The 56,425-nt window shown below is 72.5% G+C and carries 49 protein-coding genes and 1 pseudogene (2 of these 50 cut by a window edge); 29 read left to right on the top strand and 21 right to left on the bottom strand.

What is annotated here, in order from left to right; translation table 11 throughout:
- The 6 genes and pseudogenes from glgA to ACH4F2_RS20125 all read left to right on the top strand — a co-directional run.
- Nucleotides 1-863, top strand: the 3' portion of a protein-coding gene (gene glgA / locus ACH4F2_RS20150; protein ID WP_398134064.1) for a glycogen synthase. It extends 319 nt beyond the left edge of the window; 863 of the gene's 1,182 nt are visible here — the last part of the coding sequence; its start codon lies beyond the left edge, outside the window; the stop codon is at nucleotides 861-863.
- Nucleotides 864-950: 87 nt separating this feature from the next.
- A complete protein-coding gene (gene glgC / locus ACH4F2_RS20145) occupies nucleotides 951-2,171 on the top strand; it encodes a glucose-1-phosphate adenylyltransferase (protein WP_398134063.1) in 1,221 nt (406 codons plus the stop codon).
- Nucleotides 2,172-2,373: 202 nt separating this feature from the next.
- Nucleotides 2,374-4,986 (top strand): PA14 domain-containing protein, encoded by a 2,613-nt coding sequence (locus ACH4F2_RS20140; protein WP_398134062.1) that lies wholly within the window; start codon nucleotides 2,374-2,376, stop codon nucleotides 4,984-4,986.
- 191 nt (nucleotides 4,987-5,177) lie between these two features.
- A pseudogene (locus tag ACH4F2_RS20135) lies at nucleotides 5,178-5,367 on the top strand (hypothetical protein); the annotation flags it as partial.
- A 174-nt stretch (nucleotides 5,368-5,541) separates the two neighbouring features.
- On the top strand, nucleotides 5,542-6,882 hold the full coding sequence (locus ACH4F2_RS20130) for a wax ester/triacylglycerol synthase family O-acyltransferase (RefSeq protein ID WP_398134061.1): 1,341 nt from the start codon (nucleotides 5,542-5,544) through the stop codon (nucleotides 6,880-6,882).
- Nucleotides 6,883-6,986: 104 nt separating this feature from the next.
- Nucleotides 6,987-8,504, top strand: a complete 1,518-nt coding sequence (locus tag ACH4F2_RS20125; RefSeq protein ID WP_398134060.1) for an SDR family NAD(P)-dependent oxidoreductase — start codon at nucleotides 6,987-6,989, stop codon at nucleotides 8,502-8,504.
- Between the two features lie 198 nt (nucleotides 8,505-8,702).
- Here ACH4F2_RS20125 and ACH4F2_RS20120 read toward each other — a convergent pair whose 3' ends face one another.
- The gene (locus tag ACH4F2_RS20120) at nucleotides 8,703-9,158 is read right to left on the bottom strand and encodes a hypothetical protein (protein ID WP_398134059.1); all 456 of its coding nucleotides are present in this window, start codon (nucleotides 9,156-9,158) and stop codon (nucleotides 8,703-8,705) included.
- 473 nt (nucleotides 9,159-9,631) lie between these two features.
- On the opposite strand from ACH4F2_RS20120, the gene ACH4F2_RS20115 reads away from it, so the two are divergent.
- The gene (locus ACH4F2_RS20115; protein WP_398134058.1) at nucleotides 9,632-9,805 is read left to right on the top strand and encodes a hypothetical protein; all 174 of its coding nucleotides are present in this window, start codon (nucleotides 9,632-9,634) and stop codon (nucleotides 9,803-9,805) included.
- A gap of 56 nt (nucleotides 9,806-9,861) precedes the next feature.
- Nucleotides 9,862-10,344 (top strand): GNAT family N-acetyltransferase, encoded by a 483-nt coding sequence (locus ACH4F2_RS20110; protein ID WP_398134057.1) that lies wholly within the window; start codon nucleotides 9,862-9,864, stop codon nucleotides 10,342-10,344.
- 11 nt (nucleotides 10,345-10,355) lie between these two features.
- On the opposite strand, the gene ACH4F2_RS20105 is transcribed toward ACH4F2_RS20110, so the two are convergent.
- Complete coding sequence (locus tag ACH4F2_RS20105; protein ID WP_398134056.1) at nucleotides 10,356-11,705, bottom strand: amidase; 1,350 nt, start codon at nucleotides 11,703-11,705, stop codon at nucleotides 10,356-10,358.
- A 350-nt stretch (nucleotides 11,706-12,055) separates the two neighbouring features.
- Here ACH4F2_RS20105 and ACH4F2_RS20100 point away from each other — a divergent pair, with 350 nt between their 5' ends.
- A complete protein-coding gene (locus ACH4F2_RS20100; RefSeq protein WP_398134055.1) occupies nucleotides 12,056-15,079 on the top strand; it encodes an alpha-mannosidase in 3,024 nt (1,007 codons plus the stop codon).
- Nucleotides 15,080-15,127: 48 nt separating this feature from the next.
- Here ACH4F2_RS20100 and ACH4F2_RS20095 read toward each other — a convergent pair whose 3' ends face one another.
- Nucleotides 15,128-16,549, bottom strand: coding sequence for a lipase maturation factor family protein (locus tag ACH4F2_RS20095; RefSeq protein WP_398134054.1), 1,422 nt, complete (start codon nucleotides 16,547-16,549; stop codon nucleotides 15,128-15,130).
- A 124-nt stretch (nucleotides 16,550-16,673) separates the two neighbouring features.
- On the opposite strand from ACH4F2_RS20095, the gene ACH4F2_RS20090 reads away from it, so the two are divergent.
- The gene (locus tag ACH4F2_RS20090) at nucleotides 16,674-18,764 is read left to right on the top strand and encodes a SpoIIE family protein phosphatase (RefSeq protein ID WP_398134053.1); all 2,091 of its coding nucleotides are present in this window, start codon (nucleotides 16,674-16,676) and stop codon (nucleotides 18,762-18,764) included.
- 41 nt (nucleotides 18,765-18,805) lie between these two features.
- Nucleotides 18,806-19,669 carry an Fpg/Nei family DNA glycosylase gene (locus ACH4F2_RS20085; RefSeq protein ID WP_398134052.1) on the top strand — a complete coding sequence of 288 codons (864 nt, stop codon included), beginning with the start codon at nucleotides 18,806-18,808 and terminating at the stop codon, nucleotides 19,667-19,669.
- A 25-nt stretch (nucleotides 19,670-19,694) separates the two neighbouring features.
- Here the strand turns inward: ACH4F2_RS20085 and ACH4F2_RS20080 are convergent, their stop codons facing one another.
- From ACH4F2_RS20080 to ACH4F2_RS20070, 3 genes are all read right to left on the bottom strand, one after another.
- Nucleotides 19,695-20,345, bottom strand: a complete 651-nt coding sequence (locus ACH4F2_RS20080) for a zf-HC2 domain-containing protein (protein ID WP_398134051.1) — start codon at nucleotides 20,343-20,345, stop codon at nucleotides 19,695-19,697.
- A gap of 212 nt (nucleotides 20,346-20,557) precedes the next feature.
- On the bottom strand, nucleotides 20,558-21,073 hold the full coding sequence (locus tag ACH4F2_RS20075) for a hypothetical protein (protein ID WP_398134050.1): 516 nt from the start codon (nucleotides 21,071-21,073) through the stop codon (nucleotides 20,558-20,560).
- A 141-nt stretch (nucleotides 21,074-21,214) separates the two neighbouring features.
- On the bottom strand, nucleotides 21,215-21,769 hold the full coding sequence (locus ACH4F2_RS20070; RefSeq protein WP_279562020.1) for a sigma-70 family RNA polymerase sigma factor: 555 nt from the start codon (nucleotides 21,767-21,769) through the stop codon (nucleotides 21,215-21,217).
- A gap of 253 nt (nucleotides 21,770-22,022) precedes the next feature.
- Here ACH4F2_RS20070 and ACH4F2_RS20065 point away from each other — a divergent pair, with 253 nt between their 5' ends.
- Nucleotides 22,023-23,177 carry a CapA family protein gene (locus ACH4F2_RS20065; RefSeq protein WP_398134049.1) on the top strand — a complete coding sequence of 385 codons (1,155 nt, stop codon included), beginning with the start codon at nucleotides 22,023-22,025 and terminating at the stop codon, nucleotides 23,175-23,177.
- A gap of 21 nt (nucleotides 23,178-23,198) precedes the next feature.
- Here the strand turns inward: ACH4F2_RS20065 and ACH4F2_RS20060 are convergent, their stop codons facing one another.
- Entirely contained in the window at nucleotides 23,199-23,672 is a 474-nt protein-coding gene (locus ACH4F2_RS20060; RefSeq protein ID WP_398134048.1) for a MarR family winged helix-turn-helix transcriptional regulator, read from the bottom strand.
- Between the two features lie 58 nt (nucleotides 23,673-23,730).
- Here ACH4F2_RS20060 and ACH4F2_RS20055 point away from each other — a divergent pair, with 58 nt between their 5' ends.
- On the top strand, nucleotides 23,731-24,549 hold the full coding sequence (locus ACH4F2_RS20055; protein ID WP_398134047.1) for an alpha/beta fold hydrolase: 819 nt from the start codon (nucleotides 23,731-23,733) through the stop codon (nucleotides 24,547-24,549).
- Here ACH4F2_RS20055 and ACH4F2_RS20050 read toward each other — a convergent pair.
- Nucleotides 24,546-25,958 (bottom strand): amino acid permease, encoded by a 1,413-nt coding sequence (locus ACH4F2_RS20050; protein WP_398134046.1) that lies wholly within the window; start codon nucleotides 25,956-25,958, stop codon nucleotides 24,546-24,548. The genes ACH4F2_RS20055 and ACH4F2_RS20050 overlap by 4 nt on opposite strands.
- Before the next feature lie 101 nt (nucleotides 25,959-26,059).
- Complete coding sequence (locus ACH4F2_RS20045; RefSeq protein ID WP_398134045.1) at nucleotides 26,060-26,521, bottom strand: universal stress protein; 462 nt, start codon at nucleotides 26,519-26,521, stop codon at nucleotides 26,060-26,062.
- 109 nt (nucleotides 26,522-26,630) lie between these two features.
- Between ACH4F2_RS20045 and ACH4F2_RS20040 the strand changes: the two genes are divergently transcribed.
- Entirely contained in the window at nucleotides 26,631-27,467 is an 837-nt protein-coding gene (locus tag ACH4F2_RS20040) for a polysaccharide deacetylase family protein (protein ID WP_398134044.1), read from the top strand.
- Nucleotides 27,468-27,498: 31 nt separating this feature from the next.
- Here the strand turns inward: ACH4F2_RS20040 and ACH4F2_RS20035 are convergent, their stop codons facing one another.
- Nucleotides 27,499-28,164 carry a class F sortase gene (locus tag ACH4F2_RS20035; RefSeq protein WP_398134104.1) on the bottom strand — a complete coding sequence of 222 codons (666 nt, stop codon included), beginning with the start codon at nucleotides 28,162-28,164 and terminating at the stop codon, nucleotides 27,499-27,501.
- Between the two features lie 332 nt (nucleotides 28,165-28,496).
- Here ACH4F2_RS20035 and ACH4F2_RS20030 point away from each other — a divergent pair, with 332 nt between their 5' ends.
- On the top strand, nucleotides 28,497-28,991 hold the full coding sequence (locus tag ACH4F2_RS20030; RefSeq protein ID WP_398134043.1) for a hypothetical protein: 495 nt from the start codon (nucleotides 28,497-28,499) through the stop codon (nucleotides 28,989-28,991).
- Nucleotides 28,992-29,183: 192 nt separating this feature from the next.
- On the opposite strand, the gene ACH4F2_RS20025 is transcribed toward ACH4F2_RS20030, so the two are convergent.
- The 3 genes from ACH4F2_RS20025 to ACH4F2_RS20015 all read right to left on the bottom strand — a co-directional run bounded on the left by ACH4F2_RS20025 (nucleotide 29,184) and on the right by ACH4F2_RS20015 (nucleotide 30,847).
- On the bottom strand, nucleotides 29,184-29,711 hold the full coding sequence (locus ACH4F2_RS20025) for a hypothetical protein (protein WP_398134042.1): 528 nt from the start codon (nucleotides 29,709-29,711) through the stop codon (nucleotides 29,184-29,186).
- Nucleotides 29,712-29,934: 223 nt separating this feature from the next.
- Entirely contained in the window at nucleotides 29,935-30,699 is a 765-nt protein-coding gene (locus ACH4F2_RS20020) for a DUF4239 domain-containing protein (RefSeq protein WP_398134041.1), read from the bottom strand.
- A 16-nt stretch (nucleotides 30,700-30,715) separates the two neighbouring features.
- On the bottom strand, nucleotides 30,716-30,847 hold the full coding sequence (locus ACH4F2_RS20015; protein WP_345590120.1) for a hypothetical protein: 132 nt from the start codon (nucleotides 30,845-30,847) through the stop codon (nucleotides 30,716-30,718).
- A 761-nt stretch (nucleotides 30,848-31,608) separates the two neighbouring features.
- On the opposite strand from ACH4F2_RS20015, the gene ACH4F2_RS20010 reads away from it, so the two are divergent.
- The 3 genes from ACH4F2_RS20010 to rmdA all read left to right on the top strand — a co-directional run bounded on the left by ACH4F2_RS20010 (nucleotide 31,609) and on the right by rmdA (nucleotide 35,742).
- The gene (locus tag ACH4F2_RS20010; RefSeq protein WP_398134103.1) at nucleotides 31,609-32,562 is read left to right on the top strand and encodes an SCO0930 family lipoprotein; all 954 of its coding nucleotides are present in this window, start codon (nucleotides 31,609-31,611) and stop codon (nucleotides 32,560-32,562) included.
- A 226-nt stretch (nucleotides 32,563-32,788) separates the two neighbouring features.
- Nucleotides 32,789-33,598: an SAM-dependent methyltransferase gene (locus ACH4F2_RS20005; RefSeq protein WP_398134040.1), complete on the top strand. Its 810-nt coding sequence runs from the start codon at nucleotides 32,789-32,791 to the stop codon at nucleotides 33,596-33,598.
- The gene (rmdA, locus tag ACH4F2_RS20000; protein WP_398134039.1) at nucleotides 33,595-35,742 is read left to right on the top strand and encodes a cyclic Di-GMP phosphodiesterase RmdA; all 2,148 of its coding nucleotides are present in this window, start codon (nucleotides 33,595-33,597) and stop codon (nucleotides 35,740-35,742) included. Before ACH4F2_RS20005 ends, rmdA begins: the two co-directional genes overlap by 4 nt.
- Before the next feature lie 260 nt (nucleotides 35,743-36,002).
- On the opposite strand, the gene ACH4F2_RS19995 is transcribed toward rmdA, so the two are convergent.
- On the bottom strand, nucleotides 36,003-36,887 hold the full coding sequence (locus tag ACH4F2_RS19995; RefSeq protein WP_398134038.1) for a LysR family transcriptional regulator: 885 nt from the start codon (nucleotides 36,885-36,887) through the stop codon (nucleotides 36,003-36,005).
- A 131-nt stretch (nucleotides 36,888-37,018) separates the two neighbouring features.
- On the opposite strand from ACH4F2_RS19995, the gene ACH4F2_RS19990 reads away from it, so the two are divergent.
- From ACH4F2_RS19990 to ACH4F2_RS19965, 6 genes are all read left to right on the top strand, one after another.
- Nucleotides 37,019-37,690: a succinate dehydrogenase gene (locus ACH4F2_RS19990; RefSeq protein ID WP_398134102.1), complete on the top strand. Its 672-nt coding sequence runs from the start codon at nucleotides 37,019-37,021 to the stop codon at nucleotides 37,688-37,690.
- 2 nt (nucleotides 37,691-37,692) lie between these two features.
- On the top strand, nucleotides 37,693-39,642 hold the full coding sequence (locus tag ACH4F2_RS19985) for a fumarate reductase/succinate dehydrogenase flavoprotein subunit (protein WP_398134037.1): 1,950 nt from the start codon (nucleotides 37,693-37,695) through the stop codon (nucleotides 39,640-39,642).
- Nucleotides 39,639-40,388, top strand: coding sequence for a succinate dehydrogenase/fumarate reductase iron-sulfur subunit (locus tag ACH4F2_RS19980; protein ID WP_398134036.1), 750 nt, complete (start codon nucleotides 39,639-39,641; stop codon nucleotides 40,386-40,388). Before ACH4F2_RS19985 ends, ACH4F2_RS19980 begins: the two co-directional genes overlap by 4 nt.
- A 224-nt stretch (nucleotides 40,389-40,612) precedes the next feature.
- On the top strand, nucleotides 40,613-41,386 hold the full coding sequence (locus ACH4F2_RS19975; protein ID WP_398134035.1) for a GNAT family N-acetyltransferase: 774 nt from the start codon (nucleotides 40,613-40,615) through the stop codon (nucleotides 41,384-41,386).
- The gene (locus tag ACH4F2_RS19970) at nucleotides 41,386-42,210 is read left to right on the top strand and encodes a lysophospholipid acyltransferase family protein (protein WP_398134034.1); all 825 of its coding nucleotides are present in this window, start codon (nucleotides 41,386-41,388) and stop codon (nucleotides 42,208-42,210) included. Before ACH4F2_RS19975 ends, ACH4F2_RS19970 begins: the two co-directional genes overlap by 1 nt.
- A gap of 72 nt (nucleotides 42,211-42,282) precedes the next feature.
- A complete protein-coding gene (locus ACH4F2_RS19965) occupies nucleotides 42,283-43,146 on the top strand; it encodes a DUF2382 domain-containing protein (protein ID WP_398134033.1) in 864 nt (287 codons plus the stop codon).
- A gap of 48 nt (nucleotides 43,147-43,194) precedes the next feature.
- Here ACH4F2_RS19965 and ACH4F2_RS19960 read toward each other — a convergent pair whose 3' ends face one another.
- Both ACH4F2_RS19960 and ACH4F2_RS19955 read right to left on the bottom strand, forming a co-directional pair.
- Nucleotides 43,195-45,540, bottom strand: a complete 2,346-nt coding sequence (locus tag ACH4F2_RS19960) for an ATP-binding cassette domain-containing protein (protein ID WP_398134032.1) — start codon at nucleotides 45,538-45,540, stop codon at nucleotides 43,195-43,197.
- An 88-nt stretch (nucleotides 45,541-45,628) separates the two neighbouring features.
- The gene (locus ACH4F2_RS19955; RefSeq protein ID WP_398134031.1) at nucleotides 45,629-46,633 is read right to left on the bottom strand and encodes an LLM class flavin-dependent oxidoreductase; all 1,005 of its coding nucleotides are present in this window, start codon (nucleotides 46,631-46,633) and stop codon (nucleotides 45,629-45,631) included.
- 59 nt (nucleotides 46,634-46,692) lie between these two features.
- Between ACH4F2_RS19955 and ACH4F2_RS19950 the strand changes: the two genes are divergently transcribed.
- A complete protein-coding gene (locus ACH4F2_RS19950) occupies nucleotides 46,693-47,184 on the top strand; it encodes an HAD family acid phosphatase (protein ID WP_398134030.1) in 492 nt (163 codons plus the stop codon).
- A gap of 97 nt (nucleotides 47,185-47,281) precedes the next feature.
- On the opposite strand, the gene ACH4F2_RS19945 is transcribed toward ACH4F2_RS19950, so the two are convergent.
- The gene (locus ACH4F2_RS19945; protein ID WP_398134029.1) at nucleotides 47,282-47,497 is read right to left on the bottom strand and encodes a dodecin; all 216 of its coding nucleotides are present in this window, start codon (nucleotides 47,495-47,497) and stop codon (nucleotides 47,282-47,284) included.
- A gap of 281 nt (nucleotides 47,498-47,778) precedes the next feature.
- Here ACH4F2_RS19945 and ACH4F2_RS19940 point away from each other — a divergent pair, with 281 nt between their 5' ends.
- Nucleotides 47,779-49,041: an extracellular solute-binding protein gene (locus tag ACH4F2_RS19940; protein ID WP_398134028.1), complete on the top strand. Its 1,263-nt coding sequence runs from the start codon at nucleotides 47,779-47,781 to the stop codon at nucleotides 49,039-49,041.
- A 26-nt stretch (nucleotides 49,042-49,067) separates the two neighbouring features.
- Here the strand turns inward: ACH4F2_RS19940 and egtD are convergent, their stop codons facing one another.
- Genes egtD through egtA form a run of 4 tightly spaced genes read right to left on the bottom strand, consistent with a single transcriptional unit; the run spans nucleotide 49,068 to nucleotide 53,480 of the window.
- Nucleotides 49,068-50,030, bottom strand: a complete 963-nt coding sequence (gene egtD / locus ACH4F2_RS19935) for an L-histidine N(alpha)-methyltransferase (RefSeq protein ID WP_398134027.1) — start codon at nucleotides 50,028-50,030, stop codon at nucleotides 49,068-49,070.
- Nucleotides 50,027-50,827 (bottom strand): ergothioneine biosynthesis protein EgtC, encoded by an 801-nt coding sequence (egtC, locus tag ACH4F2_RS19930; RefSeq protein ID WP_398134026.1) that lies wholly within the window; start codon nucleotides 50,825-50,827, stop codon nucleotides 50,027-50,029. The genes egtD and egtC overlap by 4 nt, the downstream gene beginning before the upstream one ends.
- Nucleotides 50,827-52,182, bottom strand: a complete 1,356-nt coding sequence (egtB, locus tag ACH4F2_RS19925) for an ergothioneine biosynthesis protein EgtB (protein ID WP_398134025.1) — start codon at nucleotides 52,180-52,182, stop codon at nucleotides 50,827-50,829. Before egtB ends, egtC begins: the two co-directional genes overlap by 1 nt.
- Nucleotides 52,179-53,480: an ergothioneine biosynthesis glutamate--cysteine ligase EgtA gene (gene egtA, locus ACH4F2_RS19920; protein ID WP_398134024.1), complete on the bottom strand. Its 1,302-nt coding sequence runs from the start codon at nucleotides 53,478-53,480 to the stop codon at nucleotides 52,179-52,181. The genes egtB and egtA overlap by 4 nt, the downstream gene beginning before the upstream one ends.
- A 287-nt stretch (nucleotides 53,481-53,767) precedes the next feature.
- Here egtA and ACH4F2_RS19915 point away from each other — a divergent pair, with 287 nt between their 5' ends.
- The 3 genes from ACH4F2_RS19915 to ACH4F2_RS19905 form a co-directional block, all read left to right on the top strand.
- Nucleotides 53,768-54,607 carry a TIGR02452 family protein gene (locus ACH4F2_RS19915; RefSeq protein WP_398134023.1) on the top strand — a complete coding sequence of 280 codons (840 nt, stop codon included), beginning with the start codon at nucleotides 53,768-53,770 and terminating at the stop codon, nucleotides 54,605-54,607.
- 468 nt (nucleotides 54,608-55,075) lie between these two features.
- Nucleotides 55,076-55,966 carry an NAD(P)-dependent oxidoreductase gene (locus tag ACH4F2_RS19910; RefSeq protein WP_398134022.1) on the top strand — a complete coding sequence of 297 codons (891 nt, stop codon included), beginning with the start codon at nucleotides 55,076-55,078 and terminating at the stop codon, nucleotides 55,964-55,966.
- Between the two features lie 79 nt (nucleotides 55,967-56,045).
- Nucleotides 56,046-56,425, top strand: the 5' portion of a protein-coding gene (locus ACH4F2_RS19905) for a PPOX class F420-dependent oxidoreductase (protein ID WP_398134021.1). 46 nt of this gene lie beyond the right edge of the window; only the first 380 of its 426 coding nucleotides appear in the window; it begins with the start codon at nucleotides 56,046-56,048; the stop codon falls past the right edge of the window.

Here is a 56,425-nt window from a genome sequence, read left to right as displayed (position 1 = left end):
TGACCGCGCACTCCCTGGAGCCTTCGCGGCCGTGGAAGGCCGAGCAGCTCGGCGGCGGTTACACCCTCTCCAGCTGGGCGGAACGCACCGCGGTCGAGACCGCGGACGCGGTGATTGCCGTGTCCGGCGCCATGCGCGAGGACATCCTCGGCTGCTACCCGGCGCTGGACGCTTCCCGGGTGCACGTCGTGCACAACGGCATCGACACCTCCCTCTACCGGCCCGACCCCGGCACGGACGCGCTGGTCCGGATCGGCCTCGACCGCTCGCGCCCGTACGTCCTGTTCGTCGGCCGGATCACCCGCCAGAAGGGCGTGCCCCACCTGCTGCGCGCCGCCCGGGCCATCGACCCGGCCGCGCAGATCGTGCTGTGCGCCGGCGCCCCGGACACCCCCGCGATCGACCAGGAGTTCCGAGACCTCTTCGCCGGACTGAGCCGCGCCCGGGAGGGCGTGCACTGGATCCCGCGCATGCTGCCGCGCCCGGAGGTGATCCAGCTGCTGACCCATGCCGCGGTCTTCGTCTGCCCCTCGGTGTACGAGCCCCTCGGCATCGTCAACCTGGAGGCGATGGCCTGCGGCACGCCCGTGGTCGCCTCCCGGGTGGGCGGCATCCCGGAGGTCGTGGCGGACGGCGAAACGGGGATCCTCGTCCCCAAGGACGACAACGACCACGGCGGTGGCGACGGGGACGACGACTTCGAGGCGGGGCTCGCCCGGGCACTGGACGCCGTCCTCGGAGACCCCGAGGCCGCCCGGCGGATGGGCGAGGCGGGCCGGCGGCGCGCGGTGGAGGAGTTCGGCTGGGACGCGGTCGCCCGCCGCACAGTCCGGCTCTACGAGGAGACCCTCCAGCAGGCTTGATCGTCCGCCTCTACGAGGAGATCCTCCAGCAGGCTTAGGCCGCCCCGCCCGGGGCGGCCGGAGTGAACGAGGGTGAGGGGAGCGGCCATGCGTCGTGGAGGTCCTTCGGTGCTCGGGATCGTACTGGCGGGCGGGGAGGGCAAGCGCCTGATGCCCCTGACCGCGGACCGCGCCAAACCCGCGGTCACCTTCGGCGGCACGTACCGGCTGGTCGACTTCGTGCTGTCCAACCTGGTCAACGGCGACATCCTGCGGATCTGTGTCCTCACGCAGTACAAGTCGCACTCCCTGGACCGGCACATCACCACCACCTGGCGGATGTCCAGCCTGCTCGGCAACTACGTCACCCCCGTCCCCGCCCAGCAGCGCCTGGGCCCGCGCTGGTACCTGGGCAGCGCCGACGCCATCCTGCAGTCCCTGAACCTGGTCCACGACGAACAGCCGGAGTACGTCGCGGTCTTCGGCGCCGACCACGTGTACCGGATGGACCCGCGCCAGATGGTCGCCCAGCACATCGAGTCCGGCGCGGGGGTGACCGTGGCCGGGATACGGGTGCCGCGCACCGAGTCGTCGTCCTTCGGCGTGATCACGCCGGGCTCCGGCGGCCGGACCGTCACCGGCTTCCTGGAGAAGCCCGCCGACCCTCCGGGCCTGGCCGACGACCCCGGGTGCGTCTTCGCCTCGATGGGCAACTACGTCTTCACCACCAAGGCCCTCATCGACGCCCTGCACCGGGACGCCGAGGACGAGAACTCCGTGCACGACATGGGCGGTTCGATCCTGCCGCAGCTCACCGGCCGGGGCGAGGCCGCGCTGTACGACTTCGGTGCCAACCACGTGCCGGGGGAGACGACCCGCGACCAGGGTTACTGGCGGGACGTCGGCGCCCTCGACGCCTACTACGACGCCCACATGGACCTCATCGCCGAGCGGCCCGCGTTCAACCTCTACAACCGGGACTGGCCGGTCTACACCCACTCCACCCAGCTGTCACCTGCACGCTTCAACGCCGGCGGCATCGCCGGAGAGTCGATCATCAGCGCGGGCTGTCTGGTCCGCGGGCAGGTCACCCGGTCGGTGCTCTCGCCGGGCGTGGTGATCGACCCGGGAGCGGTCGTGCAGGGCTCGGTACTGCACGACAACGTGCACATCGGGCGGGGCGCGGTCGTGCGCGGGGCGGTCCTGGACAAGAACGTGGACGTGCCGCCGGGTGCGACGATCGGCGTCAACCCGGAGCGGGACGCCGAGCTGTACACCGTCTCCGAGGGTGGCGTGATCGCACTGGGCAAGGGGCAGCGAGTGCCGTGACGAGGACCGGGTGACGGCTGGGCGGTGGCCCCGGGGGCGTGCGGGTACGCGCGATGCGTGCGACGCGCCCGGGACCATTGTCATGTCCCTGGACGCCAGGGGGAAATCCGTGCTGTCATGCCTCTGCACCTCTGCTGTACATCGATGTATGACATCGATGTCCTGAGCCATCAGCCACCACCCGTTCTCGAGGAGAGGGTCAGTGCGCACCAAACGACTCAGAGACCGACTGGCGTTACTGCTCGCCGCCGCACTCGGCGTCGCCGGACTCGGCGCGGTGCCGAACGCCAGCGCCGCCGGTGACGACACCGCGGAGATACACGGACTGAAGGGCGAGTACTACACCCAGTCCGCCCCCGGAGCCTTCGACTTCCACGAACTCAAGGCCACCGGCTTCGACCCGCAGCTCGACTTCAACACCCTGGAGCCGCGGCTGGCCTTCGCCACCGGGCAGTCGGACGATGTCAGCGTCCGCTGGACGGGCAAGCTGGTGCCGGAGAAGACCGGCGCCCACACCTTCTCGGTCATCGGCGACAACGGCTTCCGCCTCTGGATCGGCGGACGACTCGCCATCGACCACTGGGTCGACGACTGGGACCGTGAGCAGACCGCCCAGCCCATCGAGCTGACAGCCGGTCAGTCCTACGACATCAAGCTGGAGTACTTCGAGCACTACGGAGGCTCCAACCTGCACCTGCGCTGGACCGAGCCCGGCGGCAGCAAGGAGCCCGTCCCGCAGTCGGCGTTCCGCCTGCCCGACGGCTTCGACTACGACGGCGCGACGGCGACCACCGTCCAGTCCACCGGCCGCACCCTGAAGCTCGACTTCCCCCGCCCGCTCGCCGCGGCCCCGGCCGGCCTCACCGACCACCTCGAAGCGGTGATCGGCGGCGCCAGGTGGCCCCTGGGCGAGGCCAAGGTCGACCCCGCCGACCCCACCGCCCTCCTCGTAGCCCTCGACCAGCCCGTCGTCGGCAACAAGGACGGCGACGCACCCGGCACCGCCGACGTCCGCTACGACGGGGAAGGCGCCCTCACCGACGCCGAGGGCAACGTTGTCAGCCCCTTCTGGAGCAGCGGCGGCAACCACTCCACGTACGAGCTGCGCACCGACTGGGCCGACGAGGTGGGCCCGGACAACGTCCTCCCGGAGTATCCGCGTCCGCAGCTGACGCGGGACGCCTGGCGCAACCTCAACGGCAGCTGGCAGTTCGCCGCCGCCGAGGCCGGCGAGCAGCCGCCGGTGGGCAAGAACCTGAAGGAGCGCATCCTCGTCCCGTACCCGGTGGAGTCCCAGCTCTCCGGCATCCAGCGGCACGAGGACCGCATGTGGTACCGCCGCACCTTCACGGTCCCGGCCGGCTGGCACATCGGCCACGGCCAGCGTCTCAAGCTCAACTTCGGCGCCGTCGACTGGCAGTCGGAGGTGTACGTCAACGGCGTCAAGGTCACCGAGCACAAAGGCGGTTACGACAAGTTCAGCGTCGACGTCACCGACGCGCTGAAGCCGGGCCGCACCCAGGAGCTGATCGTCGGCGTCTACGACCCGACCGACGCGAGGGGCGGCGAGAACCCGCCGGTCGGCAAGCAGAGCCTGGACCCGAGCGGCATCTGGTACACCCCCAGCTCCGGCATCTGGCAGACGGTGTGGATGGAGCCCGTCGCCCGGGACCACGTGGACTCGCTGAAGCTGACCCCGGACGTCGGCGCGGGCACCCTGACCGTCGAGCCGAAAGGCGTGCGCGACGGCGTACGGGTCACGGCGACGGCGTACGCCGGACACCGGAAGGTCGCCACGGCGAGCGGACGCACCGGCGAGCCGCTGACGCTGAAGATCCACGACCCGCGCCTGTGGTCGCCCGACGACCCGTTCCTGTACGACCTGCGGGTCACCGTCGGACACGACCGCGTCGAGAGCTACTTCGGGATGCGCTCCATCGCCGTCGAGAAGGTGAACGGTGTGCCGCGCACCGTGCTCAACGGTGAACCGGTCTTCATGATGGCCACCCTCGACCAGGGCTTCTGGCCGGACGGCCTGCACACCGCGCCCACCGACGAGGCTCTCGCGTCCGACCTGGAGCTGCACAAGAAGCTCGGCTTCAACTCCGTGCGCAAGCACATCAAGGTCGAGCCGGACCGCTGGTTCTACTGGGCCGACAAGCTGGGCCTGATGGTGTGGCAGGACATGCCCTCCATGACCCCGGGGGTGAACCCGAACGCCGCCTCCCGGGCCGAGTTCGAGCGCGAGATGAAGGAGATGATCGACGAACACGTCAGCCACCCGTCGATCATCATGTGGGTCACCTTCAACGAGGGCTGGGGCCAGTACGACATCAAGCGCGTCGCCGAGCAGGCGAAGGCCTGGGACCCGACCCGCCTCGTCAACAACCAGTCGGGCCTGAACCTCGGGGCCGACGGAGGCGCCGGCGACATCATGGACGAACACGGCTACCCGAGCCCCGCCCTGCCGCCCTCCCCGGACGGCGAACGCGCCCTGGTCACCGGCGAGTACGGCGGCCTCGGTCTCGCGGTGCCCGGACACGCCTGGTCGGTGCAGCAGTCGTACGTCGACGTCGACCCCCAGACGTACACCGACGACTACCTCACCAAGCTCGACGAGGTGCGCGCCCTGGTCTGCCGGGGGAGCAACGGCGCCGTCTACACCCAGATCTCGGACGTCGAGGGCGAGCTGAACGGCCTGACGACCTACGACCGCAAGGTCCTCAAGCCGGACGTCGAGCGGGTGAAGGCCGCCCACGAGGCCCTCATCCACGACGCCTCCCAGCCCACGCCCGCGGGCTGCCCGGCCGGCTGAGTACGCGCACGGCATCCCGTACGGCATCTCGCACGACGACACAGCAGACCTTCCGGAGGCCACCGCACCGGAGGTCACCGCACATGAGAGGCGTCCGGCGTCCGCGTCGGTGCGTGGCCGGGCCGGTGGCAGCGTCCGCGCTGTTCACCACCCCGGCGGTCGGCCGCACAGCGTCACGACCGGCGCTCCGGTACGCCTGCCCGTCGACCGGGCAGCCCTGGAAGACGACCGACGTGGTGCACGCGGCGCTCGCCTGTGCCAGGGCACGCCGACCGGCATGACCGGAAAGAGGCGATCCCGGAGTCGCTCGTGTTCACGGTCGGCCCGCAGCCGTCCGGGTGGGGCGCCACCGCACAGGCGGCGCCCCCACCGCTGACCTGAGTACAGACGCCCCATGAGTCCCATGAGTCCCTGGAGTCCCGCCCCTCACGCAGGGGCGGGACTTTAATCTGCTGTTAACGGTGCGTGACTTGATCGTACTTGACCGTAATCGACGGAGGGCGATTGACTGCTTGTCCACCCGTCGTTCCTGCGTCGTCCTTGCGAGGCAAGCCCTTGACCCCTGATCCGCTCGCTCCCCTCGACCTGGCGTTCTGGAACATCGAGTCCGCCGAGCACCCCATGCACCTCGGCGCGCTCGGGGTCTTCACGGCACACTCGTCCACAGCGGGCGCCCACGCGGCGGACCTGCTCGCCGCCCGCGCCCCCTCCGTGCCCGGACTGCGGATGCGGATCCGGGACACCTGGCAGCCGCCGCTCGCCCTGCGGCGGCCGTTCGCGTTCGGCGGCGCCACCCGGGAACCCGACCCCGGCTTCGACCCGCTCGACCACGTCCGGCTGCACGCGCCGACGACGGACTTCCACGCCCGGGCGGGCCGTCTCATGGAGCGCCCGCTGGAGCGCGGCCGGCCACCGTGGGAAGCACACGTCCTGCCGGGCGCGGACGGCGGCTCCTTCGCCGTGCTCTTCAAGTTCCACCACGCGCTCGCCGACGGCCTGCGGGCCCTGACCCTCGCCGCGGGCATCCTCGACCCGATGGACCTCCCCGCGCCCAGGCCCCGCCCCGGGCAGCCCCCGCGCGGTCTCCTGCCGGACGTGCGCGGACTGCCGGGGAGGGTGCGCGGCGCCCTGTCCGAGGCGGGCCGCGCCCTCGACATCGGCGCCGCCGCGGCCCTGTCCACCCTCGACGTGCGCTCCTCGGCCGCGCTCACCGCCACGTCCTCCGGCACCCGCCGCATCGCCGGCGTCGCCGTCGACCTCGACGACGTGCACCGCGTACGCAAGACCGTCGGCGGCACCGTCAACGACGTCCTGATCGCGGTCGTCGCCGGCGCCCTGCGCCGCTGGCTGGACGGGCGCGGCGACGGCAGCGAGGGCGTCGCGCCCCGCGCCCTGATCCCCGTGTCCCAACGCCGCCCGCGCGCCGCCCACCCGCAGGGCAACCGGCTCTCGGGCTACCTGATACGGCTTCCGGTCGGCGACCCCGACCCGCTGTCCCGCCTCGGCACGGTCCGCGCCGCCATGGACCGCAACAAGGACGCGGGGCCCGGCCGGGGCGCCGGTGCTGTCGCCCTGCTCGCCGATCACGTCCCGGCGCTGGGCCACCGGCTCGGCGGGCCGCTGGTCGGGCAGGCCGCCCGGCTCTGGTTCGACATCCTGGTCACCAGCGTGCCGCTGCCCAGCCTCGGACTGCGGCTCGGCGGCCACCCGCTCACCGAGGTCTACCCGCTGGCGCCGTTGGCCCGGGGCCACTCCCTGGCGGTGGCCGTCTCGACCTACCGCGGGCAGGTCCACTACGGCCTGGTCGCCGACGCGAAGGCGGTGCCGGACCTCGACCGGTTCGCCCTGGCCCTGGCGGAGGAGGTGGAGACATTGCTCACCGCCTGCGGTCCCTGAGGCGGACGGGTTTGGCTCAGTGCCCCGGCGCTGAATAAAATCCGCTGTTCGAAAGCGGACGCGTCTGGGAGCGCCGCGACGGTGACCAGGGAACGGCAGCGGCGATGACGGTGACACAGGACGGTTCGGCGACCACGGACGAGGTGGCGTACGACTCCGGGGACGAGGCGGGGTACGGCCCCGGTATCGACCCGGAGCGGCTCGCCGTCTGCCTGAGCGTGCTGGAGGAACTCGACGGACTCGACGTCGACCACCCGGACGCCGTCCGGGTCCGCCGGGCCACCTCGCACATCTACCGGATGGTCAAGCAGCGCCGGCGCCAGGAGCGCCGGGCCGCCAAGACCGCCCACGACAAGGCGGTGACCGAGGCCACCGCCACCGGGTCCGCCGAGCGCATCGACGACGAGACCGAAGGCATCCTGCCCTCCTCCCGCACCGAGGAGGGCAGCATCGCGGGGATACTCCAGCGCCCCCGCTCCTGCTACATCTGCAAGCAGCGGTACACCGAGGTCGACTACTTCTACCACCAGCTCTGCCAGACCTGCGCCGCCGAGAACAGGGCCCGCCGCGACGCCCGCGCCGACCTCGCCGGCAAGCGGGCGCTGCTCACCGGCGGCCGCGCCAAGATCGGCATGTACATCGCGCTGCGGCTGCTGCGGGACGGCGCGCACACCACGATCACGACCCGCTTCCCCAAGGACGCCATCCGCCGCTTCAAGGCGATGGACGACTCCGCGGACTGGATGCACCGCCTGGAGGTCGTCGGCATCGACCTGCGCGACCCCGCCCAGGCCGTGGCGCTGGCCGAGCAGGTCACCGAGCAGGGCCCGCTCGACATCCTGATCAACAACGCCACCCAGACCGTGCGCCGTCTGCCCTCCGCGTACGCCGCGCTCGTCGAGGGCGAGAGCGCCCCGCTGCCGGCCGGTGAACTGCCCGCCCACCACGTCATCGGCGCCTTCAACTCCGGTGCGGTGGACGGACTGGCAGCGCTGCCCGTCGGCGTCACGGGGCTGGACGCGCAGCAGGTGGCCGACCTCGCCCTGGTCGCCGGCAACGCCAGTGTGGTCCGGCACCGCGAGGGCACCGCCATCGACGCGGGCGGCCTGGTCCCCGACGTCGTCGACACCAACACCTGGGTCCAGACCATCGAGCAGATCTCCCCGGTTGAGCTGCTCGAGACCCAGCTGTGCAACTACACGTCGCCGTTCATCCTCATCAGCGCGCTGCGGCCGGCGATGGCCGAGGCCGCGCGCAAGGCGCCCGCGGGGCGCGCCTACGTCGTCAACGTCTCGGCGATGGAGGGCGTGTTCGCCCGCGGCTACAAGGGCGCGGGGCACCCGAACACCAACGCGGCCAAGGCCGCCATGAACATGGTGACCCGGACCAGCGCCCAGGAGATGTTCGACACCGACGGCATCCTGATGACCTCGGTCGACACCGGCTGGATCACCGACGAGCGTCCCCACTTCGACAAGCTGCGCCTGGCCGACGCCGGTTTCCACGCCCCGCTCGACCTGGTCGACGGCGCGGCCCGCGTCTACGACCCGATCGTGCGCGGCGAGGCGGGCGAGGACCTGTACGGCGTCTTCCTCAAGGACTACGCGCCCGGCAAGTGGTGATCGCCACGGACCACGCACCCGGCAGACGGTGATCGCCACGGACTCCGCCCGCGGCACCTGGTGATCGCCGTGGCGGGCAGGCGGTGTTCCGCCCGCCGGTCCGTTCGCCTTCCCCCGCCTGCCGCGCGGGGGCGAGCGCGGGTGTGCCCGGTGGGTCGGTCGCGCGTACGCCCTGGTAGGCGTCTCGCGCGCGCACCGTCAGGGGCGTCCGAAGTCGACGGCGCCGTGCCGCGAGTTCCGCGCCGCCGTCACCTCCAGTATCGTGCGCCAGTCCTCCAGCACCCCGGCGTCGAAGACGGTGGTGCGGGCCTCCTCATCGGCCTGGCGCAGGCTGACCAGATCGTCGTCGTGGGCCCAGGCCTCCGGGTGGGCGTGCCGGCGCAGCAGGCGGGCGACGCGCGAACCGAGAAGCGGTCGCACCGCGTCCGCGGTCCGGCCGGACGGGTTGCCGGGCCACAGCAGCCGGCCCACGGGCGACACCAGGCCGGCCACTTGGAGTTCCTTGTCGGCGGGGCGGCGCCGGCGCAGCAGCGCGGCGGTCCGCAGCGCGTGCCCGTGCAGGTCCACGGACCCGCTGCCGTGCTCCGCCGCGGACCGTTCGCCCCGGCAGGCGTACAGCAGGTCCATCAGCTCCTCGACGCTGCGCAGTTCCATGCCTCGGTCCTCCCACGAGACAGCCGTTGCCGACCAGCAGCAGACCATGGCGAGCTTGCGCCCCAGCCAACGGCAACTTAACTGCGCGACCCGCCGCCGCCGACATTCGAAGGCCAGAACGACGACGTGGGCCGAACGGGTGAGTTGTCAGCGGTGCACAAGCGGGTGAACCGGGTCAGACTGGGGTCAACTGTGCGCGGAGGGAAGGGCAATGGTTGTCCCATGTTTTGAGCCCCATAGAGCGCACCCCCGCTCATTTGGTTAATCTGGAGCGGACGGACGGCAGCACAGGGCACTACCCACACCCGAAGTCCGTCATGGGACAAGCCGGTTCACAACGGCCTGCTCTCGCACGCGTTACCGGCGCCACCGCGTCCGAACTGCATTCGACTCACACCCGAGCGGGCGCCGGGTGCCGGACAGGAGACTGGCCGACAGGCCCCGAGGGTGACCCGACACATAAGGAGTGCGCGGTGACACCGGAGACGACCAATCCAGAGCAACGCCCCGAGGAACGCACCGAGCGTGCGGGCCGCCGGCCCGGAGAGATCGGCAGCCTCGACGTGTGGGCCCGGTCCGCCCCGATCCGCCTCGCGGGCTACGAGGAAGACCTCGCCGAGCCCCACATCCTGCCCAGCGTGGACTGACCCGCGCCGCCACCCGCGGGACGTGCCGGCCGCATGGGCGTGCGAGACTCACGCCCATGCTGATCAGGGAAGCGACGGCCGACGACTGGCCGCACATCTGGCCCTTCTGGCGCCGTGTCGTCGAGGCCGGCGAGACCTACGCCTGGGACCCGGACACGTCCGAGGAGGACGCCCGGGCCCTGTGGATGAACCCCGCCAAACGCGTCTATGTCACCGAGGACGACACCGGCACCGTCGTCGCCTCCGCCTATGTGACCCCCAACTACGGCGGCCCCGCCGCCCGCATCGCGAACGCCGGATTCATGGTCGACCCCGACCGGGCAGGCCGGGGCATCGGCCGGGCCCTCGCCGAGCACGTCCTGGCCGCCGCCAGGGCCGACGGATACCGCGGCATGGTCTTCAACGCCGTCGTCGAGACCAACCCCGCCGTGAAACTCTGGACCTCCCTCGGCTTCACGATCCTGGGCACGGTGCCGGACGCCTTCGACCACCCGCGGCACGGGCGGGTCGGCCTGCACGTCATGCACCGCGCGCTGTAGGGACCCTCAGGCTACGGGGCCGTCCGCCGCCAGGGACGCAGCGCCTCGATCCGCTCCGCGAGCTCCAGCAGCGCCGCCTCCGCCCCCGGGAGCCCCGCCAGTTGTACGGCGCGGGGGGCGCCCGAGGGCAGGGTGCCGAACGGGACCACCATCGCGGGCCAGCCGGTCAGGTTCCAAGGCGGGGTGAAGGGCGAGTACGCCGAGTTCGCCGCGACGTTGCGCAGCCAGCCCTGCTCGTGCCAGGGTCCGGCCTTGGGGGAGCGGCGGGCCAGCGCCGGGGTGAGCAGGACGTCGTACTCGGCGAAGAACGGCTCCAGGCGCCGGCGCAGCCCCTCCCGGCCCTCGCCGGTGGCCACCGTGCGCACGAAGCGCCGGCCGAGGGCCGCGTGCACCCGGGTACGCCTGGCCAGCCGCCGCCGGTCCAGGTCCCGCGCGTCCACGGACGTACCGGCCGTCCAGTGGGTCAGAGCGGTCCATCCCAGCGAAGCCGGATAGGGAGGGTCGGCCCGCCGCACCTGGTGCCCCGCCCTCATCAGCACCCCGGCCGCCTCGCGGACGGCGGCCGCGCAGGGGCGGGAGACGGTGACGCCGGCCAGGGGGCTGCGCGGGGAGGCGGCGATGCGCAGGGCCCCGGAGTCCTCGCGGCGCGGCGGCGCCCCGTCCGCGAGGTCGTCCCCGAGGACCGCGAGCACCAGGCGCGCGTCCTCGACCGTCGTGGCCAGCGGCCCGTTCTCGGACATGCCGAACCAGTCGCCGTCGCCGATACCGGCCGGCACCGTGCCGTGGCCCGGCTTGATGCCGACCAGGCCGCAGTTGGCCGCCGGTATGCGCAGCGAACCCATGCCGTCGTTGCCGAGCGCGACCGGCACCATCCCGGCGGCGACCGCCGCCGCGCTGCCGCCCGACGAACCGCCCGCCGTGCGGGCCCGGTCCCACGGATTGCGGGCGGTGCCGTGCACGCCGTCGGTGGTGCCGAACACGCACAGCTCGGGCACGTTCGTCAGCCCCACCACCACCGCGCCGGCCGCTCGCAGCCGGGCCACGGTGACGTGGTCGTCCTCGGCGGGCGTGTCCGGTGTGGCGGCGGAGCCGTTGCGCGTGGACTCGCCGCGCACGGGAAGATTGTCCTTGACCGCCACCGGCACACCGGCCAGCGGCAGTCGGCCCAGATCGCCCCGGGCGCCCACCTCCTCGGCCTCGGCGAGCGCCGCGGCCGCCCGCACCGTGCGGAAGGCACCGACGCGGCCGTCGAGCCGTTCTATCCGGGCCAGATGCCCCGCCACCACCTCACGGGGCGTGGCCCGCTTCTCGCGTACGGCGGCTGCGATGTCGGCGGCGGTCCGGCCGGCCCAGTCGGTCACGGAGGGCTCCTCGGGGGTGCGGTGACGGGATTACTGGCGAGTACGCAGGAGCACTCTGCCCGTCCGGCGCCTCCGCGTCGAGAGTCCGGACCCGTCGGCCGCCCCGTTCGGGCCGATCGTTCCGTGCCGGCCGACCGCGCCGGCCCCGTGCTGTCCCGTTCGATCAGCCGCGGCACCGGCACCGGCACCGGCACCCGCACCGTCCGGGCCGGACCGCCGTCCAGCAGCGCGGTTCGAACCGCGCGCGGTGGGGGAGCTGTACACCACGTCGGCCCCCGCCACCGTGACCCACACCTGGTAACCCACCGCACCCCGCCCCCGCCCGTCCCCTCAACCACGGAGCACCCCGCATGCATGACGACCGCAACCTGGTCGAAGCCCGCCTCAAGCGCGTCCTCGACGAGCGCATCCGCCCCGCCGTGTACCCCGAGTCCGTGCCGCTGGACGTCGCGGTGTGGAACGCTCCCGGCGAGCCCGTCCCGGTCGCCGAAGGGCTCGCGGCCGAACCCGGGCCCATCGAGGTCGGCGCCCGCTGGGGCGCACCCTGGGGCACCAGCTGGTTCCGCGTCACCGGAATCGTCCCCGAGGACTGGGCCGGCCGGACGGTCGAGGCCATCCTCGACCTCGGCTTCGACGAGAACATGCCCGGCTTCCAGTGCGAGGGCCTGGTCTACCGGTCCGACGGCACCCCGGTGAAGGGCCTCAACCCGCGCAACCAGTGGGTGCGGATCGGCGCGCCCGTGGAGGGCGGCGAGGAGGTGCGCCTGCACATCGAGGCGGCCTCCAACCCGGTCATCCTCGACCACCACCCCTTCGTGCCCACGCAGCTCGGCGACAAGGACACCGCGGGGGGCGAGCCGCAGTACACCCTCACCCGCATGGATCTCGCGGTCCTCGACGAGACCGTCTGGCACCTCGTGCTCGACCTGGAGGTGCTCGGCGAGCTGATGGCCGGGCTGCCGGTCGAGTCGCCGCGCCGCTGGGAGATCCTGCGGGCCGTGGACAAGGCGCTGGACGCCGTCGATCTCCAGGACGTGAACGGCACGGCCGAACAGGCCCGTTCCCGCCTCACCGGGGTACTGTCCGCCCCTGCCGTCCCCTCCGCGCACCGCATCAGCGCCGTCGGCCACGCGCACATCGACTCGGCGTGGCTGTGGCCGCTGCGCGAGACCGTGCGCAAGGTGGCCCGCACGACGTCGAACATGACCGCCCTCCTGGAGGACGAGCCGGATTTCGTCTTCGCCATGTCGCAGGCCCAGCAGTGGGCGTGGGTGCGCGACCACCGGCCCGAGGTGTGGGCCCGGGTGAAGAAGGCCGTGGCGGACGGCCGGTTCGTGCCGGCCGGCGGCATGTGGGTGGAGTCGGACACCAACATGCCGGGCTCGGAGGCGATGGCCCGGCAGTTCGTGCACGGCAAGCGGTTCTTCCTCGACGAGTTCGGCGTCGAGAACGACGAGGCGTGGCTGCCGGACACCTTCGGGTTCGCGGCCGGACTGCCGCAGATCATCAAGGCGGCCGGCACCAAGTACCTGCTGACGCAGAAGATGTCCTGGTCGCAGACGAACAAGTTCCCGCACCACACCTTCCGCTGGGAGGGCATCGACGGCACGCGGATCTTCACGCACTTCCCGCCCGTCGACACGTACAACTGCTCGATGAAGGGCAGCGAGATCGCCCACGCCGTCCGCAACTTCAAGGACAAGGGCGTCGCCCGGCACTCCCTCGCCCCGACCGGCTGGGGTGACGGAGGCGGCGGCACCACCCGCGAGATGGTCGCCAAGGCGGCCCGGCTGCGCGACCTCGAAGGCTCGGCGACGGTCGAGTGGGAGACCCCGCAGGCCTTCTTCGAGAAGGCCGAGGCCGAGAACCCCGAGCCGCCCGTCTGGGTCGGCGAGCTGTACCTCGAACTGCACCGCGCCACCCTCACCAGCCAGGCCAAGACCAAGCAGGGCAACCGCCGCAGCGAACACCTCCTGCGGGAGGCCGAGCTGTGGGCGGCCACGGCGGCCGTGCGCACCGGGTTCCCCTACCCGTACGAGGACCTGGACAGCATCTGGAAGACGGTCCTGCTCCACCAGTTCCACGACATCCTGCCCGGCTCCTCCATCGCCTGGGTGCACCGCGAGGCACGCGCGACGTACGACCGTGTCGCCGCCGACCTGAACCGGATCGTCGACGCCGCCCAGTACGCCCTGGCCGGCGAGGGCGACACCCCGCTGGTCTTCAACGCCGCCCCGCACACCCGGGCCGGTGTCGGGGCGGGCGCGGCCGCGGCTCCCGTCACCGACGGCCGCACCGGCCTCACCCCCCGCCCCGGCGGCGGCCACGTCCTCGACAACGGCCTGCTCCGCGTCGAGATCGACCAACGCGGCCTGGTCGTCTCGGCGTACGACATCGGCGCCGACCGCGAGACGATCGCGCCGGGCGGGGCGGGCAACCTGCTCCAGCTCCACCCCGACCTCCCGAACAAGTGGGACGCCTGGGACGTCGACGAGTTCTACCGCAACACGGTCACCGACCTCACCGACGCCGACGAGGTCGCCCCCGGCGACGACGGCGCGTCGGTGCGGATCGTCCGCTCCTTCGGCTCCTCCCGCGTCACCCAGGTGCTGACGCTCGCGCCCAGGGAGCGGCGACTGGAAGTGGACACCGAGGTCGACTGGCACGAGACGGAGAAAATCCTCAAGCTCGCCTTCCCGCTCGACGTGCACGCCGAACGGTACGCGTCCGAGACCCAGTTCGGGCACTTCCACCGGCCCACCCACACCAACACCAGCTGGGAGGCGGCCAAGTTCGAGGCCTGCAACCACCGCTTCGTCCACCTGGAGGAGCCCGGCTGGGGCGTGGCGGTCGTCAACGACTCGACGTACGGCCACGACGTCACCCGTACCGTCCGCACCGGCGGCGACGCCGGTACGACCACCACGGTCCGGGTCTCCCTGCTGCGCGCCCCGCGCTTCCCGGACCCCGAGACCGACCAGGGCGTGCACCGGTTCCGGCACGCGCTGGTCCCGGGCGCGGGCATCGGCGACGCCGTGCGCGAGGGCTGGCGGATCAACCTGCCCGAGCGGCGCGTGACGGGCGCCGGGGAGGTGGCGCCGCTGGTCTCGGTCGACCGGGACGCGGTCGTGGTCACGGCCGTCAAGCTGGCCGACGACGGCAGCGGCGACGTGGTGGTCCGCTTCCACGAGGCCCACGGCGGCCGGGTGAGGGCCACCCTGACGGCCGGCTTCCCGGTCGCGGGCGTGGCCGTCACCGACCTGCTGGAACGCCCGCTCGCCGAGGAGGAGTCCGCGGTCGGGGCCGACGGTGACCGGATCGCCGTACGGCTGCGCCCGTTCCAGCTGATGACCCTGCGGCTGAAGCGCGCGTGACGCACCCCCGGGGCCCGGCCCGCCCGGTGGACCGGGCCCCACCACCCGTCACGACCGCCGAGCCGTGCCCGCCAGCCGCGTCGGCGGCAGATACTCCCGCACATACGTCCGTTCCCAGCACGCACCCGTCTCCCGCAGCTCGCGCCACGTCGTGTACCGGTAGCGGAACAGCCGGGCGCGGACGAAGCGCGGCGGCGCGTCGGGCGGGAAGGGGGAGCGGCGCAGCAGCTTCAGCGTCGCCCGGTCGTTCTCCAGCAGCCGTTCCACGAAGCTGCCGAACCACGGCCCGGCGTACGAGGGCGACAGCGCGGCGAACCACATCAGCCAGTCGAGGCGCAGGTGGTACGGCGCGAACTGGCGCGGCCAGCGCCGCGGATCCCCGGGCTTGCCCTTGAACTCGTACTCCCGCCAGTCCCCGTCCGCGCGGGCCACCTCGTCGGCGGTGCCCTCGATCACCACCTCGTAGCGGACCCGGCTGACGGTTCCGAAGGCGCCGTAGGTGTTGACCAGGTGGAGCGAGTCGAAGGAGCGGTTCATCACCTGGCCGCGGGAGATCATGTTGCGGACCGGCCGGTGGCTCAGGAACACCAGTAGCGCCGCCACCGCGAGGACCACCACCTCGTACCAGAGCGGCGCGGCGGACACGGACGGCGGATCGGCAGGGAACTCCACCGCCGACAGGGCCAGCACGATGGTGATCCAGTTCAGCCAGGAGAAGTTCCCCGACAGCACCAGCCACAGCTGGGTCACGATCATCAGCGCCGCGGCGGCCGTCGCCACGGGCTGCGGCGTGAACAGCAGGAAGGGCACCACGAGCTGTGTGACGTGGTTCGCGGCCACCTCCACGCGGTGCAGCGGCCGGGGGAGGTGGTGGAAGAACCAGCTCAGCGGGCCCGGCATCGGCTGGGTCTCGTGGTGGTGGTCCAGACAGGTCAGCTTCCGCCAGCACTCGTCGCCCCGCATCTTGATCAGCCCCGCCCCGAACTCGACGCGGAACAGCAGCCAGCGCAGCAGGAACAGCACCACGATCGGCGGCGCCACCTCGTCGTTGCCGAGGAACACGGCGACGAAGCCGGTCTCCAGCAGCAGCGACTCCCACCCGAACGAGTACCAGGTCTGTCCGACGTTGACGATGGACAGGTACAGGACCCACGGCACCAGCCACAGCAGCATCGCGCCCCACAGCGGCAGCAGTGAGTCCAGCCCCGCCACCAGCGCCGCCGACACCGCGCAGCCCGCCCACGCCACGGCCGCGAAGAGGCGGTCCGAGTAGCGCAGCTGGAACAGGCTCGGCGCACGTTTGAACGGCACCCGCTCGACGAACCGGGGCACGGGCGTCAGACCGCGCTCGCCCATCAGCGCACGGAACTGGAGGGCCGCCGTCAGGAACGCGACCAGGTACATGACCGCCAGGGCCCGCTGGAAGACCAGCCGGCTCAGCCAGTAGTCGGGTGCGGTGAACCACTCCACGGCCGCGCTCCTCTCGTACGATTACGCACGGTGTACCCCGGTCGGCCGGAGGTTTCCCGGAGGCAGGGCCCGGGTGGCCGACCAGCAGTCGAAGAATCAGGCGAATCCTGGCAAGGTGGGGCCCATGGCTGATCGGGGAGCGAGTGCCCCGTCACTCCCGGACGACTGGCCCGCCCACCCGGACCCGATCCTGGCGCTCAACCGCATGGGCAGCTTCGACTGGGACCTGGACACGGGACTGTTCCACATGGACGCCCAGGCCCACGAGGTGTTCGACCTGCGCCCCGAGGAGTACGACGGGCGCCCCGAGTCGCTGTCGGCGCGCGTCCCCACCGCCGAGGGCCGCCGCCTGGACGCCCTGGTCGCCCGGGCCCTGAAGGACGGCAGCGAGAACTACGGCACCTACTTCCGCACGCGCCGCCGCGACGGCACCCTGCGCTGGACCCGGACCCAGGGCTACATCCGCCGCGACGAGACCGGCCGCCCCCGGCGCATCATCGGCATCGTCCGCGACGCCACCCAGGAGGTCGCCGACATCGAGGCCCGCCGCGAGCAGGTCGCGCAGGACGAGGCCCGCCGCCGGCTCACCAACGTCGTCCAGCTCGCCACGGCCGCACTCGCGCACGCCCGTACGGTGGACGACGTCATCGAGGTCCTGCGGGACACCCACGGCCTCACCCGGCTCGGCGCCACCAGCCTGGTGATGGGCCTGGTCGAGGCCGGCCGCATCCGGCTGGTCGCCGACGGCCGCGACAACGACTTCGTCCCCGGCACCCGCGTCACCCGGATCGACGAGCCGTACCCGATGAGCGAGGCCGTACGCACCCTCAGCCCCCGCTTCATCGAGTCGCCGGAGGACTTCGCGGAGCGCTACCCCCTCCTGTGGCAGGACATCACCCACCTGAACATCACCGCGGCGGCCTACCTGCCGCTCATCGCCCAGGCCCGCCCCATCGGCGCGATCGGGCTGCTCTACAGCGACCGGCACGGCTTCTCCGCGGAGGACCGCAACGTACTCGTCGCGCTCGGCAGCGGCATCGCGCAGAGCCTGCAGCGGGCCATGCTCTACGAGCAGGAGATGGACCTCGCCGAGGGCCTGCAGCAGGCCATGCTGCCGCGCACCATCCCCAGCGTGCCCGGCTGCGACGTCGCCGTCCGCTACCGCGCGGCCACCATCGGTGGCGCCCTCGGCCGCGACATCGGCGGCGACTGGTACGACGTGATCCCGCTGCCCGGCGGACGCGTCGGCGCCGTCATCGGCGACGTCCAGGGCCACGACACACACGCCGCCGCCGTCATGGGCCAGCTGCGCATCGTGCTGCGCGCCTACGCCGCCGAGGGCCACCCCCCGGCCACGGTGATGGCGCGGGCCTCCGTCTTCCTCCACGAACTCGACACCGACCGCTTCGCGACCTGCCTGTACGCGGAGGCCGACCTGGCCACCGGAGTGGTCCAGGTGGTCCGCGCCGGCCACATCGACCCGCTGCTGCGGTACCGCGACGGCTCCTGCCGCCGCGTCCCCGTCGAGGGCGGGCTGCCGCTCGGCCTGTCCGCCGAGTTCGGGCACCTCGCCTACCCGGTCGCCACCGTCGAGCTGGACCCGGGCAACACCCTGCTGCTGTGCACCGACGGTCTGGTCGAGCAGCCCGGCGCCGACCTCGACGAGGGGACGGAGGTCCTCACGGCCCTGGTCGCCTCCGGACCGCAGGACGTAGAGGATCTGGCCGACCGGCTCATCGACGTGGCCGACGAGCGCCGCGGTGACGACGACGTGGCGCTGCTCCTGCTGCGCCGCCGCGGACTGGGCGCTCCCCGCACCTTCGGCCGGCTCCGGCAGCACGTCTCCCCGGGCGACCCCGAGGCCCTCACCGAGGCCCGGCACATGATCCGAGCCGCGGTACGGTCCTGGGGTGCCAGGGGCCAGAGCGACGAGATCGAACTGGTCGCCGACGAACTGGTCACCAACGCCCTCATGCACACCGAGGGCTCCGCGATCGTCACCCTGCGGCTCCTCACCGGCACCGACCGCCGGCTGCGGGTCGAGGTCGAGGACACCTCCAGCGCCCTGCCGCGCCGCCGCGAGGCCGGGGACTCCGGTGTCTCCGGAAGGGGGCTGCTCCTGGTCGAGGCGCTCGCCGACGTGTGGGGTGTGGAGGCGCGCGGCGGCGGCAAGTGCGTGTGGTCCGAGTTCGTGGTGTCCCACCGGGCGGGCTGAGTCCCACTGGCGTTCCCGCTCCTCGGTGGCACTCTGGACGTATGCCCGAACTGCCCGAGGTCGAGGCGCTCAGGGACTTCCTGACCGAGCATCTCACCGGCCGTGAGATCGTCCGTGTGCTGCCCGTGGCGATCAGCGTCCTGAAGACGTACGACCCTCCGCTCACCGCCCTGGAGGGTCGCCAGGTGGCCGCCGTGCACCGCCACGGCAAGTTCCTCGACGTCGAGACCGCCGGCGGCCCGCACCTGGTGGCCCACTTGGCCCGCGCGGGCTGGCTGCAGTGGAGGGACAGTCTCCCCGGCGGCCTTCCCCGCCCCGGCAGGGGCCCCCTGGCCCTGCGCGTCGCGCTGGAGACCGGCGCCGGCTTCGACCTGACGGAGGCCGGCACCCAGAAACGGCTCGCCGTGTACGTCGTGGCCGACCCGCGTCAGGTGCCGGGCGTGGCCCGGCTCGGCCCCGACCCGCTCGCCGACGACTTCGACGAGGCGCGCTTCGCGGCCCTCCTCGACGGCGAGCGACGGCAGCTCAAGGGCGCCCTGCGCGACCAGAGCCTCATCGCGGGCGTGGGGAACGCGTACAGCGACGAGATTCTGCACGCGGCGAAGATGTCCCCCTTCAAACTGGCCGCGTCGCTCACCGGCGAGGAGACCGCACTGCTGTACGCGGCCCTGCGCACGACGCTCACGGCGGCGGTCGAGCGCTCGCGGGGCATCGCGGCCGGAGGGCTGAAGGCGGAGAAGAGGAGCGGCCTGCGCGTCCACGGCCGCACCGGCGAGCCCTGCCCGGTGTGCGGCGACACCGTGCGGGAGGTGTCCTTCAGCGATTCCTCCCTCCAGTACTGCCCGACGTGCCAGACCGGCGGCAAGCCGCTGGCGGACCGGAGGCTGTCCCGGTTGCTCAAGTAGCGGCCCCCGGGCGGCTGTCGAGCGGTCACCCGGAGGACAGGGTCACGAGGCGCTCCCCGTCCGCGGTCCGCACCTCGTAGCGGGCGATCTGGTCGGGAGGCAGGGCGGCCCCGCCGTGCACGGTGCTCGGCCGGGCGTCGTGCCCGGGGACGTTCCAGCTGGTGACCGTCTGCTCCGTGCCGTCGCGGGCGACGGCGACCAGCCGGCAGGAGCGCGGGCCCGCCCCGTCCTTGACCTTGAGTTCCACGCCGGTGCCCCAGGCCTCGTCCTCCGTCGTGACCTGCGCCCACACCCCGGACCGCTCGTCGGTCGCGTCGACCTGGGCCGCCGTGTCGGCCTGGCTCGCGTGGATCACTACGCCCGGACCGGCCACGGCACACACGACCGCGGCGGCCACGGCGTACAGCGCCCGCCTGCGGCCGGCCCGCGAGCGCGCCGCCACCTCGGACAGCAGCCGGTCGAGGAGCCGCGGGGCGGGCCTGGTCATGGGGTGGACGAGGCGGGGCGTCGCCTGCCGGTACAGCATCAGCTGACGGGCGGCGGGGCCGAATTCGGTCACCTGCGCCGCGCACCGGGGGCATTCCATGAGGTGGTCCTCGAAGCGGAACGCTTCCGCCTCGTCCAGCACGCCGAGCGCGTAGGCGCCGACGTCACGATGGCTTTCCAGGGACCTCATGCCGAATCCTCGTGCCGTTGGGTGCGGGTGGGGCTACTCCTTGCTCCCACCCGTACGCACCGCACAGCCGAATCACTCAAGCCACGGACAGAATCGCGACCAAGGGGTTCGGAGCGGTCGGGCCCCCGGATTGGCCCGTCCTCGGAGGAATCCGCGAACCGGCCGGGCTCGCGGGGAACCGGCCGGGCTCGCGGGGACACCGGCCCGGGCGGCTAGAAGAGATGGATGGCGAGATGGCCGAGCGGCAGCCCCAGCTGCCAGGCCGGCGTCCACACCTTCGGCGCCTCGTCCTCCCCGGTCACCGGCGCCCCACCGGGCACCGCGTTCAGGTCCGGGGCGAGCAGCTCGGTCTCCTCGAGCCAGCGCCAGGCCGCTCGGGCCAGTTCCAGGTCCGGCGAGCGCCGGCCGGCGGCGACCGCGTCGGCCGTGGCCTCGGTCAGACGCTCCCGCACCCACTCGTGCCATGGCTGGTCGTAGGCGGTCAGGGACAGCCAGGTCTCCAGCCGGGTGATGACCCGGATGCCGCTGAGCTCGTCGTCGGTGTCGGACAGGAAGACGGTCAGCGCCAGGGCGTCGCGACCGGCGCGGAACTCGAAGGACGTCGGCGGCATCAGGTCGCCGGTCCGCAGCAGTTCGTCGGCGATGTACTCGGCGTACAACCACGCCATGGGGACGGTCAGTTCGCCCCCTCCGGTGCCGTCCGTGCTCTCTTGGCCTCTGTGCAGCATCCCTTCCTGCCTTCCTCCGGTGCGTGCGCGTCGCCCGATCCGGGTCATGGGCCCCCGTCCGGAACACGGATGAGGACAGCCGATTACCCAACCGGGGTCCAGGGCAAGGCGCTTTGCGAAGGCTTGACTCTGCCCTCGGTTTCACCGCAGGTCGGCGGCGTATCCCGGTAGCACCCTGCGCAGGGCGCGCAGCGCGTAGTACGCGCGGGACTTCACGGTACCGGGCGGGATGCCCAGGGCTGCCGCGGCTTCCGCCACACTCGCCCCCTGGAAGTACACCAGCACCAGGACTTCACGGTGCTCCGGAGTGAGAGTCTTCACAGCCTTGCGCACGTCCAGGGCCGCGGCGGCCCGTTCGGCGTGATCGGCGCAGACCCGGGCGTTCTCCAGTACGGCGTCACCGACCTCGGCGGGCCGCGCCTGCCGGGCCCGGCGCGCGTCGATCGCCAGGCGCCGGGCCACGGTGAGCAGCCAGGGCCGCACCGAGTCGAAGTCGTCGGCGCGCAGGGCCTCGGGGTGCTGCCAGGCGCGGACCAGGGTCTCCTGGACGAGGTCCTCGGCGCGTTGCCGGTCGCCGTCGCTGAGCCGCAGCAGCAGCGCGAAGAGCGGCCGGCCGTGCTCGCGCTGCAGTGCGGCGAGCTCGTGCTCGGCGGTCGTCCCGTTCGTCCTGTCCATGAGGGTGATTCCGGCCGTCATGGCCGTATGGCACCGCAGGGTGCCGCCCGGGGACAGGGTGTGCGCACTGGCGTGCGACGGACGGTCGATCGCGTCGACGAACGGTTCGACGAACGGTCGGCGCACTCCGTTCGGACGGTCGGCTACCCCGTTCGCGCACGCCGGACGGGCTAATGGGCGTGTCGGAGCCGCCTGTGACGAGATGAGCCTCTTTACCTATTTGTAAGTAAATGTGACTTTTCATTGGTGTGTGCGACCTCAGCGGAGTGAACGGATGATCACACGCAGTCGGCAGGTGGCCCTGGCCCTGACCGCCCTTCTCACCGCGGGCGCCGCCTGCCAGGCCCGCGACCACGAACCGCCGAGGCGGCCGGCCCCGGCCCCGTCCGCCGCGGACACCGGCGTCTTCACCCTGGTCGCCTCCGGCGACGTACTGCCGCACGACTCGATCATCGAACGGGCGCGCTTCGACGCGGGCGGCACCGGATACGACTTCCGCCCGATGCTCGACGGCGCCGAACCCGTCGTCTCGCGCGCCGACCTCGCCCTGTGCCACATGGAGACCGTGTACGGCGCGCACGGCGACTACAGCGGCTACCCCCTCTTCAAGTCCCCGCCCGAGGTGGCCCAGGCGCTGGCCGCCACCGGGTACGACGGCTGCTCCACCGCCTCCAACCACAGCGTCGACGACGGCGCCGACGGAATTCGCCGCACCCTGGACGCCCTCGACCGCGCCGGTGTACGGCACGCCGGGACGGCGCGGACCGAGGCCGAGGCGAACACCGTGACGGTCCTGCGCGCGGGCCGGGCCAAGGTCGCCCACCTCGCCTACACCCTCCACACCAACGGCCACCCGATTCCCGAGGGGCAGCCCTGGGCGGTCGGCGTGATCGACGAGGAGCGGATCGTCACGGATTCCCGGGCCGCCCGCCAGGCCGGAGCGGACATCGTCGTCGTCTCCATGCACTGGGGCACCGAGTGGCAGGACGAGCCCGACGGGGACCAGTTGGACCTGGCCCGGGGCCTGACCGCCGCCCGGACCGGCGACCGTCCCGACATCGACCTGATCCTCGGCACCCACGCCCATGTCCCGCAGGCGTACGAGAAGGTCAACGGCACCTGGGTGATCTACGGGATGGGCGACCAGATCGCGGGCGAGATGATCAACCACGAGGGGAACCGCGACCAGCGCGGCAACCAGTCGACCATCGGTCGCTTCACCTTCGCCCCACCCGCCCGGCCGGGCGAACGCTGGCGGGTGACCAGGGCGGAGTTCGTCCCGCAGCTGTTCGACGTCGACGCCGGCCGGGTGGTGAACCTGAACCGCGCGCTGGAGAAGGGGGCCGACGTGCGGTCCGTGCGCGACCGCATCCGCGACGTGGTGTTCAGCCGGGGGGCGGCCGAGGACGGGCTGATGATGGGGGAGTAGGCCGGGTGACGGGTGCGCGGGTCAGGCGTCGTCCACGTGGTCGAGGGCCGTCAGCATGGCCCCGAGGACGCGCAGGCAGGTGGTCACGTCCCCGTCCGTGAGGTCCCCGCCGACCTCACGCAGCAGCAGGTGTTCCTGGTCGAGGACGTCGGTGATCGCCGCCCGGCCCCCGTCGGTGAGCCGGATCAGCGACGACCGCCGGTGCGCGGGGTTCGGGACGCTCTCCATCAGACCCCGGTCGACGCCGTCGTTGACCATCCGCTGCACGAACTGACGGCTGATCGCCTGCGCCCGCCCCATCTGCGGCACGGTCATCGGCCCGTTGCGGTGCAGCAGGGCCAGTACGGCGCGGACGCCGACGGACGGGCCGTCGGCGGTCAGGCCCTGCTCGACGCTGCGCTGCGCGCGCCGGTAGAGGGGGCCGACCAGGTCGTACACCTCGGTGAGGCGCCGGGCGAGCGCGTCCGGGGGCAGCGGTGTGTCGATGTCCTTCATCCCGCCATCATGACACCTTGGTTGCCAAACTCTCTCCGTTCATGACACCTTGGTTGTCATGACTGCTGCTTCGGATCTGCGTTTCTTCCGCTCCGCCGACGGCGACCTCGCCTACCGTGACACCGGTGCCGGGGACCTGGTCGTCCTGCTGCACTCCGGATTCGCCGACCACCGGGTCTTCGACGCCCAGATCCCGGCCCTCGCCGCCGCCGGGTACCGCGTGATCGCCCCCGACGTCCGCGGCCACGGCGCCTCGGCCAACGCGACCCGGCCGTTCCGTTGGGCCGACGACCTCGCCGCCCTGCTGCGCCACCTCGACGCAGGTCCCGCGGTGCTCGTCGGGGTGTCGATGGGCGGCGCCATCGCCACCGACACGGTGCTGGAGTACCCGGAACTGGTCCGCGCGGTGGTCGCCTGCGGTGCCGCCACCAGCGAGTTCGAGTACACCGACCCGTGGGTGCGGCAGGTGCAGGACGAGCAGGCCGCCGCGCTCGGCGCGGGCGACGTCGAAGGCTGGCTCGCGGCGTTCCTGCGCTTCGCTGCCGGGGAGTCCCGCACCCTCGGCGACATCGACCCGGACATCCCGCGCCGGCTGCGGGAGATGGCCTTCGGCACCCTCTCCAAGCACACCCCGGACGAGGAGAACCACCACGTGCCCCTCACCGACACATGGGCCCGGGTCCCGAAGATCGACGTACCGGTCCTCACCGTCAACGGCGCCCTGGACGCCCCCGACCTGATCGCCGAGGCGGAACGGCTCGCCCGTACGGTCCCGGACGGCCGTTCCGTCACCGTCGAAGGCACCGCGCACTACCCGAACATGGAGCGGCCCGAGGTCTTCGGCGAGATCGTCGCCGACTTCCTCCGCGGCCTCTAACGGCGCGCCAGCTCCGACTTCCGGTAGGAGTACGCGAAGTAGATCACCAGGCCGACCGCGAACCACACGGCGAACCGCGCCCAGGTCTGCCACTGCAGGAACGTGATCAGCCAGAGCGAGAAGACGATCCCCACCGCCGGCACGACAGGCATGAACGGCGTACGGAAGGTGCGCGGCAGGTCCGGCTGCCGGTAACGCAGCACGATCACCGCCGCGCACACCACCACGAACGCCAGCAGGATGCCGATGTTGGTCAGCTCGGCCGCCTCGCCGATCGGCAGGAACCCGGCGATCGCGGCCGACGCGAACCCGACGATCCAGGTGACCCGGGTCGGCACGTGCCGCGTCGGGTGGGTCTTGGCGAACCACTTGGGCAGCAGCCCGTCCCGGCTCATGCTGAACCACACCCGGGTGACGCCCAGCATGAACGTGAACATCACCGTGAGGATGCCGATGATGGCGCCCACCGCGATGACGTCGGCCAGCGAGCCCAGCCCCACCGACTTGAACGCCGTCGAGAATCCGCTCTCCGGGTCGATGTCCTTGTAGTCCTGCATGCCGGTCAGCACCAGACAGGCCGCCACGTACAGCACCATCGAGATGACCAACGAGTAGATGATCGCCTTCGGCATGTGCCGCTGGGCGTCCTTCGACTCCTCGGCCGCCGTCGACATGGCGTCGTAGCCGAAGACCGCGAAGAACACCGTCGCCGCGCCGGTGAACGCCCCGCCGACCCCGTACGGGAAGAACGGGTTGTAGTTCGCGGTGTCGATGTGGAAGACACCGACCCCGATCACCAGCAGCACCACCAGCACCTTCAGGACGACCACGACCATCTCGAAGCGGGCCGCGTTCCTGATGCCGAGGGTCAGCAGGTACGCGATCAGCAGGCACAGCACCGCCGCGAAGAGGTCGACCCGGTGGCCGTCGCCGGTGCCGGGCGCGCCCAGCATCCAGTTCGGCAGGGCGGCGCCCATCTCACCGACCAGGAAGCTGAAGTAGCCCGAGATGCCGATCGCGACCACCGCCACGATCGCCGTGTACTCCAGCAGCAGGTCCCAGCCGATGAACCACCCCACCAGCTCACCGAGGACGGCGTAGCCGTAGGTGTAGGCGGAACCCGCCTTCGGGATCAGCCCGGCGAACTCGGCGTACGACAGCGCGGCCGCCGCGCTCGCGACGCCCGCGATGAGGAACGAGACGAGGACCGCCGGTCCCGCCGTGCCGCCCGCGACCGTGCCGGCCAGGGTGAAGATGCCCGCCCCGATGATGCCGCCCACGCCGATCGCTGTGAGCTGCCACAACCCGAGGGACCGCACCAGGCCGGTGCCCTCACCGCCCTCGGTGTCCTCGATGTGCTCGATGGGTTTGCGGCGGAGTACGCCCTCGCCCATACGGAACCCGGCCACGCGCCTCACCTCTTCGTGCACGGCAATCGGCTGACGGTGGATCATGACGACTCACACCCGCCCGCGACGGAAGCCACGACGCACGCGCCACCCGAAGGGCGCTACGGCACCACTGTCACGGGCCAGCGCCCCGCCTTCACCAGCCGTACCGCGACGGACCCGACGATCCGGTGCCCGGCCTGCTCCGAGGCGCCCACGACCACAGCGTCCGCCTTCAGCTCGTCGGCCGCCCTGACCAGCCCGCTGTAGGGGTCGCCGCGGAAGGTGTGGAACTCCCAGCGCAGGTCGAATATCCCCTTGTCCCGCTCGGTCGCGTCCCGGATCTGGGTCACCAGGTCCTCGGCGATCTCGTCCGTCGTCTCCGCCACCGGCGCCCCGAGCGCCGCCCCCGCCGCCAGCACCGGCTGCACGTACACCACGGCGAGCAGCGCTCGCTGGCGTCGGGCGAGACCGCCGGCGTAGGCCGCGGCCCGGAGCGAGGAGTCGGAGCCGTCGACCCCGGCCACGATGACCTTCGGTCCGTCGGTGCCCCGTTCGAACTGCTGGGAGTGCTGTTCCGTCACGCGGCGAGGCTATCCGGTCGCTCGTGGTCTTGAGCCGTGCGGGTGGTTGCGTGCCGCCGCACCGGTGTTGCTCAGGTGCGCCGGACCGCGGCCGGGCGACTGATGAGTCATGAAGAAGGATCAGTTGCTCACCCGACGCCGCGCACTGCTCGCCGGCGCCGCGGCCGTGGGAGCGGCCGGCACCGCCGGTGCGCTCGCGGTGACCCCGGGGAACCGTCCGGCCGGCCCGGCCGGCCCCGCCCCGGGCCCCCCGGCGCACCGGCCGATGGGGTCCTCCGCCTACCGCCTCCAGCCCCTGACCGGGTACGGCGCGCCCGCCGCCGTACCCCGGCGGCCCCCGGTGCGCAGCGAGCCGATCCTGCGCCTGACGGGCCGGGGCCGCACCATGCTGCTCACCTTCGACGACGGACCGGACCCCCGCTACACCCCGGACATCCTGGACACACTGGCGAAGTACGACGTGCGCGCGACGTTCTTCGTGTGCGGCGAGATGGCGGACTACAACAGGGACCTGCTGTACCGGATGGCTGACGAGGGACACGTCGTCGGCAACCACACGTGGTCCCACCCGCTGCTGACCCGCCTCGGCCGGCGACGCATCCGCTCCGAGATGGAACGGACCAGCGAGGTCGTCGAGCAGGCCTGTGGTGAGCCGCCCCGATGGTTCCGCGCCCCGTACGGAGCGTGGAACCGCGCCGCCTTCCAGCTCGGCGCCGAACTCGGCATGGAACCGCTCGCCTGGACGGTGGACACCCTCGACTGGACCACCCCCGGCACCGGCACCATCGTCGACCGGGTCGAGGACGGCGCCGCCCCCGGCGTCGTGGTGCTCTCGCACGACGCCGGGGGCGACCGCTCGCAGAGCGTCCGTGCCCTGCGCAGGTACGTGCCCGAGCTGCTGGACTCCGGCTACCACCTCACCGTCCCCCGGCGGCGGTACGCCTGACGCCAGGCACGCCCGCCCGGCCGGGACACGCTCAGCGGATCCCGGTCATGCGGGCGAAGGCGACGACGTTCCCCTCGTATCCGTCCTGCTTGGAGAAACCGCCGCCGCAGGTGATGACCCGCAGTTCGGGGCTGCCCTTGGACGCGTAGACCCGGTCGCCGGGGAAGTTGTCCTTCTCGAACACTTCGATGCCGTAGATCTCGAACACCGCCGTCTTCCCGTCCTGGCGGTGCACTTCCACCTTGTTTCCCTTTTTCAGGGCGCCGAGTCCGTAGAAGACGGCCGGCCCCTGTTGGTTGTCGACGTGGCCGACGACGACCGCGGTGCCTTTCTCCCCGGGGGAGACCGCGCCGGTGAACCAGCCGGCCAGATTGGGGTCCTCGGGCGGCGGCGCGTCCACCCAGCCGTCCGCGTCGAGACCGACCGGCATGATCGGCGCGTCGACCTGGATGGCGGGGACGGAGACCCGGTCGGGTACCCCGTACGGCAGCGGCGCGAGGCCCGCGGCGGCGCCGTCCTCGCCGGCGACGCGGGTGTTCGAGGCGGCGGCCGACGCCGGCTGCGGCGGTCCAGCGTCGAATTCCCCCGAGCCGTTGCGGATGAGCGCGAGACCGGTCAGCAGAACAAGCGCTATCACGCCCCAGGGAGCGCGCTTCCTCTGCCGCTCCTCCTCTTCGGCCACCTCGGACCCGTACATTCGCCATCCCCTCTCGACCCGGCCGTCGCCGTGCCTTGTGCGCATACGAGCACGCTAAGCGCCGTGCGCCCGACCGGCGACGGGGCGGCGGCGAACGGGTGGCGCGGACGCCCGTCCATGAGCCATCCGGGATTTCCCCGGCGGGACATTCCTGACGGTCCGTGACCTGCGGCGATATCCACTCGTGAGCTACCGGCCCGGTATACCTCCTCACCAGGACGGACCATTCCCGAAATGCGGTGCCGCGCAAGGCAACTGAGGGTCTTTCTGGGAGGCGCTTTCTCGCCGATCGACCGGGGACGGGACCCGGGGCGTCTTCCGCGGAGGATCACATGCGTAACACTCGTGCCCTCGCGGCAGCCGGCGCCGCGGTCGCTGTCCTCGGGCTGGCCGCCCCCGCGGCCACCGCCGGCGGCGACCACAACCAGCCGTCCAACATCGTCGCCCTGCCCAGTGTGATCGCCCGCGGCGGGCAGATGACCGTCACGGTCGACGGCTGCCCGCAGGGCGGCACGATGACCTCGGACGCGTTCCGGACGACCCACCTGACCCCGGTCCGGGGCGCCAACGAGACATCCAGGGGCACCGCCACCATCAAGGAGGACGCCCGGCCGGGCTCGTACGACATCACCGTCAACTGCTCGGGCAGGCGACTGACGCGCCCGGCCGCCTTCACCGTCATCGGCGGCGTTCGCGGCGGCATCGGCGGCAGCAGTTCCAGCGGGGCGACGCCGGCCGACATCGCGATCGGCGGCGGGCTCGTCGCCGCGGCCGTCGCCGGTGGCGGCCTGTTCTGGATGCGTCGCCGGGCGGAGCGGCGCTTCTGACCCGTTCCCCGTTCGCCCCCGGTCCCCTTCGTCTTCCGTCACGTACGGGCCCTGCCTTCGGGCGCGGGCCCGTACGGTCGCCTGCCGATCGCGCGCCGGCGTCGCACGGCCGAAACGCGTGTCGCACGCCGGCAGGGCTTCGCCCCGGACCGTTGAGGATCCGGGGCGAAGCCCTGCCGGCGCGCGGGGAGGTCAGGCGCCGTCCTCGCCGGAGCGGCGGCGCGAGAGGTGGTACGCCGTTCCGACCGAGCCCGCGATGAGCAGGGCGCCGAGCCCGGTCTCCTTCATGTCGAACCCGGCGATGGTGCCGCCCTCGCCGGCGTGCACGCCCTTGTCGGGGTGGCGGGGCTCGGGGTAGGGCCGGTGCGAGTGAAGGTCCGCGATGGTCAGATTCACGGTGCCGGTCCTCCTGTCACAGGCGAACGTCACCTGGTAGACCGCCCCGCGCCGGGCGTCCCGGTCGACCCGCGTCGTCGCCGACGACTCGTGGCGCGGGATGGTGACCGTGTCGAAAACCGGCGAAGAGACCGTCACGCGTCCCCGGCAGCCGTCGGCCCCGCGGCCCACCCCCAGCGTGACCTCGCCGCCCGGTGCGACGGTGGCGGGGTGGACGAGGAATCCGAACGTCGGACTGCCGCCTGTGGCCGCCCCGGCCGGCACGCAGGCGGAGAGGGCGGCGACGCCCAGCAGTGCGACCGAGGCGACGGGTATCGCGCGCATGGTGAATCCTCCGGGTCCCCGAGGCGCTGCGGCGGACCTGTTCCGCTCGCGCCAGAAATGCACCTCGATGCCCGAAACGCTAGGAAGCCGTGCACGTCGGCGCGATCGCAGTCGCGCGAATGGGGCACATGTGTGGGCCGCTCAGGGGACGCCGCCGGTGTGTCGGCCGTCCCCCGGCGGCCTCCCGGTGCGGGCACCACTGGGGGACGTAGGGGTGGGCGCCTCAGTCCCCTGCCCCGGGGAAGAGGCTCAGGAACGGATCCGTGGACGCCGCGACGCCGCGGCTGAAGGGTGCGTCGAAGTCCCAGATCAGGAAGAGCAGGAAGGCGATCAGCGCGGAGAACAGCCCGGCGAGGACGAGTTCGCGGGTCGTACGCCGGATCTGCAGGGCGAAGACCATGCCGACCGTGATGACGCCTCCCGCGACGAGCCCGAACCACACCACGCCCGGCATGGTCGCCCCGGTCGACTCCGCCCGGGCGATGCGGGCCTGGTCCGCCGCGGTCACCTGGTCGACGAGGGGCTGGTACGCCTGGGCCTCGAAGTCCGACGTCGGCTCGTAGTCGGTGACGTCCGCGCGGACGCGGTCGAGGAGTTCGGTGCCGCGTTCGGTCACCTCGCCGCGGTCGGCCATGACCTTCCACTCGGTGGTGACGACGTGTCCGACATAGGCGTTGACATCCTCCCGGATGCGGTCACGGACGTCGGGCGGATAGACCCGGACGCGTTCCGAGATCTCGTGCAGCGCGACCGCCTCCGCCTGTACGTGGTCCTGGGCGGCGCTGCGTGCCTCCCAGACCCCGGCGATGGCCAGACCCAGGACGATGGCGTACACCACGCCGATCCACATCGTCATGTACTCGATGACGTCCGGGGTCTCGGTGATGTCCTCGTCGTCGGACGCCGTGCGGTGCCGTACGAGGGTGATGATGACGACCACGACGCAGGCGGCCAGCATCGCGAGGGTGAGAACAAGCCATTCCGGCAAGAGGGGCCTCCAGGGATCAGCGCGCACGGAGCGCGGCGACGGCGACCACCGCGGGCACCGTGATGAGCAGGACGAAGACGAGCGGCGACGTGGCACCGCGTGAGGGCCGTTGTTGCTGCCGGGCGGCGCGGTAGCGCGGGTAGTGCACCGGGCTGAGCGACGGCCGGGGCGTGGGCGTGGCCGACGGGGCGGGCGCGGGAGCCGCGGGACGAACCGGCGCCGGGGTGGGGCTGGGCGTAGGTGCCGGCGTGGGACGGGCCGGCACCGGCCGCGGGGCCGGCGGCGGCTCGGGCTTCGGAGTGACGGGTGGAGGCTCGGGCTTCGGCGCGGGGGGTGGCGGGGGAGTGGGCTTCGGTGGAGGGGGCGGTGGAGGTGGGGGAGTCGGAGTCGGCGTGGGTGTGGGTGTGGGAGGGGGCGTCGGTGAGGGCTCGGGGCAGGGCGGGAAGGTGGGCCAGGAGCCGCTCCCGGCGACCGCCACCGCCTCGATGCCGCCCGGTCCGGTCGACACATAGGCGCAGGCGTCGGCCTGCGCCGGGCCGACTGGCACACCGACGAGCGTGAACGTCAGCGTCACCAGGGCCAACACCCGTCCGGCAGAGGCGGATCGGGTCGGTTCGAGTCCATGCACGACGCAGATCATCGAGCCTGGCGCGCCGGACCACGCCCGATTACCGGATGATTGCCCCGAAAGAGGTACACGGGCCACTCGGTGGTTTGACCGGCGCACACTCGCTCGCGCCGCGGCTCGCAGCCGCGTACGAGCGGGCGCGCCGGACGGTGGCCGGCGGGGGAGCGCCCGGAAAGAAGACCGGGTCCCCGTTGAACGCGAACCGCTCTTCCGCCCGTACCCAGTGTCGTGCGGCGGCGCAGCGGCCGTCCCAACACCTTCGTGACGATCGGGGATTGACGATGAAGACCTCCTGGCGGAGTGCCTCACTCGTGGCGAGCGCCGCGGTGGTGCTGGCGCTGACGACCGCGTGCGGCCAGGACGGCGGCAGTGCCACCGGCAGCCAGAACGTGGGGGCCACGGCCGCGCCCGGCGACGTCGGAGACATCGGTGCCGGTGCCGGTACCGCCGACGGACTCGGGACCGGCGCGGACGGTGCGCGGACTCCGGCGAGCCCGCCGGAGTCCGCGGGCAAGCTGTCCGTCTCCACCAACGCGGAGATCGGCGAGCTGGTGACCGACGGAGCGGGCCGCACCCTCTACCGCTTCGACGACGACACCGCCAAGCCGCCCAGGACGACGTGCGAGAACGACTGCGCCACCGCCTGGCCGCCCGTGGCCGCGGACGATGCCCTCGCCGGCGAGGGCATCGACAAGGAACTGCTCGGCGAGGTCACCCGGCCCGACGGCACCAAGCAGCTGACCATCGGCGGCTGGCCGGCGTACCGCTACGCCAAGGACGCCGCCGCCGGGGACGTCGAAGGCCAGGGCGTGGGCGGCAAGTGGTACGCGCTCGCCGCCGACGGCAAGAAGGCCAAGGCGGCCGACCGGCCCGGACTGTCCACCCGCGACGATTCGAAGCTCGGCGAGATCGTGGTCGACAAGAACGGCATGACCGTCTATCGCTTCATGAAGGACGAGGCCTGGCCGAAGCCGGTCTCCGCGTGCACCGGAGCCTGCCTGGAGAAGTGGCCGGTCGTCGCGCCCGTGGAGCCCGAGGACACTCAGGGTGTCGTGAAGAAGGACCTGATGACCTTCACCCGGCCCGACGGCGCCGAGCAGCAGACGGTCGACTGCTGGCCCGTCTACACCTTCGCCGGTGACAAGAACGCCGGCGACACCAACGGCCAGGGCGTCGGCGGCACCTGGTACGCAGTCGCCCCCGACGGCAAGCCGGTGGGCGCTCCTGAGAAGTAGCGGCCTGGCGTCCGCCGGCGTTCAGCGCGCGAACAGCGGGCCGTCCCTTCCGTACCCAGGCGGAGGGGACGGCCCCGTTCGCGCGCTTCGGTATGCCTTGTCGCGCGGCACGTGCCCCGGGCAGTGACCGGGAACGGACGGTCAATTTCCGGTTGGGCTCGCCCCTTTGGCGGGTGATCAGTAGCCTCACCTCGAACACCGGATCGCCTATGCCTTGGAGAGCTAGATGGAGCGTCCCGCCTGGGCCCCCCGCAGCATCGACATCTCGGTGCCCAGCGTGTCCCGGATCTACGACTTCTACCTGGGCGGTTCGCACAACTTCGAGGTCGACCGGGAAGCGGCCCGCAGGGCCATGGAGTTCATGCCGGGACTTCCCAAGATCATGCAGGCGAACCGGGCGTTCATGCGCCGCGCCGTGCGCTTCGCGGCCGCCGAGGGCATCGACCAGTTCCTCGACATCGGTTCCGGCATCCCCACCTTCGGCAACGTCCACGAGGTGGCCGGGCGCCGCCCCGGTGCCCGCGTCGTGTACGTCGACCACGACCCGGTGGCGGTCGCCCACAGCGAGGCCGTCCTGGCGGGCCACGACGACGCGGACGTCGTGGCCGCCGACCTCCTCAAGCCGCACGAGATCCTCTCCAGTCCCCAGGTGGAGCGGCTGATCGACCTGAATCGGCCGGTGGCCCTGCTGTTGGTTGCCATACTGCACTTCGTGGAAGACGCGGACGACCCGTACACGGCGGTGGCCGAGCTGAGCGACGCGCTCGCGCCCGGCAGCCTGCTGGTCCTCACGCACGCCTCGTACGAGGGGATTCCACTGCCCGCCGAGCGGGCCGGGGGCGCGGTGGACGTGTACAAGGACATCCGCAATCCGCTGATCATGCGTTCGCGCGACGAGATCGCGCGGTTCTTCGAGGGGTACGACATGGTGGAACCCGGACTGGTCCCGATGCCGCGCTGGCGGCCCGAGGGGTCGCCGGAGGACGAGGACCCCTACGCGTTCTCGGGGTTCGCCGGCGTGGGGCGTGCGGCGTGATCGCGGAGCCGGACGGGCCGGAGGACAGACTGCGCCGGTTCGCGACGATCTGGAGCCGGGCGGTGTTCCCGGTGACCTCGACGTCGTCGACCCGGCCGGAGTTCGAGGAAGAGCTGCTACCACTGGCCCGCCGGCTGAGCGAGGTGCTGCGGGCGCGGAGCCTCGACGCCGAGGAGGCCAGGGCGGTCGGCGCGGCGCTCGTCGACTCGCACTGCACCGACCCCGAGGCGCTGGCCCGGACGCTGGACTGCGTCGACGCCTACCTCGTGCTCTACTGCGGCGAGGACGGCGACCCCGAGGACCTGCGGGCCCGCTCGGCGCGGCTCCAGCACGCCATGGCGGCCGGTTTCGCCGGGGCGCTGCGCGCACGGACCCTGGCCGAACAGGAGGCCATCGCGCAGGCCGCCCTGAAGGCACAGGGGGTGGTGGCCGAGGCCCTGCACGCGAGCGAGGCCCGCTTCCGCGCCGTGTTCGAGGGCGCGGCCATAGGCATCGGCATCGCCGACCTGGAGGGCAACGTCCTCCAGGTCAACGGGGCGCTGATGCGCATGTTCGGCATCGCCGGTCCGACCCTGGGCGGGCGCAGGGCCACGGAGTGGACGCACCCCGACGACGCGCCGCAGATCTGGCGGCTCTACGACGAGCTGGTGCGCGGCGAGCGCGAGCATTACCACGTGGAGAAGGCCTTCTACCGGCCCGACGGAACGGTCCTGTGGACCAATCTGACCGTCTCCCTGCTGCGCGACGCCGACGGCACCCCGCAGTACCAGCTCGCGCTGATGGAGGACACCACCGAGCGCCGGCTGCTCAATCTGCGGCTGCGCTACGAGGCCACGCACGACGCGCTCACCGGCCTGCCCAACCGCAGCTTCTTCTTCGAACGCCTGGAGAAGGCCCTGAGCGCGGGGCCGGGCCAGCGCTTCGGCCTGTGCTACCTCGACCTCGACGGCTTCAAGACCGTCAACGACAGCCTCGGCCACGCGGCCGGGGACCGGCTGCTGGTGGAGGTCGCCGACCGCCTGCAGGCCTGCGCCACCGCGCCCGGCGAGATGGTGGCCCGGCTCGGCGGCGACGAGTTCGTCGCGCTGACCACCGGTCCGGACACCCGGCACGAGGCCGACGAGCTGGCCGGGCGCATCATGAACGCGCTCCTCGCCCCCATCAGCATCGACGGCCGCGAACTGACCGTGCGCGGCAGCATCGGCATCGTCGAGGGTCCGGCGGGCGAACGCAGCCCGGCGGAGGTGCTGCGCAGCGCAGACATCACCATGTACCGGGCCAAATCGGCGGGCGGCAACCGTTTCGAGCTCGCCGACCCGGAGGCCGACGCCCGCGTCATCACCCGGCACGGCCTGACCACCGCGCTGCCCGCGGCCCTGGAACGGGGCGAGTTCTTCATCGAGTACCAGCCGCTGGTGCACCTCGGCGACGGCAGCGTACGCGGCGCCGAGGCCCTGGTGCGCTGGCTGCATCCGCAGCACGGGGTGCTCGGCCCGGACCGGTTCATCCCGCTCGCCGAGCACACGGGGCTGATCGTGCCGCTGGGCCGCTGGGTGCTGGAGCAGTCCGTGCGGCAGGCCCGCGCCTGGCGGGAGCGGTACGGAGAGACGACCGCCGCGGGCCCGCTGCGGATCAACGTCAACCTCTCGCCCTGCCAGCTCACCCACCCCGGTCTGGTCCAGGACACCGTCGACATCCTGGAGCGGACCGGCGTCGCGCCCGACGCGCTCTGCCTGGAGGTGACGGAGTCGGCGCTCATCGGCGCCGACGACGACCTGCTGAAGCCGCTGCGCCGGCTCGCCGAGATGGGCGTCGACATCGCCCTGGACGACTTCGGCACCGGCTACTCCAACCTCGCCAACCTCCGCCGCCTGCCGGTGAGCGTCCTCAAGCTGGACCGTTCCTTCACCCAGAGCATGCAGCGGTTCCCGGCGGACCCGGTCGACCTGAAGATCGTGGAGGGCATCGTCGCCCTGGCCCACAGCCTGGACCTCACGGTCACGGTGGAGGGCGTGGAGACCGGCGCCCAGGCCGATCAACTGCGCATACTCGGCTGCGACACGGCCCAGGGCTGGTACTACGCGCGCCCGGGCCCACCGGACCGCCTGCACGAACTGGCCCTGGTGGACGCGGCGGGCCTGTAAGGGCCCGCCCGGGCCCCTGACGGCGCCTGCTGCACGGCGGGAGTCGCCGCCATCGCGGCCCTGGGGGCGGCGATGGCGCTCTCCACCCGGCTCGGCTCCGCTTCCTCGACACGGGTGGCGATCTTGGCGAAGTCGGTGACGTCTCTTCCGCCGATGCCGATGCCGATGTTGTGGTGCGTCGGCAGGGGCGGGCGGGCAGACACGGGGGCGGCGCGGGCGATCCGTACGGTCCGGTGGAGCTCCTCTGCCGCGCGCTCCCGTCACCGCTCCAGCAGCATCCGCTGCAACTCCCGCGCCGCCCTCGGCGGGGCCACGTCGCTGCGATGGGCCAGGGCGATCGTGCGGTTCAGGCCGGGACGGGCCAGCGGCGTCACCCGTAGCCCATGCCCGGAGCGGGCGGCCACCATCCGGGGTACGACCGCCATGCCCAGCCCGGCCCGCACGAAGCCCAGCACCGCGTCCATCTCCCCGCCCTCCACCGCGAAGTCCGGCTCGAAGCCCTCGGCACGGCACGCGGCCACGGTCAGCTCCCGCAGGTCGTAGCCGTGCCGGAACATCACCAGGCGCTCGCCCTCCAGGTCGGCGATGCGTACGGCCCGGCGCCCGCCGCCCGGCCGGGGCGACTCCGGAGAGGACACCACCACCAGATCCTCCCGCAGGAGCTCCACCGTGGTCAGTGCCGGTGAGGCGGTGGGCAGCGGCAGAACGACCAGGGCGAGGTCGAGCGCACCGCGCGCCAGCTCGCGCACCAGGTCGTGCGAGCCGCCCTCCTCGATCAGCAGCCGGATTCCGGGGTAGCGGTCGTGGAAGGCGCGCAGCACATCGGGGAGCAGGCCGGTGCACAGGCTCGGGGTGGCGCCCAGCCGGACCCGGCCGCGGCGCAGCTGCACCAGCTCCAGTACCTCGTGCCGGGCGGTGTCCGCGTCGGCCAGGATGCGCCGGGCCAGGGGCAGCAGTGCCTCCCCGGCGTCGGTGAGGGTGATGTTCCCGCGCGCCCGCAGGAAGAGGTCGGCGCCCAGCTCCCGCTCCAGCGCCTTGATCTGCTGCGACAGTGACGGCTGCGCAACGTGGACCACCTCGGCGGCCCGGGTGAAGTGCCGGGTCTCGGCGACCGCAACGAAGTACTGGAGCTGTTGGAGCTGCATACTCCCAGCGTACGACCTTGATAGCCAGTACCTATGGAAACCAGGTTTTCCATGTCTTGGACCGATAGGCCTTCGGCCCCGTAGCGTCCTGTGCCATGGCTCTGGCAACGCGGACGGACCGACGGCCGTCCATGGCGCGCACCGTGTGGGACTCGACCGTCGGCAAGAAGACAGTGATGGCGGTCAGCGGTCTCGTCATGCTGCTCTACCTGGTCGCCCACATGATCGGGAACCTGAAGATCTTCTTCGGGACGAGCGAGTTCAACCACTACGCCCACTGGCTGCGTACGGTCGGCGAGCCGTTCATGCACTACGAGTGGACGCTCTGGCTGGTCCGCGTGGTGCTGGTCCTCGCCGTCGTCGCCCACGCCGTGTCCGCGTACCAGCTCAGCCGCCGCGACATCAAGGCGCGGCCCAGCAAGTACGTGCACAAGAAGAAGCGGGCCAGTTACGCGACGCGCACCATGCGCTGGGGCGGGATCATCCTGGCCCTGTTCATCGTCTGGCACATCCTGGACCTGACCACCGGCACCGTGCACTCCGGCGGCTTCGAGACGGGGAAGCCCTACCAGAACGTCGTGGACACCTTCTCCACCTGGTACGGCAACGTCATCTACATCGTCGCGGTGCTCGCCGTCGGCATGCACGTCCGGCACGGCTTCTGGAGCGCCGCCCAGACCCTGGGCGCCGGCAGCCGCACCCGCGACCGAGCCCTGAAGACCATCGCGAACGTCCTCGCGCTGCTGCTCACGGTCGGCTTCGTCGCCGTGCCCGTGGGTGTCATGACCGGAGTGGTGAGCTGACCATGACTTCCTACGCCGACTACACGACCGGAGAGCCGGTCGCCGACACGAAGGCCCCCGCCGGGCCCGTCAACGAGCGCTGGGACACGCGCCGATTCGAGGCGAAGCTGGTCAACCCCGCCAACCGGCGGGGGAAGACCGTCATCGTCGTCGGCACCGGCCTCGCGGGCGGCTCCGCCGGCGCGACCCTCGCCGAACAGGGCTACCGCGTCGTCCAGTTCTGCTACCAGGACTCCCCGCGCCGCGCCCACTCCATCGCCGCGCAGGGCGGGATCAACGCCGCGAAGAACTACCGCAACGACGGCGACTCGATCCACCGGCTGTTCTACGACACGGTCAAGGGCGGCGACTTCCGCTCCCGCGAGTCCAACGTGCACCGGCTCGCCCAGATCTCGGTCGAGATCATCGACCAGTGCGTGGCCCAGGGCGTGCCGTTCGCCCGCGAGTACGGCGGTCTCCTCGACACCCGTTCCTTCGGCGGCGTACAGGTCTCCCGTACCTTCTACGCACGCGGCCAGACGGGTCAGCAGCTGCTGCTCGGCGCCTACCAGGCACTGTCGAGGCAGGTCGCGGCCGGCAACATCGAGATGCACCCGCGCACCGAGATGCTCGACCTGATCGTCGTCGACGGCCGGGCGCGCGGCATCGTCGCCCGGGACCTGATCACCGGAAAGATCGACACGTACTTCGCGGACGCCGTGGTCCTGGCGAGCGGCGGCTACGGAAACGTCTTCTACCTGTCGACCAACGCCATGAACTCCAACGCCACCGCCGTGTGGCGGGCGCACCGGCGCGGCGCGTACTTCGCCAACCCCTGCTTCACGCAGATCCACCCCACCTGCATCCCGCGCACCGGTGACCACCAGTCCAAGCTGACGCTCATGAGCGAGTCGCTGCGCAACGACGGCCGGATCTGGGTGCCGAAGGCCAAGGGCGACGACCGCCCGGCCAACAAGATCCCGGAGGACGAGCGCGACTACTACCTGGAGCGCATCTACCCGTCCTTCGGCAACCTGGTGCCCCGTGACATCGCCTCCCGCGCCGCGAAGAACGTCTGCGACGAGGGCAGGGGCGTCGGCCCCGGCGGCCAGGGCGTGTACCTGGACTTCGCCGACGCGATCAAGCGGATGGGCCGCAAGGCCGTCGAGGCCAAGTACGGCAACCTCTTCGACATGTACCAGCGGATCACCGACGAGGACCCGTACAAGGTGCCGATGCGGATCTACCCCGCCGTGCACTACACGATGGGCGGACTGTGGGTCGACTACGACCTCCAGACCACCGTCCCCGGCCTGTTCGCCGTCGGCGAGGCCAACTTCTCCGACCACGGCGCCAACCGGCTCGGCGCCTCTGCGCTGATGCAGGGCCTGGCCGACGGCTACTTCGTCCTGCCGGCCACCATCAACGACTACCTCGCCCGCAACCCGCACAAGGACGAGGTCGACGACAGCCACCCGGTGGTGCAGGAGGTGCTCGCCGAGACCGAGGACCGGCTGGGCCTGCTCCTGTCCGTCGACGGCGACCGCACCCCGGACTCCTTCCACCGCGAACTCGGCGAGCTGATGTGGGAGTTCTGCGGCATGGCCCGTACCGACACCGGCCTGCGCAAGGCCCTGGAGCGCATCCCGCAGATCCGCGAGGAGTTCTGGCGGCGCATCAAGGTCCCCGGCACCGGCGAGGAGTTCAACCAGTCCCTGGAGAAGGCCAACCGCATCGTCGACTACCTGGAACTCGCCGAGCTCATGTGCCTCGACGCGCTGCACCGGGCCGAGTCCTGCGGCGGCCACTTCCGCGAGGAGTCCCAGACCCCGGACGGCGAGGCGGCCCGCAGGGACGACGAGTTCGGGTACGCCGCCGCCTGGGAGTTCACGGGCACGGGCGAGGCCCCGGCCCTGCACAAGGAAGACCTGGTCTTCGAGTACGTCCACCCCACTCAGCGGAGCTACGCATGAAGCTCACCCTGCGCGTCTGGCGGCAGAAGAACGCCGACGCCGACGGCGCCATGTCCACGTACGAGGTGGACGGCATCTCCCGCGACATGTCCTTCCTGGAGATGCTCGACACCCTCAACGAGGAGCTCATCCTCAAGGGCGAGGACCCCGTCGCCTTCGACCACGACTGCCGCGAGGGCATCTGCGGCGCCTGCTCACTGGTCATCAACGGCGACGCCCACGGCCCCGAGCGCACCACCACCTGCCAGTTGCACATGCGGTCCTTCCAGGACGGCGACACCATCGACATCGAGCCCTGGCGGGCATCCGCCTTCCCGGTCGTGAAGGACCTGGTCGTCGACCGTTCCGCCTTCGACCGCATCATCCAGGCCGGTGGCTACATCACCGCGCCGACCGGTGCCGCACCGGAGGCCCACGCCGCCCCGGTGCCGAAGCCGGACGCCGACTTCGCCTTCGAGCACGCCGAGTGCATCGGCTGCGGAGCGTGCGTCGCGGCCTGCCCGAACGGGGCGGCGATGCTGTTCACGTCCGCGAAGGTCAACCACCTGAATGTCCTGCCGCAGGGCGCGCCCGAGCGCGAGACCCGCGTGCTGGACATGGTGGCGCAGATGGACGACGAGGGCTTCGGCGGCTGCACCCTCGCCGGCGAATGTGCCACGGCGTGCCCGAAGGGCATCCCGCTCGTGTCCATCACCAGCATGAACAAGGAGTGGCTGCGGGCCACGCGCAAGGTGGCCGGACGCTAGCGCCGGCCCCACCGAACGTTCGCCGAGAGGTGCGGACGGACGGGGCCGGGAGAGGTGCTCCTCCCGGCCCCGTCTCGCTTTCTCGCCCCTGGCATTCAACAGCCCCACATCCACTCTCCCGGCCCAGGTCACGCACCGGCCAACCGGCAGCGGAAGAACAGGGGCGGCGGACCGTACACCGTCGGTCCGCCGTCGCCGCCCCGGCCCGTGACCTGGAGAGTGCCATGCCCGGCGTACTGACCGCAGACCGCCCCCCGAAGCCTGCCGCACCCCGCCGCTACACCGTCGCCCTCGCCCGTGACGAGGAGGACGTGCGGGCCGCGCAGCGGCTGCGGCACGACGTCTTCGCCGGGGAGATGGGCGCGCTGCTGACGAGCCCGCAGCCCGGGTACGACGTCGATCCCTTCGACGCCTACTGCGACCACCTGCTGGTGCGGGAGGAAACGACCGGACAGGTCGTCGGCACCTATCGGCTGCTGCCGCCGGAGCGCGCGGCCGTCGCCGGGCGGCTGTACGCGGAGAGCGAGTTCGACCTCACGGCGCTGGACGCGATCCGGCCCGGTCTGGTCGAGGTCGGCCGTTCCTGCGTGCACCCCGACCACCGCGACGGCGCCGTCATCGGGCTCATCTGGGCCGGTATAGCCCGCTACATGACCGGCCAGGGCCACGAGTGGCTGGCGGGCTGCTGCTCGATCCCGCTCACCGACGGCGGCGCCCTCGCCGCCGGCACCTGGGACCGGGTGCGGGCCCGGCACCTGGCGCCCGAGGAGTACCGGGTACGGCCGCTGCTGCCGTGGAGCCCGCGCGAGACAGGCCCGACGGCCCGTACCGAACTGCCGGCCCTGCTGCGCGGTTATCTCCGCCTCGGTGCCTGGGTCTGCGGGGAACCCGCGCACGACGTGGACTTCGGCGTCGCCGACCTGTACGTGCTGCTGCCGATGAGCCGCGTCGACCCGCGCTACCTGCGGCACTTCCTCTCGCTCGTCCCGGCCGCCTGATGAGCGCCTGGCTGCCCGCCGCGCCCTGCACCCCCGGGGCGTGCGTGGAGCAGTCCCGGGCCGCGGCGGCCGTACCGCTCGCCGTGCTGCGGCTCACCGCGGTCGCCGTGCTGCTGCTCGCCGCGATCGCGGTCGTGCTGACGCCGCTCGGCCGGGGACGCCCCCGCTCGCGTGGACGGGTCCCTGCGGTTCTGGTGCGGCACTGGTGCCGGTGGATCGTGCGGGCCGCCGGCGTCCGGGTCCGCGTCACGGGCGCCGCCGCCCCGCCCGAGGGCGGGCTGCTCCTCGTCGCCAACCACGTCTCCTGGCTCGACGTCCCTCTGCTCGCCGCCGTCCGTCCCGCCAGGATGCTGGCCAAGAGCGACATCCGGCGCTGGCCGGTGGCGGGCCCGCTCGCCGCACGCGCGGGCGTGCTGTTCATCGAACGGGACCGGCTGCGTGCCCTGCCGGACACGGTCGCCGCGATCGCGGGGGCCCTGCGCGCGGGCTCCGCGGTCGGCGCCTTCCCCGAGGGCAGCACCTGGTGCGGCCGAGCCCAGGGGCGTTTCCGCAGTGCCGTCTTCCAGGCCGCCCTGGACGCCGCGGTGCCGGTCCAGCCGGTCCGCATCCGGTACCGGACCGGGGAGCGGGCGGTGAGCACGGCGCCCGCGTTCGTCGGCGAGGACACCTTGTTCGCCTCCCTGTGGCGGGTGGTTTCGGCGCGCGGGCTGAGCGCGGAGGTGGAGGTGGGGCCGGTCATCGGGCCGGGCCGGCACCCCGACCGGCGCTCGCTCGCCCACGCCGCCCAGGGGAAAGCACCTTCGAAAAGTATGTGCGCTTTGTGATGTATGTGCCGTTTCCGTACTGCTGATACGGACAATCGGAAGGCAGGCACTCCGGAAGGAGGGTGATGCCAGATGATCACCCGTGAAGAGATCGCCAACGTCCTGGACCATCCGGTCTACGACGGTGACGGCAACAAGATCGGCGACGCCAAGCACGTCTTCTTCGACGACATGACGGGGCGCCCCGAATGGGTGAGCGTCAAGACGGGCATGTTCGGCTCCAACGAGTCCTTCGTGCCCATCCGTGACGCCGCGCTGGTGCAGGACCACCTCGAGGTCCCCTACCGCAAGGACCAGGTCAAGGACGCGCCCAATGTCGACGTCGACGCGGGCGGTCATCTGTCGGAGACCGAGGAGCACCGGCTCTACGACTACTACGGCATCAACTGGGACAGCGTGCTCTCCGAGGCCGAGCGGACCGACGACGGCCGGTGGGCCGCGGGCGCGGGCACCGCGCAAGCCGGGGGAGCCGCGGGAACTGCCGGTACGGCCGGTACGGCCGGCTACCAGGACACCTCGGACCGGACGGGCATGCGCGACGACGCCATGACCCGCTCCGAGGAGCAGATGCACGTGGGCGTCGAACGGCGCGAGTCCGGCCGGGCCAGGCTGCGCAAGTACGTGGTCACCGAGGAGGTCCAGCAGACCGTTCCGGTGAGTCACGAGGAAGTGCGGGTGGAGCGCGAGCCGATCACGGACGCCAACCGTGACCAGGCGCTCTCCGGACCGGAGATCAGCGAGGACGAGCACGAGGTCACGCTGCACGAGGAACGCCCCGTCGTCGACACGGAGACCGTGCCGGTGGAGCGTGTCCGGATGACCACGGAGGAGCGCACCGAGAACGAGACGGTACGCGGCCAGGTCCGCAAGGAGCGGATCGAGGCCGAAACCGAGGCCACCACCGACGACGACGACGTCCGACGGGGCCGCACGTAGCCGTCCCCGGCGGTCACCGCTGCGAGGGGGTGCGCCGGTGAAGCGCCTTCACCGGCGTGCTCCCCCGTGCAGGGCCTCGGCCAGATAGGGTGCGGTGGCGCTCCCGCTCGCGCGCGCCACCTCGGCCGGCGGCCCCGCGGCGACGATCCGGCCGCCCGCCTCACCGCCGCCCGGCCCCAGGTCGATCACCCGGTCGGCGCCCGCCACCACGGCCATGTCGTGCTCGACGGCGACCACCGTGTGCCCGGCGTCGACCAGTCCGTGCAACTGGCGCATCAGCACCTCGACATCGGCCGGGTGCAGACCCGTCGTCGGCTCGTCGAGGAGATACAGGGTGTGGCCGCGGCGCCCCCGCTGCAGCTCGCTCGCCAGCTTGATGCGCTGCGCCTCCCCGCCGGACAGTTCGGTCGCCGGCTGGCCGAGCCGCAGGTAGCCCAGCCCGACGTCGAGCAGCGCGGCCAGGCTGCGCGCCACCGCCGGCGTGTCCGCGAAGAAGTCCGCGGCGCCCTCCACCGTCAGGTCCAGCACCTCGGCGATGTTCCGCCCCCGGTACGCCACTTCGAGCGTCCCGGGGTTGTAGCGGGCCCCGCCGCAGTCCGGGCACGGCGCGTACGTACTCGGCAGGAACAGCAGCTCGACGCCGACGAACCCCTCGCCCTGACAGGTCTCGCAGCGTCCCCCCGGCACGTTGAAGGAGAAGCGGCCGGCACCGTAACCCCTCCCGCGCGCCTCGTCGGTGGCCGCGAAGACCTTGCGCACGACGTCGAAGAGGCCCGTGTACGTGGCCAGGTTGGAGCGCGGGGTGCGTCCGATCGGCCGTTGGTCGACGGAGACCAGCCGGCCCACCCCCGGCAGGTCCTGGGTGATCTCGCCGATGAGTGTCGACTTCCCGGAGCCCGACACGCCCGTCACCGCCGTCAGGACGCCGAGCGGGAACTCGGCGGTCACCCCGCGCAGATTGTGCCGGTCGACCGGACCGACCGTCACCGTGCCCCGCGGGGTCCGGACCGCACGGACGGGCGCGGGGGAGCGGTCGAAGAGGTGGCGGGCGGTCGCGGACTCCCCGACACCGGCCAGACCGGCCACCGGGCCGCTGTACAGCACCCGCCCGCCGTGCTCGCCCGCCCGCGGACCGACGTCCACGATCCAGTCGGCGCCGCGCATCACACCGAGGTGGTGCTCCACCACGAACACCGAGTTGCCGGCCGCCTTCAGCCGCTCCAGCACCGTCAGCAGCGCCTCGGTGTCCGCCGGGTGCAGTCCCGCGGACGGTTCGTCCAGGACGTACACGACGCCGAACAGTCCGGAGCGCAGTTGTGTCGCCAGCCGCAGCCGCTGCAGCTCGCCCGCCGACAGGGTGGGCGTCGCACGGTCGAGGCTCAGATAGCCGAGCCCCAGCTCGACGACGGGCGCGATGCGGGCGGTGAGGTCCGCGGTGAGCACCCGGGCCGTCGCACCGCCCGTCGGCAGGACTTCCACGAGTTCCGTGAGCGGCAGCGCGGCCAGCTCGGCGATGGTACGGCCGCCGACGGTCACCGCCAGGGCCTGGGGCCGCAGCCTGCCGCCACCGCAGACCGGGCAGGGCGCGCTGGTGAGGAAGCGCTCCGCCTTCGCCCGCAGCGTGGCGCTCTTCGAGTCCGAGAACGTCTTCATCACATACCGGCGGGCGCTCATGTACGTGCCCTGGTACGGCCGCTGGATGCGGCCCGCGTCCCGCACGGGGTGCACCGTGACCACCGGCTGCTCGTCCGTGAACAGGATCCACTCCCGCTGCCCGGCGGGCAGCTCGCGCCACGGCCGGTCCACGTCGTACCCGAGCGCGTCGAGGACGTCCCGCAGGTTCTTGCCCTGCCAGGCACCCGGCCACGCGGCGATCGCGCCGTCCCGGACGGAGAGCGACGGATCGGGTACCAGGAGCTCCTCGGTCGTACGGTGCACCCGGCCGAGCCCGTGGCACTCCGGACACGCCCCGGCCGCCGTGTTGGGCGAGAAGGCGTCGGAGTCGAGCCGCGGGGCGTCCGGCGGGTAGTCACCGGCGCGGGAGAACAGCATCCGCAGGGAGTTGGACAGGTTGGTGACCGTGCCGACCGACGAACGGGACGTGGGCGCCGCGCGGCGCTGCTGCAGCGACACGGCGGGCGGCAGCCCGGTGATCTCGCCGACCTTCGGGGCGCCGACCTGGTGGATCAGCCGGCGGGCGTACGGCGCGACCGACTCGAAGTAGCGCCGCTGCGCCTCCGCGTAGACCGTGCCGAACGCGAGCGACGACTTCCCCGACCCCGACACACCGGTGAACACGGCCACCACGTCCCGGGGGACGTCCACGTCCACGCCCCTGAGGTTGTGCTCACGGGCGTCGCGCACCCGGACGTACGGGTCGTGGGGGCTGTGCATCGCGGGGAACTCCGTACGGTCTTCGGCGACGGCCGACGACGGCCGGCGGGGCGGTGGGACAAACCCCGCGATTCTACGCCGGATCGGCTCACGTGCCCGCGCCGGTGATGCGGGCGAGCCGCCGGTAGGAGTCCAGCAGGGCCTCGCGGTCGTACGTACTCGTGGTCACCAGGACCTCCTGGGCACCCGTGTCCTCGAGGAGCGACTCCAGCTCGTCGGCGACCTGTTCCTCGGTGCCGGCGATGTGGCCGGCGAGACCGGCGTCGTACAGGTCGCGCTCCTTGGCGGTCATCGTCCGGGCCTCGACCTCCTCGGCCGGCGGCAGGGGCGGGAAGGAACCCCGGGTGCGGGCGTGGGCCATCGACCAGGCCTCCGGCACCAGGAGGCGTCGGGCCGCCTCGGGGGTGCCGGCCACGGCGATCGTGCCGGAGACGACGACGTACGGCTCCCGGCTCCACTCGGAGGGGCGGAACCCGGCGCGGTAGCGGTCGATGCCGCGGCGCATCCGGTCGCGGTCGCGCAGGTCCCCGATGACCATCGGCAGTCCCGCCCGGGCGGCGACGGCCGCGCCCTCGCCCATGGCCAGCACGAACGGCGGCACGGTCAGCCCCTCCGCGGGGCGGGCGCGCACCCCCGTGGGGGAGGTGCCGCGGAACCAGCCGAGCAGCTCGGCCAGCTGGGCGTCGAAGTCGTCCGCGTCGTCCTTGTCCCGGCCCAGTGCCTTGCGTACGCCGTCGGTGAAGCCCACCGAGCGGCCGAGTCCCATGTCGATCCGGCCGGGAAAGAGCGACTCCAGCACGCCGAACTGCTCGGCGACGACCAGCGGCCGGTGGTTGGGCAGCATCACACCGCCGGTGCCGACCCGGATGCTCCGCGTGGCACCGGCGACGGCGGCGGCCAGCACGGTCGGCGCAGAGCCGGCCACTCCGGGCACGCCGTGGTGCTCGGCCACCCAGAACCGGTGGTAGCCGAGGCGCTCGGCCTCCCGCGCCAGTTCCACGGTGTCGCGCAGCGCCTGTGCGCCGGGGTGGCCCTCGCGGATGCGCGAGCGGTCGAGGACGGAGAAGCGGACGGTCGGGATCACTGAGCTCACACGCTGTTCAACGTCCGGGCGGCGCGAGGATTCCCGGCACGGCGCTCTAGGGTGGGCGGGTGACCGACAGCAAGAAGCCCCCGGTGGCCGTGTTCGACCTGGACAACACCCTCGCCGACACCGCGCACCGGCAGCGGTTCCTCGAGCGCCGGCCGCGCGACTGGGACGCCTTCTTCGCCGCCGCGCCGCACGACCCGCCGCTCACGGAGGGCATCGCGCTGCTGCGGGAGAGCGCCGAGGGCTGCGAGATCGTGTATCTGACCGGGCGGCCCGAGCGCTGCCGGCGCGACACGCTCGACTGGCTCGCCGCGCACGGCCTGCCCGAGGGGCCCGTGCACATGCGGGGCAACGCCGACCGCCGGCCCGCCCGGAGCACCAAGCTGGAGATCCTTCGGCGGCTCGCCCGGACCCGCGAGGTCCGGGTCCTCGTGGACGACGACGAGCTGGTGTGCGACGACGCCGAACGCGCCGGATTCACCGTCGTCCGGGCGCGCTGGGCGGCGCGGTCGGCCGAGCTGCGGGTGGCGCAGGAGCGCGAGGGCCGCACCTGACCGTCCCGGCCGGCCCGGGGCCGCACACGGGCTCACCGCGGCGGCCCCGGGCCTGCCGGGAGCCTGCCGGGAGCCGGGCGGAGAACGCCCGGGGCCGTCAGTCCGACTCCTCCAGACGGAAGCCGAGCTTCAGGCCGACCTGCCAGTGCGCGACCTCCCCTTCCTCGATCTGACCGCGCACCTGGGTCACCTCGAACCAGTCCAGCTTGCGAAAGGTCTGCGAGGCGCGGTTGATGCCGTTGCGGATCGCCTGGTCCACGCCGTCGGGCGAGGTGCCGACGATCTCCGTGACCCGGTAGGTGTGGTTCGACATGCGGGTGCTCCCTTCCGCGGCGCGGCGGTGGCCTGTGGCACGTGCCGTACGTCGTGTGTCGTGCGTCACTCCACCGTGCCCCAAGCCGCGACGGGGCGCGAGGTGTCGGGGGTCCGGCAGGGCAACCGCCCGCAACCCCCTTGACCTCCGCATTGGTCCATACCAAAATCCCAGACACCCGTTCGAGCCTCGGGCTCGTCCCCCCACGTCGGGTCTCCCTTCGCGTGCGCAGGACACCCCTGTCCGCCACCGCCCCTGTCCGTCAGACAGAAGGACCCCCTGTGAGACGTCGCCCACTCGCCCTTGTCTGTGTGTCCGCCTCCCTGCTCACCGGCTGCGGCCTGATGTCGCAGGACGGCGGGAGTGAGCGGCGCACCGTCACCGTGTGGCTGATGAAGGACAGCGCCTCGCAGGACTTCCTGCAGCGGTTCACCGAGGAGTTCGAGCGGGAGAACACCGGCCTCGACCTGGACATCCGGATCCAGAAGTGGACCGGGATCGGCGACAAGGTGCAGACCGCGCTGAAGGCCGACGGCACGGACGGGCCCGACGTGATCGAGGTCGGCAACACCCAGGTTCCGCAGTACGCGGAGGGCGGCCGGCTGATGGATCTGACGCTGGAGTCGATGCGGGACTGGGGCATCCGAGACTGGCTGCCGGGCCTCGCCGAACCGGGGAAGTGGATGTCCCAGCAGTACGGCATTCCCTGGTACGCCGCCAACCGCGTGGTCATCTACCGCAAGGACCTGTTCGAGCAGGCCGGCATCACCGGGCCGCCCCGCACCCGTGAGGAGTGGCTCACCGCCACCGAGAAGCTCGACTCGGGCGGCGACCAGGGCATCTACCTGGCCGGACAGGACTGGTACACGCTCTCCGGCTTCATCTGGGACGAGGGCGGCGAGTTGGCCACCGAGGCGGGGGGTACCTGGTCGGGCGCCCTGGACTCCGAGGCCGCCCTGCGGGGCATGGACTTCTACCGCGAGCTGCAGGCCCTCGGCGACGGCCCGCTGGACGCCGACGAGGAACACCCGCCGCAGGCCGGCGTGTTCGCCCAGGGGCGGGTCGCGCAGATCGTCGCGGTGCCGGGGCTCGCCCAGTCCATCGTGCGCGAGAACCCCGAACTCAAGGGGAAACTGGGCTTCTTCCCGGTGCCCGGCAAGACCGCCGGCAAGCCCGGCGCCGTCTTCACCGGCGGCTCCGACCTCGTCGTACCGAAGAACACCGACGAACACGACGGAGCCCTCGCCGTGGTCGAGGCGCTCGTGGGCACCAAGTGGAACACCGATCTGGCCCGGACCATGAACTACGTTCCGAACAAGAAGTCGCTCGCCAAGGCCGTCGCGGACGAGGAGGGAGTCGCCGCCATGGCGGCCGGCGCCGCGCAGGGCCGGGCGACCCCCGGCACGCCCCGATGGGGCGCGGTCGAGGCGGACAATCCGATCAAGGCGTACATGACGAAGGTGCTCACCGGGGGCGACGCGGAGTCGGAGGCCCGCAAGGCCTCCGACCGCGTCACCGAACTGCTGGACCTCGACGCGCGCTGACGCGCTGCGGTGTCAGCCCGGCCCGCTCAGCGCGCCACGCTCAGCGACAGCGCGAAACGGTCCTCGCCGTCCGTCCACCAATGGGCCAGCTCCAGCCCCGCCGCGGCCAGTTCGGCCCGCACGCCCTCCTGCCGGAACTTCGCGGACACCTCGGTACGCAGTTCCTCCCCGTCCGCGAAGTCCACGGCCAGGTCGAGCGCCTGGATCTTGACCGTCTGCGCGGTACGTGAGCGCAGCCGCATCTCGATCCACTCGCGTTCGGCGTTCCACAGCGCCACGTGCTCGAAGGCCGCGGGCGCGAAGTCGGCGTCCAGCTCCCTGTTGACGACGGACAGCACGTTCCTGTTGAACGCGGCCGTCACCCCGGCCGCGTCGTCGTACGCACGGACCAGCGTCCGCTCGTCCTTGACCAGGTCCGTGCCCAGCAGCAGAGCGTCGCCGGGGGAGAGCAGGGAGCGGACGGTGGCCAGGAACGCGGCGCGCTCGCCGGGCATCAGGTTGCCGATCGTGCCGCCGAGGAACGCCACCAGCCGGGGGCCCGGCGTCCCGGGCAGTGTCAGCCCTCCGGTGAAGTCGGCGATCAGCGCGTGCACCTGGAGGTCCGGACGCTCGGCGACGAGCGCCTGACCGGCCTGGGTGAGGGCGCTCTCGCTGACGTCGACCGGCACGTAGCCGCGCAGGCCGGTCAGCGCGTCGAGCAGGAACCGCGTCTTCTCCGAAGAACCGGAACCCAGCTCCACCAGGGTGCGGGCGCCGCTCGCCGCGGCGATCTCCCCGGCCTGGTCGACGAGGATCTCCCGCTCGGCCCGGGTCGGGTAGTACTCGGGCAGCGCGGTGATCTCCTCGAACAGCTCGCTGCCCCGCGCGTCGTAGAACCACTTGGGCGGCAGCCACTTGGGCGTGCTCGTCAGGCCCGCCAGGACGTCGGCGCGCAGGGCGGCGCCCGTGGCGTCCTCGGGCAGCGTGCGGGTGAGGCGGAACGGGCTCACGTAGGGGGCTCCTTCGGAGAGACGAAAGCGTCTGCGAGGGCGGTGTCGCCCGGGTCCTTGAGCGGAGTGAGCAGCACGTCCGTGCGGCTCGCCGCGAGCAGGGTGCGGTCGGGGACCTCCCGCCAGTGCGGGTCGTCGTCGTACGGCTCCGAGGCGACGACCGTGCCACCCCCCGGGCGGGTCAGGTACCACAGGGTGTCGCCCCAGGCGGTGGCGGTGATGGCGGCGCCGCTGGTGAGCAGCAGGTTGAGCCGGGAGGCGGGGGCCGCCGCGGCGACCTCCAGCACCGTCTCGGCGAGCGCCCGGCCCTCGTCGTCCCCGGCGCGCAGCCGGCCGAGGACCAGCGCCCACACGAGTGCCGAGTCGTTGCGCGCCTCCAGCGACAGCAGGTCCTCGGGCGGCAGGGTTCCCGCCACACGGGCCAGCGAGCCGGGCCAGCCCGCGACGGCACCGTTGTGGCTGAACAGCCAGGTGCCCGCGGCGAACGGCGCCGCCGCGGCCTCCGCGTCCGCGCCCGACAGCGTCGCGTCCCGCACGGCGGCGAGCAGCGCGCCGGTCCGCACCACCCGGGCCAGGTCGGTGAAGGACTGGTCCGCCCAGATGGGCCCGGCCCGGCGGTACCGCGCCGGCACCGGGTCGCCCCCGGCGTACCAGCCGACGCCGAAACCGTCGGCGTTGACCGTGCCGTGGCGCTGGCGCCTGGGCGCCCAGGACTGCCGGTACAGACCGTGCGGCGGAGCCACGAGGAGCCTGCCGAGTGGCTCCTCGGGGCCCACGTAGGCAAGGTGACGGCACATCAGCAGGCCTCCGGGGTCCGGGCGGTGCGGAACCCGGAGAAGATCTGCCGCCGGATCGGATAGTCCCAGTTGCGGAACGTGCCCCGGCAGGCCACCGCGTCCACGGCGAACGAACCACCGCGCAGCACCTTGTACTCGGGCCCGAAGAACACCTCCGAGTACTCCCTGTACGGGAACGCCCTGAAGCCCGGGTACGGGGCGAAGTCGCTCGAGGTCCACTCCCAGACATCGCCGATCAACTGCCTCACCCCGAGCGGCGACTCACCGGCCGGGTAGCTGCCCGCCGGCGCCGGGCGCAGGTGCCGCTGGCCGAGGTTGGCGTGGGCCGGGCCCGGATCGGCGTCGCCCCACGGATAGCGGGCCGAGCGGTCGCCGGCCGGGTCGTACCTGGCCGCCTTCTCCCACTCGGCCTCGGTGGGCAGCCGCCGCCCGGCCCACCGGGCCCAGGCGTCCGCCTCGTACCAGCACACGTGCACCACCGGCTCGTCGGCCGGCACCACCTCGGTCACGCCGAAACGCCGCCGCAGCCACTGCCCGCCGTCCCGGCGCCAGAACAGCGGGGCGGTCACGGAGTGCCGGCGGATGTGGTCCCAGCCCTCGGGAGTCCACCAGCGCGGGTCGTCGTAGCCGCCGTCGTCGATGAACGCCCGGTACGCGCCGTTGGTCACCGGCGTGGTGTCGATGAAGAACGGCGCCACCTCCCGCCGGTGCGCGGGGCGTTCGTTGTCCAGGGCCCACGGCTCGGTCGACGTGCCCATCGTGAACGGGCCACCGGGCACCAGGACCTCCGCCGGGCCCGTGAACAGCGGCACGGGGTCCGGGTCCGGGGCGGACAGGGCCTGCGGGCCCCTGCGGAGCTGATGGGTGATCAGCATGGTCTCGTCGTGCTGCTGCTCGTGCTGGGCGATCATCCCGAAGGCGAAACCCGCCTCCGTCAGCCGCGTCCCGTGGAACGCGGTGCTCTCCAGCACGTCCAGTGCCCGTCCGCGCACGTCGGCCGCGTACCGGCGGGCCTCGGCGGGCGACAGCAGCGGCAGCTTGGGCCGTTCGGAGCGCGGATGCTCGAAGGCGTCGTAGAGGCTGTCCATCTCGGGTCGTATCGCCTCCTGCCCGGCGACGGCGCGCAGCAGCCACTGCTCCTCCTGGTTGCCGATGTGCGCCAGGTCCCACACCAGCGGGGACATCAGCGGCGACACCTGGGAGATCAGATCGGGGCCCTCGACGCAACTGGTCAGCAGCGTGGTCCGGTCGCGGGCCGTGACGAGCGTGGCCAGGGCCCGCTCACGCAGGGTGTCGGCGTCGACGGCCGTCCCGTCGGTGGTCTCGGTGGCGGTGTCCATGGCGGGGTCGGTCATGGGCGGGTCTCCCTCCCGTGCGGGCCACGGCTCGCGCCGTCCGGCGTGTCCAGCAGGTCGTCGGCGGGGCAGCGGCCTCTGAGGGCGTAGCGCTCCAGGTGCGCCGCGACGGCGTCCGTCACCGCGGCGGTGGCTCCCAGCCGGGGCAGGGCGGCGAGCGCCGCCGTGAAACACACGACGGCCGCCTCGCGCAGCTCCGGGTCGGTGAGGCCGTCGCGGGCCGCGTCCCGGTACAGCGGGTTGTGCGGAGCGGGCAGGCCGAGCGTGCGCTCGGCGAGCGGCTTCACGGCCCGGTAGGCGGTCTCGGTGGCCTCCGGGTCGTCGAACAGGGCAGCCGTCACGGCGAGCGGCACCATCCAGCCGTCGTCGCCGGGCTGCGCGTCGATCATGCGCAGCTCCAGGTGGCCGCGCGGCCGGACCGGAGGGAAGAGCGTGGTGAGGTGGTAGTCGAGATCCTCCCGGGTCGGTGGCCGCGACGCCCGGCTCCGGGTCCATTCCCGGAAGGTCAGACCCTCCGGTACGTCCCACGGACCGCCGTCCCGGCGTACGCACATCACCGGCGCCTCGAGGACGTGGCGGGTCCACGCGCCGCGCGGGTCGGAGTCCAGCGGGGGGCCGCCGGCCCGGCCGGTGCCGATCTGCGTCCACCGCAGCTGCCGGGTGGACCGCCAGCCGGTGGGCCGGCCGTCGGCCAGCGGGGAGTTGGCGAACGCGGCCGTGAGGACAGCGCCCAGATGGTGGGCCAGCCACCAGCGGCGTACGTGGCCGAGCGGGCCGGGTTCCTCGTGCCCGGCGTCCACGCACACCTGCACGGACGCGGAGGCGCACATCATGAAGCGGCCCGCGGGTCCGGTGCGGTCGAGACAGGCCTCCATGGCGTCGTAGCGCGGCTGCCTCAGGTAGCGGCGGGGAGCCTGCCAGGGGTCGTGGCCGAGGCCGACGAGGGTGAGACCGTCCTCGCGCAGGACCGCGCGGACGGCGTCGAGATCGGCGGAGACGGTACCGACGCACTCCATCAGGGAGGCGGCCGGGAGCGAGCTCAACTCCAGCTGGCCGCCGGGTTCGACGGTCAGCGCCGACCTGAGGGGCACGGACCGCAGTGCGGCGTACATGGCTCGCAGCCGTTCGGGTGACACGGGGAGCCGGGGCGTGCGCAGCTCGTGGACGAGCCATTCCACTTCGACACCGAGGAGCCTCGGTGGGCCGGTCTTGAAGCAGATGCCGTGGACCAGCGCCTCGACCTCGGCCTCGGTGACAGTGGTGCGTGGCCGCGTGCAGCCACTTACCGCATCGGACATGTCGGGATCCTCCTGAGATTCCATCCATGCCGCCGACCCTTCAGCGGTGGGCCGGGTCGGCACACTCGTCCCACCCAAGACCCTCATGCGGCTCCGCACAAGGGTGCATACCGGGACGTACCAGCTAGGAAATCTCCGTGACCCGTCCGTTTCAGTGGGCTTTCCCCGTCGTTCCCGGGCCGGGAAACTCCGTTGCACCGCACCACCAGCATCACCCAGGATTCCTGCATGAGCACGACGGGGGACACCGCGCGGTGCGCGGTCATGGCGTCCACGGGGGTGGCGCCATGAGCGCGCGCCTGCGTGGCATCGCACAGCAGACCGAGCAGATCGTGACGGCGGGGTCCTACCGCGCGTCCGACGGGCGCGAGGTACTGATCGCCGGGGCGGTCGAGGAGGCGCGCGAGCGCACCCGGATGTTCGGTCCGTCACCCGTCGAACCGGCTGCGTCCGTTCCGCTGCGAACGGTCTTCGAGGTCACCGGCGAGAGCAGCCTCGAGGCCGCCCGCCGGCTCGGCGGCGAGGTCGCCGTGCTGAACTTCGCCTCCGCCCGCAATCCCGGCGGTGGCTACCTCAACGGCGCACAGGCCCAGGAAGAGGCCCTGTGCCGGGCCTCCGCGCTGTACACCTGCCTGCTGCGGGGGCGAGAGTTCTACGATCACCACCGCGCCCACCGCGACCCGTTCTACACGGACCGCGTCATCCACTCGCCCGGCGTGCCCGTCTTCCGCGACGACCGCGGCCGGCTCCTGGACGAGCCGTACACCGCCGGCTTCCTCACGTCCGCCGCACCCAACGCGGGCGTGGTGCTGCGCTCGGCCCCGGAGCGTGCCGCCGAACTGCCGGCGGCCCTGGCCGCGCGTGCCGAGCGGGTCCTGGAGACGGCCGCCGCCCACGGATACCGCCGGCTGGTACTCGGCGCCTGGGGCTGCGGGGTGTTCCGCAACGACCCGGCCGAGGTCGCGGGCGCCTTCCGGACGCTGCTCGGGCCCGGCGGACGGTTCGCGACGGCCTTCGAGCGTGTGACGTTCGGCATCCTGGACCGCACGCCGGGCGGCACGGTCAGGGAGGCCTTCGCACGAGTCTTCCCGGAGGGGGCGGGCCGTCCCGGCCGGCTCCGGCCGTAGCGCTCCCGCGGCCGCTGCCGTACGAGGTCGAGCCACCTCCGGTCCAGGGCGTACGCCTCGCGGCGCCCACCGGCGTCGTGGCTCACGTGCGGCAGGCCTCCCGGCGGCGCCGCGTCACCAGCCCGCACGGCTGCCCGCGGGCGGCCGCGAACCCGGACGACGCCCGGGCCGGTGCCGGTGCCGGTGCCGGCGGTGGGCCCCTCGCGCACGAGCGCCGGTGCGGGCGGGGCGGCCGCCGGTGCCAAGCGGGCAGACGCCATCCCCGGCGGGGCGGTCACCGGGCCCGGCCGGACGGACCGATCTGCGCCGCCCGCGATCGGGTGGCAGGCTGAGATCACCAAGGCCTGCCCCGTCCCTGACCGCGACTGGCTGATCACCGAGGCCCGCGCCTCCCGACCCCGACCGCGACTGGCTGATCACCGGAACCCGCCCCGGCCACCGTCTGCACGAGCGGAGAACGCCGACGTCATGACCGACCACCTCACCGTGAGCGTCCTGGGCACCGGCATCATGGGTGCCGCGATGGCCCGCAACCTCGCCCGCGCCGGACACACCGTCCGCGTCTGGAACCGCAGCCGGGACAAGGCCGAGCCGCTGGCCGCCGACGGCGCGCACGTCGCCGCCGGCCCCGAGGAGGCCGTGCGGGACGCCGATGTCGTTGTCACCATGCTGTACGACGGTCCGGCCGCCCTCGACGTCATGCGGCAGGCCGCTCCCGGTCTGCGCCCCGGCACCATGTGGGTGCAGTCGACCACCGCCGGTGTCGACGCGGTCGCCGACCTGGCCGCCTTCGCCGACGAACACGACCTCGTCTTCTTCGACGCCCCCGTCCTCGGCACCCGCGAGCCCGCCGAGGCCGGTCAGCTCCTGGTCCTGGCCGCCGGCCCGTCCCACGCACGGGGCACGGTGACGCCCGTCCTCGACGCCGTCGGCTCCCGCACGGTGTGGACCGGCGAGGACGGCGCGGCCGGCAGCGCCACACGGCTGAAGCTGGTGGCCAACAGCTGGGTCCTCGCCGCCACCAACGCGGCCGGCGAGCTCCTGGCGCTCGCCAAGGCGCTGGGCGTGGACCCGGACGGCTTCTTCGACGCCATCGCGGGCGGCCCGCTCGACATGGGCTACCTGCGCGCCAAAACCCGCCTGATCCGTGACGGTACGCTGACGCCGGCCCAGTTCGCGGTCACCACCGCCGCGAAGGACGCCCGGTTGATCGTCGAGGCCGGCGAGGCGAACGGCGTCCGCCTGGACATAGCCGCCGCCGGCGCCGAACGCCTGGCGCGCGCCGCCGCGCAGGGACACGGCGACAAGGACATGGCGGCGGCCTACTTCGCCAGTTTCGAGGAGACACCGTCCGACTGAGCTCGTCCGGGGTACCGGATGAGCGGAACAACCGGAACGCCGAAGCAGTCTCGGCACACCAAGGTGAAAAGGAGTCCCCATGTCCAAGCCGCCCCTGCCGCCCGAGGCCGTCGACCTGCTGCGCCGCCCCAACCCGTGCGTCATGGCCACCCTGCGCTCGGACGGCGCGCCCGTCTCCACACCCACCTGGTACCTGTGGGAGGACGACGGCCGGGTCCTGATCAACTTCGACGAGGGCCGGGTGCGCCTGGGGCACGTGCGTCGCGACCCGCGCGTCACCCTCACCGTCCTCGCGGGCGACGACTGGTACACGCACGTCACCCTCATCGGCCGCGTCACCGAGACCCGTGACGACGAGGACCTCACCGGCATCGACCGCCTCTCCAGGCACTACACGGGCGACCCGTACCCCGACCGGATCCGTGCCAGGGTCAGCGCCTGGGTCGAGGTCGAGCGCTG

The sequence above is a fragment of the Streptomyces sp. NPDC017890 genome, from assembly GCF_044328675.1.
Classification (GTDB): Bacteria; Actinomycetota; Actinomycetes; order Streptomycetales; family Streptomycetaceae; genus Streptomyces.
Note: the sequence above shows the minus strand (reverse complement) of the source record. Positions and strands in the feature narration are given on the sequence as shown.

What these genes read in the sequence shown, in the direction of transcription:
- glgC (WP_398134063.1), top strand. Translation starts at nt 951, where the DNA reads ATGCGTCGTGGAGGTCCTTCGGTGCTCGGGATCGTACTGGCGGGCGGG.
- ACH4F2_RS20125 (WP_398134060.1), top strand. Translation starts at nt 6,987, where the DNA reads ATGACGGTGACACAGGACGGTTCGGCGACCACGGACGAGGTGGCGTAC.
- ACH4F2_RS20120 (WP_398134059.1), bottom strand. Translation starts at nt 9,158, where the DNA reads ATGGAACTGCGCAGCGTCGAGGAGCTGATGGACCTGCTGTACGCCTGC.
- ACH4F2_RS20110 (WP_398134057.1), top strand. Translation starts at nt 9,862, where the DNA reads ATGCTGATCAGGGAAGCGACGGCCGACGACTGGCCGCACATCTGGCCC.
- ACH4F2_RS20100 (WP_398134055.1), top strand. Translation starts at nt 12,056, where the DNA reads ATGCATGACGACCGCAACCTGGTCGAAGCCCGCCTCAAGCGCGTCCTC.
- ACH4F2_RS20090 (WP_398134053.1), top strand. Translation starts at nt 16,674, where the DNA reads ATGGCTGATCGGGGAGCGAGTGCCCCGTCACTCCCGGACGACTGGCCC.
- ACH4F2_RS20085 (WP_398134052.1), top strand. Translation starts at nt 18,806, where the DNA reads ATGCCCGAACTGCCCGAGGTCGAGGCGCTCAGGGACTTCCTGACCGAG.
- ACH4F2_RS20080 (WP_398134051.1), bottom strand. Translation starts at nt 20,345, where the DNA reads ATGAGGTCCCTGGAAAGCCATCGTGACGTCGGCGCCTACGCGCTCGGC.
- ACH4F2_RS20075 (WP_398134050.1), bottom strand. Translation starts at nt 21,073, where the DNA reads ATGCTGCACAGAGGCCAAGAGAGCACGGACGGCACCGGAGGGGGCGAA.
- ACH4F2_RS20070 (WP_279562020.1), bottom strand. Translation starts at nt 21,769, where the DNA reads ATGACGGCCGGAATCACCCTCATGGACAGGACGAACGGGACGACCGCC.
- ACH4F2_RS20065 (WP_398134049.1), top strand. Translation starts at nt 22,023, where the DNA reads ATGATCACACGCAGTCGGCAGGTGGCCCTGGCCCTGACCGCCCTTCTC.
- ACH4F2_RS20060 (WP_398134048.1), bottom strand. Translation starts at nt 23,672, where the DNA reads ATGAAGGACATCGACACACCGCTGCCCCCGGACGCGCTCGCCCGGCGC.
- ACH4F2_RS20055 (WP_398134047.1), top strand. Translation starts at nt 23,731, where the DNA reads ATGACTGCTGCTTCGGATCTGCGTTTCTTCCGCTCCGCCGACGGCGAC.
- ACH4F2_RS20040 (WP_398134044.1), top strand. Translation starts at nt 26,631, where the DNA reads ATGAAGAAGGATCAGTTGCTCACCCGACGCCGCGCACTGCTCGCCGGC.
- ACH4F2_RS20035 (WP_398134104.1), bottom strand. Translation starts at nt 28,164, where the DNA reads ATGTACGGGTCCGAGGTGGCCGAAGAGGAGGAGCGGCAGAGGAAGCGC.
- ACH4F2_RS20030 (WP_398134043.1), top strand. Translation starts at nt 28,497, where the DNA reads ATGCGTAACACTCGTGCCCTCGCGGCAGCCGGCGCCGCGGTCGCTGTC.
- ACH4F2_RS20025 (WP_398134042.1), bottom strand. Translation starts at nt 29,711, where the DNA reads ATGCGCGCGATACCCGTCGCCTCGGTCGCACTGCTGGGCGTCGCCGCC.
- ACH4F2_RS20010 (WP_398134103.1), top strand. Translation starts at nt 31,609, where the DNA reads ATGAAGACCTCCTGGCGGAGTGCCTCACTCGTGGCGAGCGCCGCGGTG.
- ACH4F2_RS20005 (WP_398134040.1), top strand. Translation starts at nt 32,789, where the DNA reads ATGGAGCGTCCCGCCTGGGCCCCCCGCAGCATCGACATCTCGGTGCCC.
- ACH4F2_RS19995 (WP_398134038.1), bottom strand. Translation starts at nt 36,887, where the DNA reads ATGCAGCTCCAACAGCTCCAGTACTTCGTTGCGGTCGCCGAGACCCGG.
- ACH4F2_RS19990 (WP_398134102.1), top strand. Translation starts at nt 37,019, where the DNA reads ATGGCGCGCACCGTGTGGGACTCGACCGTCGGCAAGAAGACAGTGATG.
- ACH4F2_RS19985 (WP_398134037.1), top strand. Translation starts at nt 37,693, where the DNA reads ATGACTTCCTACGCCGACTACACGACCGGAGAGCCGGTCGCCGACACG.
- ACH4F2_RS19980 (WP_398134036.1), top strand. Translation starts at nt 39,639, where the DNA reads ATGAAGCTCACCCTGCGCGTCTGGCGGCAGAAGAACGCCGACGCCGAC.
- ACH4F2_RS19975 (WP_398134035.1), top strand. Translation starts at nt 40,613, where the DNA reads ATGCCCGGCGTACTGACCGCAGACCGCCCCCCGAAGCCTGCCGCACCC.
- ACH4F2_RS19970 (WP_398134034.1), top strand. Translation starts at nt 41,386, where the DNA reads ATGAGCGCCTGGCTGCCCGCCGCGCCCTGCACCCCCGGGGCGTGCGTG.
- ACH4F2_RS19965 (WP_398134033.1), top strand. Translation starts at nt 42,283, where the DNA reads ATGATCACCCGTGAAGAGATCGCCAACGTCCTGGACCATCCGGTCTAC.
- ACH4F2_RS19960 (WP_398134032.1), bottom strand. Translation starts at nt 45,540, where the DNA reads ATGCACAGCCCCCACGACCCGTACGTCCGGGTGCGCGACGCCCGTGAG.
- ACH4F2_RS19945 (WP_398134029.1), bottom strand. Translation starts at nt 47,497, where the DNA reads ATGTCGAACCACACCTACCGGGTCACGGAGATCGTCGGCACCTCGCCC.
- egtC (WP_398134026.1), bottom strand. Translation starts at nt 50,827, where the DNA reads ATGTGCCGTCACCTTGCCTACGTGGGCCCCGAGGAGCCACTCGGCAGG.
- egtB (WP_398134025.1), bottom strand. Translation starts at nt 52,182, where the DNA reads ATGACCGACCCCGCCATGGACACCGCCACCGAGACCACCGACGGGACG.
- egtA (WP_398134024.1), bottom strand. Translation starts at nt 53,480, where the DNA reads ATGTCCGATGCGGTAAGTGGCTGCACGCGGCCACGCACCACTGTCACC.
- ACH4F2_RS19915 (WP_398134023.1), top strand. Translation starts at nt 53,768, where the DNA reads ATGAGCGCGCGCCTGCGTGGCATCGCACAGCAGACCGAGCAGATCGTG.
- ACH4F2_RS19910 (WP_398134022.1), top strand. Translation starts at nt 55,076, where the DNA reads ATGACCGACCACCTCACCGTGAGCGTCCTGGGCACCGGCATCATGGGT.